We start from the raw sequence: 56,742 nt of genomic DNA, 5'->3' as shown, positions 1-56,742 counted from the left end.
AGGAACTTCTCGGACGCCGCCCGTTGCGCCGGGCCGTCGAACAGGTGCTGGGCGGCGACGACCTCTTCGACGGTACCGGCCCGCCGGATCTCGGCCACGTGTCCTCCTGGTGCTCGAAGCGCCACAGATTGGTCAGTATCCCGCTCAGGAAGGCGCCGGGCCATCGCGTTTCCCCGGCGAACGCAGCGCGACCCCGGCGACGACGGCCAGCGTGCCGAGCGCCTCGGGCAGGGTCGGGACCTGCCGGAGCCACAGGAAGCCGATCAGCCCCGCCGTGACCGGCAGCAACGCCAGCAGCAGCGCGAACCGCGCCCGCCCTGCCTTGCGGAGGACCACTTGGTCGAGCGCGTACGGCACGACGGTCGAGAGCACGCCCACCCCGATGCCCAACAGCAGCAGGCGTGGCGAAGCCCACACCGCGCCGGTGCCGAACGCCAGCGGCGACAGCACCACGGTGCCGACGGCGAACCCGACGGCCAGCCCGTCGATCCCGTTCCCGCCGACGGCGACCCGCTTCCCGAGCAGGATGTACCCCGCCCAGGCGGCCGCCGCGGCCAGCGCGAACAGCACACCGAGCAGGCTGCCTTCGAGCCGGACGTCCGCGATGGCGATCACCCCGGCCGCCACCAGCAGCAGCGCGAAGACGTCCCGGCGGGTGCGCGAACCGAACGCCGCCACCACGACGGGCCCGGTGAACTCGAGGGCGACCGCGGTGCCGAGCGGCAACCGCGCGATCGCCTCGTAGAAGAGCACGTTCATCCCGGCGGTGACGATGCCGAAAGCACCCGCGAGCAAGAACGTGCGCCCGGTCCACGCCGAGCGGGGTGGCCTGCGCCACGCCAGGAGGACCACCGCCGCTCCGAGACAGCGAAGCCAGGCCACCCCCGCGGGTGAGGCGACCGAAAAGAGACCTACGGCGACGGCCGCACCGGCGTACATGGAAATTCCGCTGAGAACGAACAAGACCGGCGCCGGGGCGCTCGGAAGACGGTTCCGGACGACTGCGATACCCACGCCTGCATGGTGCCTGACGTGGGAAAAGACGGTTCGGCGGGGAGTCTTCTCCTACGTTGCGTGATTACGCTACGGCATACGAGGTAATTACCAGTGACAAATGAGACACCCGCACGGGAACACTTGCGGGTCGCCAAACGTCTGGAAGAGTGGAAGCACGAACACGGCGGGGCCGGGAACGAACGTTGCCGGCATCAGTGCCGAAGTGGTCGTAGCTGGATCGATGGCACCGGGCCACCGGTGCCGGGACGGAGGGAGACTCCAATGACTTCACCGACGCTCACCCGCCCCGAACTGACCGCTGCCGACCGATGCGACCGGTGTGGAGCTGCAGCCCAGGTTCGGGCCATTCTCAGCACCGGTGGCGAGTTGCTCTTCTGTGGTCACCACGCCCGCGCACACGAAACGAAGCTCAAGGAAATGTCCGCGGACATTCAGCGGTAGCCCACCAGTACACGACCACCCGGCGGCCGGCCGCTCCCCATGGAGCGCGCCGGCCGCCCTGTTTTGTCTCAGGGGTCCTGGGGCGCGATCGGTGCGCCCCATGTGGCATTGGGGACACTCAGCGTCCCAAATGCCACATTGGGCGCATCTCAGCAGTGGCCCGGGCATCGCGCGGCTTCCAAAAACATACAGACAGCATGTATGTTAGTCGCCATGACGACCAGCGACCTCCTCGGCGAGGTGCACGAGGCCGACCTCGGCGGCGCCCGCATCCGCTACCGCGACCGCGGCGAAGGCCCTCCTGTGGTCTTCGTGCACGGCCTGCTCACCAACGGCCTGCTCTGGCGCAAGGTGGCCCCCGCGGTCGCCGACGCCGGTTTCCGCTGCCTGACCCCGGACTGGCCGCTGGGCTCGCACGAGATCCCGGTCCCCGGCGCCGACCTGAGCCCGCCCGGGGTCGCCGCGCTCATCGCGCGCTTCCTCGAGGTGCTCGACCTGACCGACGTCACCGTGGTCGCGAACGACACCGGCGGCGCGCTCACCCAGCTGCTCATGACCACGAGCCCGGAACGGGTGGGCCGGGTCGTGCTGACCCCGTCGGATTCCTTCGAGCGCTTCCTGCCGCCGATGTTCAAGGGGCTGAGCACACTGGCGCGCCTGCCCGGCGGCGTCCCGGCGATGATCCAGGCGTTGCGCTGGCGGTGGCTGCTGAAGGCGACGGACTTCCTCTGGCTGGCCAAACACCCGGTCCCCGGCCACATCCTCGACGCCTACCTGCTGCCCAGCCGCCGTGACCGGGCGATCCGCGAAGACCTCGCGCGGTTCCTCGCCGGGATCGACAACCGGTACACCCTGACCGCCGCCGAGCGGCTGCCCGCCTTCGGGAAACCCGTCCTGCTGGCCTGGGCGCCCGAAGACCGGCACTTCCCGCTGTGGCTGGGCGAGAAGCTCGCCGGGGTCCTGCCGAACGCCGAACTGAAGACGATCGACGACTCCTACGCCTTCGTGCCGGAGGACCAACCGGAGCGGCTGAGCGCCGTGATGGTGGAATTCCTGCGTGCCCACGCCACGACGTAGCCAGACCGAACGATCGCGATCGACGCGGGCCGCGCTGATCACGGCGGCGCGGACGTTGTTCGCCGACCAGGGTTACGCCGCCGTGCCCGCCGACGAGATCGTCCGGGCGGCGGGCGTCACCCGCGGCGCGCTGTACCACCACTTCGGGGACAAACAGGGCCTGTTCCGCGCCGTCATCGAGCAGATCGAAACGGAGATCACCGAAGAACTCCAGACCGTGCTGCGGGCGACGGAGGATCCGTGGTCGGGGGCGCTCGGTGTGCTGAGCCGGTTCCTGGACCTGTGCCTGCGGCCCGAGGTGGTGCGGATCGCGCTCACGGACGCCGTCTCCGTCCTCGGCTGGCAGGAATGGCGCGAGCTGGAGAACCGGTACGGGCTGGGCCTGATCACGGAGATCTTGGAAGCCGCCGCCGCGGACGGCCTGCTGATCGAGGCGCCGATCCCGGAGCTGGCGCAACTCACGCTGAGCGCCTGCGCGGAGGCGGCCCTGATGATCGCGCACGCCGAAGACCCCGAAGCGGCGAAGGAGAAAGCCCTGGCCGCCCTGGTGGCCCTGCTGTCCGGCCTCGTGAAAGACCGCATTTAGTCCTCTGAACGCGGTAGTTGCGTGTGCAAGGACCGCATCCAGAGGACTAAATGCGAGCTAAACGGTGTCCAGGATCATCTCGAAGGCGGCTTCGGCCGCACCCAGGAGCTTCACGTCGGCACCGAGCGCCGAGCTCACGATCTGCGTCCCGCCCACGGCCCGGCTGACCAGGCTCCGCCGCCGGACCTCGGCCGCCACCGACCGCACGACCGACTCGGGCAGCACCGTGAGCAGGTCACCCAGCACGACCAGCTGCGGGCCGAGCAGGTTGACCACGTTCACCAGGCCGAGCGTCAGCCATTCCGCGAACTCCGAGAGCCGCTCCTCGGCCGCGTGCGGGTCCCGGCCCAGTTCGCGCAGTTCGAACATGATCGCCCCGCGCGGGGTGTCCTCCGGCAGGTCGAGCGCGCGGCACAGCGCCGCCTCGCCGACCTCGGTCTCCCAGCAGCCGCTGGACCCGCAGTAGCAGGGACGGCCGCCCGGCCGGATCGCCATATGCCCGATCTCGCCGACGTATCCGGAGCCGCCGCGCAGCGCCGAGCCGTCGGCGATGATCCCTCCCCCGACACCGACGTCGGCGGAGACGTACACGGCGTCGGACGAGCCCCGTGCGGCGCCGCGCAGGTGTTCGGCGATGGCACCGAGTTCGGCGTCGTTGCCGACCAGGATCGGAATACGCAGCACACCGCCCAGCCGTTCCCCGAGCGCCACGTCGGTCCAGCGCAGGTTGGGCGCCTCGTGGACGTGCCCGTCGGCACGGCGGACGACGCCGGGCACGGACACCCCCGCGGCGATCGGCTGCACACCGAGGTCGCCGGCCAGCACGGCGGTCGACTCGATCACATGCGTGATCACCTCGCCTGCCTCCCGCATCCGGCCGTGGAGGTTCCAGCTGTTGCGCCCGAGGATCTGGCCGCCGAACCCGACCAGCGCGATCGCCACGTGTTCGACCTGGAGGTCGACCGCGAGCACCACCGCCGCGTGCGGCTGCGGCAGGACCAGGAGCGAGGGGCGGCCCGCCCCTCGTCCCGGCCTCGGGACCCGCTCCTCGACGACCCCCGCTTCCGCGAGGCCGTCGACGAGGGTCTTGATGGTGCTGCGGTTGAGCCCCAGCTCGGTGGCCAGGGTCGCCCTGGTGCTCGGGCCGCTGACGTGCAGCAACCGGAGCAAGGTCGTGCGGTTGTGCCTGCGCACCTCGTCTGGTCGTGCAACGGGTGTGCTGGTCACGGGCTTCATCATTCCATGCGGACTCAGCGCGGCGACGCAGCCGCGCGGCGCCGGGACAGCGCGTCCACCGTGGCCGCGAGAAGCAGCACCAAACCGGTGACGATGTTGACCACCGCCGCCGACTGTTTCAGCAGGCCCAGCGCGTTCTCCACGACCGCCAGCACGAGGCCACCGATCACCGCGTCGACGACCCGGCCCTTGCCGCCGAACAGCGACGTACCACCGATGACGGCGGCACCGACCGCGAACAGCAGCGTGTTGAGGCCACCGGCCTGCGGGTCGACCGAACCGACCTTCGACGAGTAGACGATCGCGCCGATCGCCGCCACCGCCGAGCAGATGACGAACACCGAAGCGCGGATCTTCTCGACGTTGATACCGGCGCGCCGCGCCGCCTCACGGTTGCCGCCGACCGCGTAGATGTGGCGGCCGTACTGCGTGCGGTTGAGCACGTAGGTGCCGAGCACCAGCAGGCCGAGCACGATCGGCACGACGTACGGGACGCCGGAGATGACGATGTTCGGGTTCGGCGCGCGGTTCAGCGTCAGCAGATAGGTCGCGATCGCGGCGACCACGCCGATCGCGCCGACCTTGAACAGCACCATCGGCGTCGGCTGGGTGACCAGGCCGCGTTTGAGCCGGGAGAAGTGCTGGCCCAGTGACACCGCGGCGAAACCACCGGCCGCGATCAGGAAGAGGATCCAGCTGCCCATGGTGGACAGGTTGCCGTTGGCGACCTTGAACAACACGTCCGAGGTACTGATGCCGAGCGTGCCGCCCTCACCGATGAACTGGAGGATGACCCCTTGCCAGGCGAGGAAGAGCGCCAGCGTCACGACGAACGAGGGCATCCCGATCTTCGAGACGAGGAACCCGGTGAGGACACCGATCGCGCCACCGACGCTGACCGCGAGCAGCATCTCGATCCACGGGTTGGCCGCGGCTCCCGACAGCACCAGCGCGATGGCGAGTACGGCGAAGCCGACACCCGCCCAGATCCGCAGGATCACGCCGAGCAGCGCGGCGATCGCGAGCACGACGAGAAACGCGATGAACACGCCGTTCCCCATGCCGCCCAACAGGTTTCCGTCGCGCACGTAATGCATCGCGAGGACGGCGGCGGTGACGCCGGACGCGGTACCCGCGGACAGGTCGATCTCGCCGAGCAGCAGGACGAACACGATGCCCATCGCGATGATCGCCTTGCCGGCGCCCTGTGCCATCAGGTTCGCGATGTTGTTCATCGTGAGGAAGGTGTCCGACAGCGAAGCGAACACGATCACCAGCACGAGCAGGCCGAGCAGCGCCGGGAGGGAACCCAGCTGCCCCGCCTTGAGCCGGGAGAAGTAGTCACCGACCGCCTCGCGCGTTGACATCGATGTCGTGTCGATGCCGAAATCCGTGATGGCCGCCGACGGGTTGAGCGCGGCTGCCGTCGGCTTGCCCCCCTCCGGCGAGGCGGGCTTTGCGGGTGTCTCAGTCATTTCCGGTTCTTTCTCGCCTGGTTCTAGAGGACGGCGGCTTCGGGGCGGGCAAGGCCGAGGTCGCCGGATCGGCCGGCGGTGATCAGTTCCACGACCTGGCCGTGGGTGACGTCCTTGGTGTGCACCTCGGCGACGAGACGGCCGAGGTAGAGCACCGCGATACGGTCGGCGACCTCGAAGACGTCGGCCATGTTGTGGCTGATCAGCACCACACCGAGGCCCTGCTCCGCGAGGCGGCGGACGAGGTCGAGCACCTGACGGGTCTGCGCGACACCGAGCGCGGCGGTCGGCTCGTCGAGCAGCACCACCTTCGAGTCCCACAGCACGGATTTGGCGATCGCGACGGTCTGCCGCTGCCCACCCGAGAGGGCCGAAACGGGCGTGCGGACGGACTTCACGGTGCGGACCGACAGCGAGGCGAGCGTCTCGCGGGCGGCCTTCTCCATGCTGGCCTCGTCGAGCAGCCATTTGCTGCCGCGTTCCCGGCCGAGGAACATGTTCTGCACGATGTCGAGGTTCTCGGCGAGGGCGAGGTCCTGGTAGACGACCTCGATCCCCAGATCCGCGGCGTCACGCGGGCCGTGGATGTTCACCGGTTCGCCCTGGAACTTCACCGTGCCCGAGTCGTAGCCGTGGATCCCGGCGATCGACTTGACCAAAGTGGACTTTCCGGCACCGTTGTCGCCGACCAGCGCGGTGACCTCGCCTGCCCGCACGTTGAAGTCCACGTCGTGGAGGACGTGGACCGGCCCGAAGCTCTTGTTCAGCTGCTTCAGTTCGAGGATGGGTTCGCTCATGGGGGTTCTCGAATTCTCCCGGCTGGAGACCGGGCCGGGGCGCTTGTCTGGCGAGAAGCGCCCCGGCCCGGTTGTCTGGATTTAACGGGTCAGGAGATACCGAGCTGCGTGCACGCCGCGGCCAGGTCGCCTCCGCAGATCTCGGCCGCCTTGACGTAGCCCTGCGTCACGACCTCCTTGACACCTTCCTTGGTGGTCATCTTCGGCTCGAGGAGCACGGACTTGACCTCGCGGTTGCCCTTCGGGTCCTTCGCCTTGCCGGTGGCCAGCGCGTCGGCGCCCGCCTTGTCGCCCTTGGCCAGCAGCACGGCGAGCTTCGCCGCGGCTTCGGCCTCTTCCTTGATCGGCTTGAACACGGTCATGTACTGGTCGCCGCGCAGGATCGCCATGAGGCCGTCCGCGGTGGCGTCCTGGCCGGTGACCGGGACCTTGCCGTTGAGGCCGTTCTTCTTCAGCACGGTGATGACCGCGCCGGCGAGACCGTCGTTCGCGGCGACGACGCCGTCGACCCTGCCCTTGTTGTCGGTCAGGATCTGCTCGAAGGTCTGGCCGCCCTTCTGGTTGTCCCAGTTGTCGATGGCCTGTTCCCGCACGAGCTTCAGGTCGCCGCTGGCGAACTTCGGCTGCAGCACGGACTTCTGGCCGTTGGCGAACAGCGTCGCGTTGTTGTCGGTCGGGGCACCCTCGATCATGACGACCTCGGCGCCCTTCTTGTCCTTCAGCGCGTCGGCGAGCCCCTGGCCCTGCAGCTGGCCGACCTTCTCGTTGTCGAACGAGACGTAGTAGTCGGAGCTGCCGCCGAGGTTCAGGCGGTCGTAGTCGATCGTCGGGATACCCGCGGCCTGCGCCTTGCGGGCGACCGCCGAGCCGACCTCGCCGTTGATGGCGGCGATGATCAGGACCTTGACGTTCTGCGCGATCATGCCGTCGGCCAGCGTGGTGAACTTCTGGACGTCACCCTGGGCGTTCTGGACGTCGGCGTCGAAGCCCGCGTCCTTGAGCGCCTTGGTCAGGAACGGCTTGTCGAAGGACTCCCAGCGCGCGGAGGTGGCGGTCTCCGGCAGGATGACGCCGACCTTGCCGCCGGCGGCGGCACCGCCGGGGGCGGGCGCGGACTGCGAGGAGTTGCCGCTGCCCGAGTCGGCGCTGTTGGCGCCGCAGGCGGAAAGCACCAGGCCGGCGCCCACCGTCGCGGCGAGGAGGGTAAGGGTTCTGCTGCGCATCCTCGTTCCTTCTCCGATCTTGCTCGCGGGCGGCGATCCAGGAGGACCGGTCGCACCATCGCGCATATGTTGTGGGCGACAACATATGCCGCCGAATGTGTCCCGGGGAAGACGGCTGAATCGATTAAGCCGCATCAAATGGACACGGTTTGGCAACGTGGCCGTAGCAAGCCGTATGAAGTCTCCGTTCGCTGACGGTGTGACCGCCACCACTCACTCACCGTCACGGCGGTAGCGGCGGTGACGCGCTGACCGGGGCGTTCGCAGGACCGAGCCGGCGATCACGCGTGCTTGGGTGGACGACACGCGTGATCCAACGGACGCCTCGCGTGACTGAGTGGACGACACGCCTGGCGTCCGTCCACACACGTGAGTCGTCCTCCTGAGCACGTGTGTCGTCCGTCCGATCACGCGTGTCGTCCGAACAGGTAGTCAGTGCCTCGGACACTCACGACGCCGCTCCCCATCTCGTGCAATGAAGGGGCCTTTCATAGCAAATTTTGCTATGAAAGGCCCCTTCATTGCACGGGGCGGGGAGTGGTCACCAGGAACGGAGGGTGACGATCCGCTCTTCGAGCTGTTCGACCGAAGCCATCGCGGTCGGCGGTCCGCCGCAGACGCGGCGCAGTTCGTTGTGGATCGCGCCGTGCGGCTTCTTGGTCCGGTGGTGGTGCACGCCCACCAGCGCGTTCAGCTCCTTGCGGAGGCTGCCGAGCCGCTCGCTGACCGACTGCGGCCGCGCGACCGGGGCGGCTTCCTCGGCCTTGGGCTTGCGCCGCTTCTCGTCGGAGAGCTGCTCCTCCTGCCGCTTCCGCAGCAGGGCGCGGACCTGGTCCGGCTCCAGCAGCCCCGGCAGGCCGAGGTACTCCTGCTCCTCGTCGGAACCGGAGAACACCGCGGTGCCGAAGGAGTTGCCGTCGTAGATGACCTGGTCGAGCTCGGCGGAGGCGCCCAGCGAGGTGAACGCCTTCTCCTCCTCGCCCGGCTCGTCCTCGGTGCGGTTGGCCTGGGCCAGGAGTTCGTCCTCCCAGCCTTCCTTCTCGCGGTGCGGCTTGCCGAGGACGTGGTCGCGCTGGGCTTCCAGCTCGCTGGCCAGTTCCAGCAGCACCGGCACACTCGGCAGGAAGACCGAAGCCGTCTCGCCGGGTTTGCGCGAACGCACGTACCGGCCGATGGCCTGCGCGAAGAACAGCGGGGTCGACGCGCTGGTGGCGTAGACGCCGACGGCGAGACGCGGGACGTCGACGCCCTCGGAGACCATGCGGACCGCGACCAGCCAGCGGTCGGTCGAGTCGGAGAACTCCTTGATCCGCCCGGACGCCTTGGGGTCGTCGGAGAGGACGACCGTCGGGGTCTGGCCGGAGAGGCGCTCCAGGATCTTGGCGTAGGCGCGCGCCGATTCCTGGTCGGTGGCGATCACCAGACCGCCCGCGTCCGGGATGCCGTTGGCGCGAAGCTGCGCGAGACGCGTGTCCGCGGCCTGCAGCACCGACGGGATCCACTCGCCGGCCGGGTCGAGCGCCGTGCGCCAGGCCCGTGCGTTCTGCTCGGCCGTCAGCGGCTCGCCGAGCCGCGCGGTGAACTCCTCCCCCGCGCTCGTGCGCCAGGAGGCCTCACCGGAGTAGGCCAGGAAGACGACCGGCCGGACGACGCCGTCGGCGAGCGCGTCGGCGTAGCCGTAGGAATGGTCCGCCTTGCTGCGCTGGAAACCCGAGCCGTCGGGCTCGTAGGTGACGAACGGGATCTGCGAGTCGTCGCTGCGGAACGGTGTCCCGGTCAGCGCGAGACGGCGGACGGCGGGCGTGAACGCCTCGCGGACCGCGTCGCCCCAGGACTTCGCGTCACCGCCGTGGTGGATCTCGTCGAGGATGACGAGTGTCTTGCGGTTTTCGGTGCGCACGCGGTGCAGCGTCGGATGCGCCGCGACCTGCGCGTAGGTCACCGCGACACCTTGGTAGTCCCGCGAGGTGACGCCGGTGCCGTTGCGGAAGTTCGAGTCGATCGCGATCCCGGCGGCCGCGGCCGAGGCCGCCCACTGGTGCTTGAGGTGCTCGGTCGGCGCGACGATGGTGATCTTCTCGACGGTCCGGTCGCTCAGCAGCTCGGCCGCGATCCGGAGACCGAACACCGTCTTCCCCGCGCCCGGCGTCGCGACGGCCAGGAAGTCCTTCGGTTTCTTCGTCAGGTACTTCGTCAGCGCTCGCCGCTGCCAGGCACGCAACGGCCGGGCGGTGCTGTCCTTCGCCGCGGGAGGCGCGCCCAGCTCGCCCCGATCGCGTTCAACCGTTTCCGCCATGCCGGTCCCCTCCTCCCACACCCGAAAACACCTGATCATCCGCCCTGTCACAAGCGAAAACCCCCACTTGGGTATCCGGCGGCGACGCCGGCGCCTGAGGTGAGGGCACTCCGAAGAGACTACCTGCCGCGCCCATGGAACGCCGGAAGCGCCACCCCCGTTGTCGGGTTACTCACCCGAAAACCCAGGGGTGACGAGCCGAATGCCGCAGCATGGACCATGCTGGACACCGTCAAGGGCGCTCGGCGCCGGCGGAGGAGCTGCATGAGCGAGGAGAACGGCCGTCCGGATGCGGCCGCCGAGGTCGCGAAGGGCCGCAGGGGTCCGTTGCGCCTGCTCAGCCGCACGCTCAGCAAGGCGTGGGACGGCAACATCTTCTCCGAGGCCGCCGAAGCCGCGTTCTGGCAGACGCTGTCACTGCCGCCGCTGCTGCTGGGTCTCCTCGGTTGCCTCGGCTTCGTCGGCGACTGGTTCGGCCAGGAGGTCGTGACCGCCGTCCACGACCGGATCATCACTTTCAGCAAGACGATCTTCAGCGACAACGCCGTCCACGACATCATCGAGCCGACGGTCAACAGCATCCTGTTCGTCGGCAAGGGCGAGATCGTCTCGGTCGGTTTCCTGATCTCGCTCTGGGCTGGTTCGTCGGCGATGTCCTCGTTCGTCGACGCGATCACCGTGGCGCACGACCAGTACGGCGTCCGCAACGACGTCTGGCAGCGGATCTTCGCGCTCCTGCTGTACCTGGCCGGGCTGGTCATCCTGGTGGTCGGGCTGCCGCTGCTGGCGATCGGGCCGGACCTGCTCCCCCAGTTCTTCCCCACCGACTGGCGCGACACGGTGTCCTACTGGGTCGGCACGCTGTACTACCCGGTCCTCGGCGGCATGATCGTGCTGGCGCTCACCACGCTCTACAAGCTCGCGCTTCCGCGACGGCTGCCGTGGCATCGCGGCCTGCCGGGCGCGATGCTCGCCATGATCGTGTTCCTGCTCTCCAGTGTCGGCCTGCGGATCTACCTGAACTGGATCACCAAGACCGGCTACACCTACGGCGCGCTCGCCGCGCCGATCGCGTTCCTGTTGCTGATGTTCTTCATCGGGCTCGCGGTCGTCTTCGGCGCGTACTTCAACAGCGCGATCCAGGAACTGTGGCCCGCCAAGGCGACGAAACGCCAGCGCCGGAAATGGCGGCGGCTGGAAATGGAACGCGCCAGCGAACGGATCCGCGCCGAAGAAGGCCGCAAACTGTGGGAACGGACGACCGTCCCGCTCCGCCGTCCCCGCCAGAACGACGAGAGCGAACCGGAACAATCCGTGAACGAAGAAACGCAGAGCGAAGCCGATCAGGTGACAGAACGGCGAAGTTGAGTCCTGCCGGGGTAAAACCTCCTCCCGAAGTCGTACTCCGGTTCCACCCGTGGTGTGAATCCAGTCCACCCCCTGCCATGAAAAGCTCGCGGTAACCCGCCCGTCCGAGCTATTCCTGGGGGATCCCGCCATGTCCACGCTGGCCAGGCTGAGCCTGCGCAACCGAAGTCTCATCGGGCTGCTCGCCCTGGTGGTGATCGGCTTCGGCGCCTTCGCCCTGCCGCAGCTGAAGCAGCAGCTGTTCCCGTCACTGCAGTTTCCGCAGGCGCAGGTCATCACGCCGTACGCGGGCGCGTCGCCGGACGCGGTCGACCGCCAGGTCACCGAGCCGCTCGAAGGCGGCCTGCAGGGCTTGAAGGGGCTCGAAGAGCTGAGCTCGACGTCGTCGGAGGGGCTGTCGCGGATCACCGCGCAGTTCGAGTTCGGCACGGACATCGACGCGGCCGTCGGGCAGATCCAGCGGGTCGTCGACGGGCTCAAGGCACGGCTGCCACAGAACAGCGAGCCGTCGGTGTCGGCCGGGTCCACCGACGATCTCCCGGTCGTGCTGCTCGCCGCCGGGACCACCGGTGACCCGCAGGCGCTCGCGCCCGCGCTGACCGGGGAGGTCGCGCCGGAACTGCGCAAGATCGACGGCGTCCGCGAGGTCGACGTGACCGGCGCCCGGCAGCCGCGGGTCACCATCGCGCTGGACTACGCGAAGCTGGCCGCCGCGGGTGTCGACCCGTCGTCGATCGCCACCACGCTGCAGACCGCCGGTGCCGCCGTCCCGGCCGGGACGCTGACCGAAGGCGACAAGACGCTCACCGTCCAGGTCGGCGGCGGACCGACCACAGTGGACACGATCAAGAACCTCTACCTGACGCCGGCAGCGCGCCCCGGTGCGCAGGCCGCCAAGCCGGTTGCGGTCAAGCTCGGCGACGTCGCCGACGTTCAGGCCGGATTCGCGCCGCCGACGTCGATCACCCGCACCAACGGCAAGCCGAGCCTCGGCCTCTCGATCACCATGGTGGAGAACGGGAACGCGGTCGCGATCTCGGAATCGGTGCGGGACAAGCTGCCCGAGCTGTCGAAGAAGATCGGCGCCGAGATGAGCGTCGTCTTCGACCAGGGCACCCCGGTCAAGGACGCGATCAGCGGACTGACCACCGAAGGCCTGCTGGGGCTGGCGTTCGCGGTCTTGGTGATCCTGCTGTTCCTGCTGTCGCTGCGGTCCACGCTCGTGACGGCGGTGTCGATCCCGCTATCGGTGGTCGTGGCGCTGCTGGCGCTGTGGACCGGCGATCTGTCGCTGAACCTGCTCACCCTCGGCGCGCTCACCATCGCCATCGGGCGGGTGGTCGACGACTCGATCGTGGTGCTGGAGAACATCAAACGACATCTGGCGTACGGCGAGGAAAAAGAGCGCGCGGTGCTCGACGGCGTGCGCGAGGTGGCGGGGGCGGTGACCTCGTCCACCCTCACCACGGTCGCGGTGTTCCTGCCGATCGCCTTCGTGGGCGGGTTCGTCGGCGAACTGTTCTCGCCGTTCGCGATCACGGTCACCGTGGCGCTGCTCGCGTCGCTGCTAGTCTCGCTGACGATCGTGCCGGTGCTGGCGTACTGGTTCCTCAAACCGCCGAAGACCCCGGCGAACGAGCACGAAGCCGAGCTCACGCGTCAAGCCGCCGAGGACAAGGAACGCCGCGGGCTGCTGCAGCGCGGTTACGTCCCGGTGATCCGGTTCGCCACCCGGCGCCGCGTCACCGTGGTGCTGCTGGCGCTGATCATCTTCGGTGGCACGGTCGGGCTGGCGTCGCAGCTGAACACCAACTTCCTCGACCAGTCCGGCTCGACGACGCTGAGCCTTTCGCAGAAGCTGCCGCCCGGCACCAGTTCCGAGGCCAAGGAGAAGGCAGCAGGCGCGGTGGAGCAGGCGCTCGCCGCCGAACCCGCCGTCGAGACCTACCAGGTGAGCATCGGCGGGGGCGGCTTCTTCGGTGGCGGCGGGACGGCGACCGACATCCAGGTCACCGTCGCCAAGGACACCGACCTCGACGCGCTCTCGGAGCGGTTGCGGGGCAAGCTCGACAAGCCGGAACTCGGCGAGGTCAAGATCGGCGCGGAAGCGGGCGGGTTCAACTCGGACCAGGTCTCGATCACCGTCACCGCACCGGACGAGGCGGCGCTGAAGCCGGCCGCCGAGCAGGTCCGCCAGGCCCTGTCCGGAGTGCCGGATCTGACCGAGGTGACCAGTGACCTCGCGCAGGGTTCGCCGCGGGTGCAGGTCGAGGTCGACGCCGCCAAGGCCGCCGCGAGCGGGCTTTCGGCGACCACGATCGGCCAGGTCGCGAACCAGGCCATCGCCGGCCGCACGGTGACCCAGTTGCCGGTGGACGGTCAGCGGACGGACATCGTGCTGCGCGCGGGCACGGCCCCGGTGTCGGTCGACGCCGTCAAGGCGCTGCCGATCCCGAGCGCGACCGGCGTCGTCCGGCTCGACTCGGTCGCCAACGTGTCCACAGTGGACGGACCGGCGGCGGTGCACCGCACGTCCGGCGAGCTGAGCACCACGGTCACCGCCAAGAACACCGGCGCGGACCTGGCCGCCACCACGAAGGCCATCCAGGCCAAGTTGGACGGGCTGGACTTCACCGGCGGCGCGGCGTACAAGCTCGGCGGCGTCAGCGAGGACCAGCAGGAGGCCTTCGGGAACCTGTTCCTCGCGCTGCTGGCCGCGGTCGCGATCGTGTACCTGATCATGGTGGCGACGTTCCGCAGCCTGCTCCAGCCGCTGATCCTGCTGGTGTCGATCCCGTTCGCGGCGACCGGCGCGATCGGGCTGCTGCTCGCCACCGGGACCGCGCTGGGCCTGCCCGCGCTGATCGGGATGCTGATGCTCGTCGGCATCGTGGTGACCAACGCGATCGTGCTGATCGACCTGATCAACCAGTACCGGGCTTCGGGGATGAGCGTCGCCGACGCCGTCGTCGAAGGCGGCAGGCGACGGCTGCGGCCCATCCTGATGACCGCGGCGGCGACCATCTTCGCACTGGTCCCGATGGCGCTCGGGCTGACCGGCCAGGGCGGGTTCATCGGCCAGCCGCTGGCGATCGTGGTCATCGGTGGCCTGGTCAGCTCGACCCTGCTGACGCTGATCCTGGTGCCGACGCTCTACACGATGGTCGAAACCCGGAAAGAGAAGCGCCGCGCGAAGAAGGACGCCCGGCGGTCTTCGGCCCCGGCCACCGAGACGCTGACCCCCGAGCCGGCTTCGTAGACCCGGGCGTGACGGAAGCCGTAACTCGCGTGATTGAAGCCGTAACTCGCGTGATTGGACCAGGTACGCCTCCAATCACGCGAGTTACGCGTCTGATCACGTGAGTTACGACTTTCGGAACCGCCAGGTCTTGCTGTCGAACGCCACGCACCACGAAGGCGAAAGCATGACGACCCGGAGGGTCCCGTCGGCGGCGACGTCGATGCCCTCGGTTTCGAAATTCCCGCTGCAGGTGCTCTTCAGGGGCAGCTGCCCCAGCGAGGTCACCCGCCCGGTCACGTCGGAACCGGACAGCGCGCCGGAAAGATCCACCTGCAGCAGCGGCTTCGTGGTCCCGAAGAGCGAGCCCTCGGGATCGTCGGACGCGCACAGCAGCCGGGTCGCGGTGACGAAGTCGCAGCCCTGGATGTCCCGCACCGGCTTGTCGAGCCGGATCGCGGACGCGTACGGCAGGTTCGCCGACGGATTCGTATGCGCGACGCCGGGCATCGGGTGCACGAGGAGCCGGTCCATCGTGCCCCACTCGCCGGCCACCAGCCAGCGGGCGTCGGGGGTCACGGCGGCGAACGAGTTGTTGTTCGCTTCCCACGACTCCAGCGTGTGCGTGTAGTTCGCCCACGTCCCGTTGGGCGACTCGACGCGGAAGAGCTTCGCGCCCCTGTCGTCACGCTGGTACGGCTCGACGTACCAGCCCTGCGCGGAGCCCGGATCGCCGACGTGGTTCCAGCCCTGCGACGACAGGTTCACCGGAACCGTCGCGATCCCGGTGTAGCGATAGATGGTCCCGGACGGCCGTTCGATGGTGGCCAGGCCCTGGCCTTCGTCGAGCGGGCGGGCGTTGTCCGAGCCGACCGTGGTCCAGCCGGTGACGGCTTGGGCGGCGGCGGGTGAGAACACCGCGACCAACGCGGCGATGGCGAGCACGATCCCGGTTCTACGCATGAAGGCTCCGTCCCGGCGGGGTTTCGCTGGCGGTAATGAATTACCAGCGAAAACCGGGACGGGCAGCCGCCATGTGAAGGATTTTCAGATTTTGTCCGGTTTCGGACACCGGACTCCTCAGGTGTCAGTCGCCCGGCTTGAGACCGTCGTAGATCTTCTTGCAGTCCGGGCAGACCGGCGAACCGGGCTTCGCCGACTTCGTCACCGGGAAGACCTCGCCGCACAGCGCCACCACGTGCGTGCCCATGACCGCGCTTTCGGCGATCTTGTTCTTGCGCACGTAGTGGAACATCTTCGGCGCGTCGTCGTCGGTGCTGTCGGTGCCCTCGGGACGGGTATCCGGCTTCGGAAGGGTCTGTGTACTCACCCCTCCATAATGCCCCAAATCCTCCTGCGCACACCGGCGACCTGGCAGGATCTCGCCCATGTTCCAGAAGGTGCTCGCGACGTTCGGTTCCGGTGGGGCGAAGATCGACGCCCAGCTGCTCGACCGCACGGTCTCCCCCGGCCGCCCGTTGCGCGGCGAGGTCCTGCTGCTCGGCGGCGAAGTCGATCAAGAGATCAACGGTCTCTCGGTGAAGCTGCTCGCCAGGGTCACGCTGCCGGACGAACGCCGCCCCGGCGTCGAGGACCTCGAGTTCGGCGTCCAGCAGCTGGCTGGCAACGAGCGGGTCGCGCCCGGTCAGCAGATCCGCCTCCCGTTCGAAGTGGCCCTGCCCTGGGAGACGCCGATCTCCAGCATCTTCGGCAAACCGCTGAACGGGATGGCCGTCGGCCTCCAGACCAGCCTCGACATCGCGAACTCCGTCACCGACCCGGTCGACGTCGACGGCGCCGCGATCGAGCCGCTGCCCGCGCAGAAACGGATCTTGGACGCCTTCAGCCGGATCGGCTTCGTCTTCCGCGAGGCCGTGCTGGAACGCGGCCGGATCAACGGCGCGATCCAGCAGCTCCCGTTCTTCCAGGAGATCCGCTTCACCCCTTCACCGCGGTTCGCGCCCGTCTTCACCTCCGTGGCGGTGACCTTCCTGTCCTCGCCCTCGGAGACGCAGGTCGTGCTGGAGGTGACCAAACGGGTCCGGGTGTCCAAAAGCGGCGGGTTCGGCGGACGCGGCCAGGAGTTCCTCGGCCTGTTCAAGGTCGACCACGCCGCGCTGGAGCGGGTCAAGTGGGAGCCGCAGCTCGAGGGCTGGCTCCACGAGGTGGCCAAAGCACGCGGGATCTTCGACTGAGGTGGAGGCGCGATGACGGAACCGTCGGCGACCAGGCCGTACATGCCGGGTGACGCGCTGTGGTTCTCGTCTTCGCTGCGCTCGGCCAAGGCGCGCAACACGGTAAATACAAGACCACATACGGAATGGACATGCTCGACCCCGCATCGAACGCGTCGATCCGGGTCCGGCCACGGAAGGTGTTCGGCATGCTGGAAAAGGACTTCTCGGGATCCCCGACTCGCTGGGTGTTCCCGGCATGATCTGGGCCACCGCCGTCACCAGGCTCGGCGGCGATCACCTGATCGCCGCCGTCGCGTGGAACGACCTCGAAACCCGCTACGCCGAGCCGCATCGCCACTACCACGATCTCCGGCACGTCAAGGCCGTCGCCCGGGACAGCGGGGACCTCGCCGTCGCCTTCGGCCTGGGTTCCCGCGAGCGAGCGCTCGTCGCCATCGCCGCCTGGACGCACGACGTCGTCTACGACGCCCGCCCCGGCGAGGACGAACGGGCGAGCGCGGCCTGGACCCGTGCCGAGCTCACCAACGCCGGCGTCCCCCGGGCCGACGTCGAGCGCGCCGGGGAACTCGTCCTCGGCACGATCCACCACTCCGCCCCGGACGACGACCTCCTCGCCACGGCGCTGCTCGACGCCGACCTCGCGATCCTCGGCGCCACGCCGGAGCGCTACGAGGAGTACGCGAACGGTGTCCGGGCGGAGTATTCGATCTACTCCGACGAGGAGTGGCGGACGGGCCGCTCGGCCGTGCTGGAGAACCTGCTGGCCCGGCCGCGGCTGTACCGCAGCGACATCGCGCGGGCACGCTGGGAGAGCAAGGCGCGAGAGAACCTCGCGAACGAACTGACCCGATGGCGTGACGCGGACCCACATCACCGATGATGTTCGTTCGTGACTCCGCAACTGTCCCTTCACGAAGAGGTCGCCTCCGCCCTCGCCGCCGGTGATCCCGTCGTCGCATTGGAGAGCACCATCCTCTCCCACGGCCTCCCGCCCGGCCGCAACCTCGACGTCGCCCGGCGGCTGGAGAAGGTCGTGCGCGACGGCGGCGCCGTCCCCGCGACCATCGCCGTCCTCGACGGCGTCCCCCTGATCGGTCTCTCGGGTGAGCAGCTGGAACGCGTCTGCGCGCCCGGCGCGGACCTGGACAAGCTCTCGCTGCGCGACATCGGCCCGGCCGTCGGCCTCGGCCGGTCCGGGGCGACGACGGTCGCGAGCACCGCGGCGCTGGCCGCCGCGGCCGGGATCGGCATGTTCGCCACCGGCGGGCTCGGCGGCGTGCATCAGGGCGCGGCGCAGAGCTGGGACGTCTCGGCGGATCTGGGCGTGCTCGCGAAGGTGCCGACCACGGTCGTCTGCTCCGGGGTGAAGTCGGTGCTCGACATCGCCGCGACACTCGAAGTGCTGGAGACCAACTCCGTACCGGTGCTGGGTTACCGCACCGGCGAGTTCCCCGCGTTCTACCTCCGCTCCTCCGGCTACGAGGTGCCGTGGCGGGTCGACGACGCCGCGCAGGCCGCCTCGGTCATCGCCGCCCATCGCGCGCACGCGAATTCCGGTGTACTGCTGGCGAATCCGATCCCCGAAGCGTCCGAAATGGACAAAGAGCTGCACGACCGGCTGCTCGCCGAAGGGCTGGAGCTGCTGAAGTCGCGAGGCGTGCACGGCAAGGACGTCACGCCGGTACTGCTGGAGCACTTCCACACCGCGAGCGACGGGGTGAGCCTCGACGCGAACGAGGCACTGGTGCTCTCCAACGCGGAACTGGCCACCGAGGTGGCCGTCGCACTCGCCGGGACCGCGGCATGAGCGGCATCGTCGTCGTCGGCGACGTCGGCCTCGACGTCGTCGCGCGGCACGAAGGCCCGATCCCGCACGGCGGCGACATCCGCGCGAAGGTCCACTTCACCAGCGGCGGCGCGGGCGCGAACACCGCGCTGTGGCTGCGGGCCGAGGACGCGGAAACCACGCTGATCGCGCGGATCGGCGACGATTCCGGCGGCCGCATGGTGAAGGGCGAACTGGAAGCGGCCGGTGTCCGCTGCGAGTTCGCCGTCGATCCCGAAGAACCGACGTTCTGCGTCGTGGTGCTCGTCGACGGCGCCGGTGAACGGAGCATGCTCGCCGACCGCGGCGCGAACGCGCGGTTCAGCCCTTCCGACATCACGGAGGCGGCGCTCAGCGGCGCGAGCCACCTGCACCTCTCGGGCTACGTCCTGCTGTACCCGTCTTCACGGCCCGCGGCGCTCGCCTCGCTGGCGGCGGCGAAGAAGGCCGGGCTGACGACGTCGGTCGACCCGCAGGCGGCGACGCTGATCACCGACCCGGCGGCCTTCCTCGACGACGTGCGCGGCGTCGACCTGCTGATGCCGAACACCAGCGAACTGGTCGCGCTGACCGGGTCGAGTGATCCCGAGGCGGCGAAGGAACTGCTGGACTACGTCGGCGAGGTCGTGGTCACCGCCGGTCTCGACGGCGCCAGCTGGGTGGACGCGAGCGGCGTCATCACCTCGGTGCCCGCGCAGCCCGCCGACTGCGTCGACTCGACCGGCGCCGGGGACGCCTTCGACGCCGGTGTGCTGGCGGCGTGGCTTCGCGGCGAGTCGACCGTGGAGGTCCTTCGGGCGGGGACGCGGCTGGGTGCGCGGGCGGTGGCGAAGGTCGGGCCGCAGCCGTAGCCGCCCGTCAAACGCTATGAACGGTCCGTTACTTGCAAAATTTGCAAGTAACGGACCGTTCATAGCACGCGCGAACCGAGTCAGCCGCCGTCGATGACCCGATGACCGCCGCTCTCGATCCGCGTCGGTTCGGCCTCGTACCGGTTGACCTTCTCGCTCTTGCGCGGCGGCCGGTCGTTCGCCACGAGGACGGCGATCCACGGCAGCGGGATCGAGATCGCGATGAGGGCCAGCGCGAGCCACCAGGTCTCGTAGAAGATCCCGGCGAGGATCAGGCAGGGGATGCGGAACGACATCATGATGATGTACTTCCGCTTCCGCTTGGCGAGCTGGTCTTCGTAGGACGGGGCGGCTTCGGTGATCAGCACCGGAGCGGGTTCCCTCGGTTCGGGACCGTGGGCGGGCGCGTTCACAGCACCACCTCCGGTTTCCATGCTCCCACTCGCCGGGCTCATCCGACACCCGGGTGGGTGAGCCGATGCAGAGCGGCGACCACGAGCGTCTCGACGCCGGCCGAAAGCGTCGGGTGCGGGATCGGCGCGAAGAGCGGCGAGTGGTTCGACGGGATGTCCTGTTCGAAGCGGCCGGCGGTCATCGCGGCGATCACCTTCTCCTCGTCCAGGCCGCCGACCAGCCAGAACACCGACGGTACCCCGGCGGCGCGGCCGAACTCGCTGAAGTCCTCACTGCCGGTGACCAGCGGCGCGGGCATCACCCGGCCCTCGCCGAAGTGGTCGCGGAAGGCGGCGGTGAGTCCCTCGGTGGCCGCGTCGTCGTTCTCGGTGACCGGGAACGCGCCGATCCGCTCGATCTCCGGCGCTTTCGGCGCGCCCGCGGTGGCCGCCTCGCCCTGGACGATCCGTTCGACCGCCGCGACGACCTTCTCCCGCACGGCCTGGTCGAACGACCGGATGTTGACCTCGAGGACGGCGTGGTCGGCGATGATGTTGTGCGCGGTGCCGACGTGCAGCGAGCCGACGGTCACCACCGCCGACTCGGTCGCCGAGATCTCCCGCGAAACGATGGTTTGCAGCTTCAGCACCACGGACGCGGCCAGCACGGCGGGATCCACCGTGGTCTCCGGTCGCGAACCGTGCCCGCCCCGGCCGTGCAACGTGATGCGGAGCGCGTCCGTGGCCGCCATGATCACGCCCGGCCTGGTCAGCACCCAGCCCGCCGGACCGGGCACCACGTGCTGGCCGAGCACGACGTCGGGTTTGCCGGCGGGCCCGAAGACCCCGTCGCGGACCATGCCGGCGGCGCCGTCCCCGGCCTCCTCCCCCGGCTGGAACACGACCATCAGCGTGCCGGACCAGTGTTCGCGCCCGGACGCCAGCAGCGAGGCGGCCCCGGAGAGCCAGGTGGCGTGCATGTCGTGACCGCAGGCGTGCATCACCGGGACTTCGCGGCCGTCGGCGTCGACACCGCGCGCGGTGCTCGCGTACGGCAAGCCGGTCTTCTCCTCGACCGGCAGGGCGTCGATGTCGGCGCGCAGCATCACCTTCGGGCCGGGGCCGTTGCGCAGCACCCCCAGGACGCCGGTGCGCCCGATGCCGGTGTGCACCTCGTAACCGTCGGCCTCCAGGCGCCGCGCCAGTTCGGCGGCGGTGCGGGTTTCGGCGAACGACAGCTCCGGATGCCGGTGGAGGTCGATGTACAGGTCTTCCAATCCGGGCAGCGCCGCCTGCAGCGGTGCCAGGACACGTTCGAGGCTCACGACCTCATCCTGGCAGTATTACTCATCGTGAGCAGATGCCCCGTCGCACCCGATCCGTCACAATTACCCACCGTGAGCACACGAGCGGCCCTCCCCGACCTGTCCGACGACGTCTGCGCGAGGCTGCGGGACGCCCTCCGCCGGACGGGGTACGACACCGACGGCGTGGTCGGCGCCCTCGGCTCCGCGCACGCCGCCCTCGGCCGCGGCGAACCGGAACTCGCCTACCGCGCGACCCGCGACGCGGGTGAACTCGGCACGCTGATCCGGCTGTTCCTGCTGGGTTCGACTGAGCCGGAGAAGGACGTCGAGGCCGCTTTCGCGCCACTCTCCCTCGATGACGCGGTCGCCGCGACGCTGCTCATACCCGCCGCGGACGGCTACCGGGCCGGGCTCGACGTACGCCCGCATGGCGACGATGAAGGCTCCTGGTGGGTCGTTTCGGATCTGGACGCGGACGTCCTCGGCCAGGCCGTGCCCGAGGACCACGTGCTCGGCGTCGGGCACGCGTCCCTCAGCCTGATCCGGGCCACCAGCCGCCGCGAGGTCGGCAGCCTGCTCGACGTCGGCACGGGCAACGGCGTCCAGGCGCTGCACGCCACCCGTCACGCGAAGAAGGTCACCGCGACCGACGTCTCGGCCCGCGCGCTGGCGCTCGCCGCGGCCACCTTCCGGCTCAACGAACTGGACGTCGAACTCGTGCGCGGCGAATGGTTCGCGCCGGTCGCGCGGCGCCGGTTCGACCAGATCGTCTGCAATCCGCCGTTCGTGGTCGGCCCGCCACGCGTCGACTACACCTACCGCGACTCCGGTCTCGCCGGTGACGACGCCAGCGCGCTCGTGGTGCGGCAGCTGCCCGGGTTCCTCAACGACGGCGGCACCGGCCAGCTCCTGGCTTCGTGGCTGCACGTGAAGGGCGAGGACTGGGGCGATCGGGTGACCCGCTGGCTTCCCGCCGAGACCGACGCGTGGTTCGTCCAGCGGGACATCGCGGATCCGGGGCTGTACGTCGGCACGTGGCTGCGGGACGCGGGAATCGATCCCCGGTCGCCCGAAGGCCGTGCGAAATCCGGCGCCTGGCTCGACTGGTTCGCCGAGAACGACGTCCAGGGCATCGGTTTCGGCTTCGTCACCCTTCGCCGGGCGGACGGCGCGACACCGACGATCGTGTGCGAGGACCTGCGTCAGGCCTACGACGACCCGCTGGGCGCGGAGGCGGCGAACTGGCTGGATCGGGTGGAATGGCTGCGCGCCAACGGCGATTCGCTCCTCGATGTCCGATTCCGCGTTCCGGAAAGCGTGCTTCTGGAGAGTGTCGCCGAGCCGGGCGAGGAGGGCTGGGCCACGACCGTCCAGCGGCTGCACCGCACCGACGGCCCCGGCTGGTCGCACGAAGTCGACGAACTGGCGACGAGGCTGCTCGCCGGCTGCCAGGGCGCGCTGCCGCTGGAAGACCTGATCGTGCTGCTGGCGGCCGCTCAGGGACTCGAACCGGAGGAACTGGCCGAAGCCGCGCTTCCCGTCGTCCGTGAACTGGTCCGGCACGGCATGCTCCTCCCCGCCGCCTGATGCGGGCGGTGGTGGCGAGGGTCACGGAAGCGAGCGTGACCGTCGGCGACGAGGTGACCGGCGCCATCGACGAACCAGGTTTGCTGGTGCTGCTGGGAATCCACGTCGACGACGACGTGACGAAGGCCGCCACGATGGCACGCAAACTGCACGAAGCTCGCATACTTCGCGAAGAGGGATCCTGCGCCACCACCGGCGCTCCCCTGCTCGTCGTAAGCCAGTTCACTCTCTACGGCGACACCCGCAAAGGCCGCCGTCCTTCCTGGACGGCGGCCGCCCGGCCCGAGGTCGCGGAACCGCTCGTGACGGCCGTCGTCGACGCCCTGCGCGAACGCGGCGCCCGGGTCGAAACCGGCCGGTTCGGGGCCATGATGGCGGTCCGGAGCGTGAACGACGGTCCGTTCACCCTCCTCGTAGAGGTCTAGACCACGTTTGTTTCTCCCCCGCACGGGCATTCTCAGGAAAAGCTCAGGGTTGGTGGAGCAACGCCCCAGGTCAGCCGCCCGTCTCCTCTGTAGCGGCCGGGAACGTTTCGGGACCTCCCGGCGTTGAGCAAAGTGTCCAGCCAAGCTGGGCCGGCGAGGAGTAGCGGGCTTTCCACAGGGCTTGCTAGGCCGAGGCGGATCCGGCGGACACACCGCACGTTCAGCCCGTGACCGGGGAGGCAGAATGTCAGTCCAGACTCTCGAACGCGAAGCGCGCGGGATTCGCGAGCGCCGTATCCCGGCGCAGTCCACCGAGGAGCCGGTGATCGCGGGGGCGTTCACCGATGCAGCAGCAGACCTCGACGCGCAGAGCCCGGCCGCGGACCTCGTTCGCGTGTACCTCAACGGAATCGGCAAGACGGCGCTGCTGTCCGCCGCCGACGAGGTCGAGCTGGCCAAGCGCATCGAAGCGGGCGTGTTCGCCCAGCACATGCTGGACACGGCCGAGAGCCTCACGCCGAAGCGGCGTTCGGAGATGTCCGCCCTCGTGCGTGACGGCCACGTCGCGAAGAACCACCTGCTGGAGGCCAACCTCCGTCTCGTGGTCTCGCTCGCGAAGCGCTACACCGGCCGGGGGATGCCGCTGCTCGACCTGATCCAGGAGGGGAACCTGGGTCTGATCCGCGCGGTGGAGAAGTTCGACTACTCCAAGGGGTTCAAGTTCTCGACCTACGCCACCTGGTGGATCCGCCAGGCCATCACCAGGGGAATGGCCGACCAGGGACGCACCATCCGGCTGCCGGTCCACCTGGTGGAACAGGTGAACAAGCTGGCCCGCATCAAGCGTGACCTGCACCAGCAGCTCGGCCGGGACGCCACCCACGAGGAACTGGCCGCCGAGTCGGGTATCCCGGCGCACAAGATCTCCGACCTGCTCGACCACTCGCGTGACCCGGTGAGCCTCGACATGCCGGTCGGCACCGAGGAGGACGCCCCGCTCGGTGACTTCATCGAGGACTCCGAGGCGACCGACGCCGAGAGCGCCGTGATCTCCGGCCTGCTCCAGGACGACCTTCGCCGCGTGCTCGCGACGCTGGACGACCGCGAGTCCCAGGTGATCCGCCTGCGCTACGGCCTCGACGATGGCCAGCCGCGCACGCTCGACCAGATCGGCAAGTTCTTCGGGCTTTCCCGTGAACGCGTTCGCCAGATCGAGCGTGAGGTCATGTCGAAGCTGCGTCAGGGTGAGCGGGCCGATCGCCTGCGCGCCTACGCTTCGTAGTTCCTCATTGGGTCTTTCGCGGCGCGGAAAAGCAACACCCGTTCGGCAGCGTTGACTTATGACCTGCGTCACGAGACCGTCGAGCAGGTAATAAGTCTTCGCGGCCGGGTGTTCGCGCCCGGATCGCTTTCCCCGGGAGGTCGGGTCCGTCGGGGTGGGCCCGGCCTCCCGAACTAATTTGTGGGGCCCGGCGACAAATTGCGGGATGCGAATTGCATTCCCCTTGCCTTCACCCTGGACGTGACGCCGGTCACTCGGGACCCGCCTAGTACCGTGGGCGGGTTCCCGATGCCGGCAAAGGAGCCCGCGCAGTGGCGCCCACCACGTTCCAGCACACTGAAGTCCTTCCGCTCGCGAAGGACACCCACACCGAGTACCGGCTGCTCGGCACCGAAGGTGTCGAGGTCGTCGAGGCCGCGGGCCGGAAGTTTCTCCAGGTCGAGCCCGAGGCGCTGACCAAACTCGCCAAGACCGCGATCACCGACATCCAGCACCTGCTGCGCTCGTCGCATCTGGCGCAGCTGCGCGCGATCGTCGATGACCCCGAGGCCAGCGGCAACGACCGGTTCGTCGCGATGGACCTGCTGCGCAACGCGGCGATCTCCGCCGGCGGCGTCCTCCCGATGTGCCAGGACACCGGCACGGCGATCGTGATCGGCAAACGCGGCGAAGGCGTGCTCACCGGCGCCGACGACGAGCGCGCGCTGTCGCGAGGCATTTTCGAGGCCTATCAGGAGTTGAATCTGCGCTATTCGCAGATGGCGCCGGTGAATTTCTGGGATGAGCGCAATACCGGCACCAACTTGCCCGCGCAGATCGAGCTCTATCACAAAGACGGTCAAGGCGACCCGAGCTATGAATTCCTGTTCATGGCCAAGGGCGGCGGCAGCGCGAACAAGACGTTCCTCTATCAGGAAACGAAAGCGGTCCTGAACCCGAAGCGGCTCGCGAAGTTCCTCGACGAGAAGCTGCGCAGCCTCGGCACCGCGGCCTGCCCGCCGTACCACCTCGCGATCGTCGTCGGCGGCACGTCGGCGGAGTTCAACCTGAAGGTCGCGAAGCTGGCCTCCGCGCGCTATCTCGACGACCTGCCCACCGAGGGTTCTGAGCTGGGCCACGGTTTCCGCGACGTCGACCTCGAACAGCAGGTGCTGGAGATGACGCGCCAGTTCGGCATCGGCGCGCAGTTCGGCGGCAAGTACTTCTGCCACGACGTCCGCGTGATCCGCCTGCCGCGCCACGGCGCGTCGTGCCCGGTCGGCGTCGCCGTCTCGTGCTCGGCGGACCGCCAGGCGAAGGCGAAGATCACCGCGGACGGCGTGTTCCTGGAGCAGCTGGAGCGCGACCCGGCCCGCTTCCTGCCGGACGTCACCGAGGACGATCTGTCCGACGAGGTCGTGAACGTCGACCTCAACCGTCCGATGGCCGACATCCGCGCCCAGCTCTCGCAGTTGCCGGTGAAGACTCGCCTGTCGCTGACCGGCCCGCTCGTCGTCGCCCGCGACATCGCGCACGCGAAGATCGCCGAGCGGCTCGACGCGGGCGAAGAGATGCCTCAGTACCTTCGCGACCACCCGGTGTACTACGCAGGCCCGGCGAAGACGCCCGAGGGCTACGCGTCGGGTTCCTTCGGGCCGACCACCGCGGGCCGCATGGACTCCTACGTCGAGCAGTTCCAGGCCGCGGGCGGCTCGCTGGTGATGCTCGCGAAGGGCAACCGGTCCAAGAAGGTGACCGCCGCGTGCAACGAGCACGGCGGTTTCTACCTCGGCTCGAAGGGCGACGCGGCCGCGCGGCTCGCGCAGGACTGCATCAAGAAGGTCGACGTCCTCGAGTACGCCGAACTGGGGATGGAAGCGGTCTGGAAGATCGAGGTCGAGGACTTCCCCGCGTTCATCGTCATCGACGACAAGGGCAACGACTTCTTCGAGGCCACGTCGGAACCGGTGCTGCAGATCAGCTTCCGGTGAGAGGAAAGGTCCTTTCCTTGCAAATTTCGCAAGGAAAGGACCTTTCATGGCGCGCGTAGGGCCTCTGTTCGGTTCAGGGGCGTGAGCTACTCGAGGCATGCGTCAAGCCCCGAACGTCCACAAGGGACACTTTCGTGCGGTGAAATGTCTGATTGATGGCTAGATGTGCGGTTCTCGATGGGGGTCGTGAGTGGCAATGAGCGTTCTAACGCTCATTGCCACTCACGACCCCTTGTGTCGGGCCACTGGGACGAGCCCCCACCCGTCACCAGAACCCGAATCGTCACTCGCCACCTACTCACCTCACCAGCGGTTATGCGACTTTGCCGGGACCCTGAATTGCAGGGTAGGGAAGGAGGCCCTCACGGACTCGGTGATCGGCACGTTCGCCCCAGCCGCAGCAGCGGTCACAGCGGACGCGCGTGAAGGCCACTCACCGCTTGCCGAATTCCGTGAAGGCCTCCTTGAGGGACTCTGAGTCCCTCAAGGAGGCCTTCACGGAATTCCTGGCACGTTTCAGGGCACGTCAGAGCGCGCCCGACCGTTACCGCATCTGCTTCAGCACCACGGTCCGCTCCCCCAGCGGCGCCGAAAGCGCCACCGAGATCACCGGATGCCGGATGTCCATGGTGCACATCTGGCCGGTCTGGCCCTTCAGTTCGGTCAGGTTGACGGTGACCCTGGTCCCGTCCTGCTGCGCGGCCTCCGCCGTCGCGTGCCCGCAGCCGCCTTCCTGGCCGCGGACGTTCAGGATGGTCCCGCCGTTGCTGGTGTACACCTCACGCGGGTAGTCCGCGGGCAGCGCCGACGCGTCGAGCTGCTTGTCCGGCAGCTTGGTGCTGCCTTCGGGGACCTCCTGACGAGGCGCACCCGGAACACCGGGCTGACTTCCCGGCTTGCTCCCCGGCGCGGGCGTCGGGGACGAAGACGGCGGTGCGGTCGGTGACGGCGGCACGGTACTCAGGGTGCCGCTGCCGGGTCCGGCCGCGGGTTCCGCTGCCTGGTTCTGCGCCCCGCAAGCGGATACCGCAACGACGATCAGGCCAAGGCCGATGACATTCGTTAAGTACCTCATGTGGCTAGGACGGAACGAGGCCGCCTTGGGGTTGCACATGATCTCAACCCGCTTCCAGGACGACGGTCCGCGGCCCGATCGGCTCGGCGAGTTTCACCGGCAGGACGGCGTAGCGGATGACCTGCGGGCACATCTGCCCCGGATCGCCGTGGTCGATCTTCACCTTGACCACGACCCGTTGCGCGTTCTGGTCGGCGAGGTCCGCCTTCGCCTCGTCGCAGCCGCTCAGTTCGATATGCACGTTCAAGCCGCCGTTCTCCGCGCTGACCTGCGCGGGAACCTTGGCCTCGACCTGGGTCGGCGGCAGCATCTTGTCCGAGGGCGGCGGGCCGGCGGTCGGGCGTGACATCGGTGGTTTCGCGACCGGCGGGCTCGCCGGGAGCGAGGTGGGCAGATCCGAGGGTGTGGTGACGACCGGTGGGGTGCTCGTATTCGCCGGTGCTCCGGGGCCGCCCGCGCCGCAGGCCGCCGTCGCGGCGAGCACGAGCCCCGCGCCCAGCGTCTTCGCTGCGTTCATCATGGTTTCAGGACGGAATGAACCTCACCGCCGGTTGCATCATCGCTGCGCCGCGCGGCCGCGGGCCAGACCGAGGAGCACCACCCCGGCGAGCGTGACGGCCAGCAGCAGCACCGTGCTCGCCGACGCCAGGAACACCTGTCCCCGGTCCGTGAGCGCGAAAATGCTCGCGGGCAGCGTCCGCCAGTCCGGTGGGTACAGCATCATCGTCGCGCCCAGTTCGCCCATCGACATCGCCAGCGCGAGACTCGCCGACGCTGAGATCGACGGCAGCAGGACCGGCAGCCGCACCCGTAGCAGCACGCGGACCGGCCCCGCGCCGAGGCTCGCCGCGGCCTGCGCCAGCAGCGGGTCCATCCGGGCGATCGCGGCGGAGACCGTGCTGTAGGAGAACGGCAGCAGGATCATCACGTGCCCCAGCAGCACGATCCAGCGTGTGCCGTTGAAGGCGAGCGGCGGACGGCTGAACGCGACCAGCAGCGCCAGCCCCAGCACCACTGACGGCACGGCGATCGGCAGGTGGAACAGGGTGTCGACGGCCTTCCGCACCCCAGGGCCAGCGGACTGCGACGCCAGCGCGGCCCAAGTCCCCAGCAGCACCGAGACCACCGACGCGATGACACCGGTCTGGATGCTCACCGAAAGGCTCGCGAAGGTCTCCCCGGACAGCGCCTGCGCGAAATGCGAGCCGGTGAGCGTTCCCGGCAGCAGTCCCGTCCAGTTCCCGGCGACCGACGCCAGCACGATCATCAGCAGCGGGGCCAGCACGATCGCGGTGAACAGCACCGCGAACATGGCCCACAGCAGTATCCGGCTACGCCTTGTCCACAGCAGCACGACGGCCTCCCTTCGTCAGTCGCCGGTAGGTTCCGTACAGGGCGAGGGAGAACACGACGTTGACCACCGCGATGACGCACGCCTGCGGGAAGTCGAACGTGACGATCCCCTTGCCGTAGACCAGCATCGGCAGCGTCGTGACGTCCTTGGCGCCGAGGAACAGCACGATGCCGAACTCGTTCATCGCCAGCAGCATGGTCAGGCAGGCGCCGGAAGCCAGTGACGGCAAGGCTTCCGGCAGGATGACCTGACGCAGCACCCTGCCGGGTTTCGCGCCGAGACTGGCCGCGACCTCCATCTGCGCCGACGACACCTGCCCGAACGCGGCGAGCGCCGGCCGCATCACGAACGGCGTGTAGAAGGTGATCTCCGCCAGCAGGATCCCGAACGGCGAGTACAGGAATCCGCCCGCGCCCAGGATTCCGGCGCTGCCGTAGATGAAGGTGAACGCGAGCGCGATGAGAAACGACGGGAACGCGAGCACGGTGTCCACCAGCCGCGAAAGCGTCCGCGCGCCGGGGAACGGCACGAACGCGATCACCAGTGCCAGGAACGTTCCCAGCACCACGCAGCCCGCCGTGGCGCCGAGCGCGAGCACGACGGTCTTCCAGGCGGCGTCCCGGAATTCCGCCGAACCCAGGACGTCCAGCCACACCGACAGCCCGAACTCGCCGGTCTTCGACTCCAGCGACTGGAGGACGACCAGCACCAGCGGGTAGCCGAAGAAGCCGAGCAGGACGAGCACCGGTGGCAGCAGGAGCCAGCCACGGCCGGGCTGTTTCTCCTGTCGCCGCGCCGGTGCCGCCGTCGCGGCCAGCGCGAGACCGGTCATCCGACACCCACCAGCGGGCAACCGTCCGGAATGGACACTCCGACCTTCTCCCCCACGCCAGGCAGTCCCTCGATGTCCGGCACTTCGGCCCGGACCTCGTCCCCGTTGTGTGCGAGTTCGAGGTCGAGCCGGAAACCCGTGCCACGCCACTGGACACCGCGCAGCACGGCGGGCAGCGCGGCGAGGGCGTCGACCGCGGTGATGCCGACCCGATGCGGCCGGACGCCGAGCGCGACGGGCTGCCCCGCGCGGATCGTCCCGGACGGGTCGGCGGCGAGTTCACGGCCGCCGAGCCGGACCCTGGTGCCGTCGGCCTGGATCAGCTCGACCGGGATGAGGTTGGACGCGCCGAGGAAGCTCGCCGTGAACTCCGTCGAGGGGCGCTGGTAGAGCTCGCGGCTCGGCCCGAGTTCGACCAGCTTCGAGTCGCGCATGACGGCGATCCGGTCGGCCAGCGCCAGCGCCTCGCCCTGGTCGTGGGTGACGTAGATCAGCGTGGTGTCGGGCAGTTCGGCCCGCAGCCGCAGCAGTTCCGCGACCATGTCCTCGCGCAGGGCGGCGTCCAAAGCGGACAGTGGCTCGTCGAGCAGCAGCACCCGCGGGCGGATCGCCAGCGCCCGTGCGAGCGCGACCCGCTGTTGCTGCCCGCCCGAAAGCTCGCGCGGATAGCGGCGGGCGTACTTGCCCATCCCGACCAGGTCGAGCGCCTCGGCCATCGGGGTCGCCGTCTCGGCGCGGGGTGTTTTCCGTGCCTTGAGCCCGAAGGCGACGTTGGCCTCGACGCGCATGTGCGGGAACAGCGCGTAGCTCTGGACGACCACGCCGAGACCGCGCCGGTGCGGCGGCAGGGCGGTGACGTCCTCGCCGTCGAGCAGGACCCGGCCGGTGCTCGGTACGACGAAACCCGCGAGCGCCTTCAACGCCGTCGACTTGCCGGAGCCCGACGGGCCGAGCATCGCCAGTGTCTCCCCTCTCGCCACGGTGAGGTCCAGTGGCGAGAGGGCGGTCGTCTGTCCGAACCGGACGGACACCCCGCGGAATTCGACCGCCGGGGTCATCGGCCCACGGCCTTCTTGTACGCGGCGAGGTCGGCGTCGAGCTTCGCGAGGACGGCGTTCCAATCGGGCTGCCAGATCTCGACGCCGTCGAGCGCGGCCTTCACCTTGTCCGCCCGCGGCCCGGACGGCGTGACGTCGGTCCGCGACGGGGCACCGAAGGCGTCGACGGCCTTGCCCTGCACCTCGGGCGAGAGCAGGAAGTCCAGGAACTTCTTGGCGTTCTCGGCGTGCGGCGCGTTGTTCACGAGACCCGCGTAGTACGGGAGCGCGAACGTGGACCGCTTGCCCTGCGCGTCGGCCGGGAAGAAGACCTCGAAACCGCCGCTCTTCTCGATCGCGGCGAGGTTCATCTGCACGTCGCCGTTGGCCACCAGGATCTCGGCCTTGGCCACCTTCGGCTGCAACTTGCCGGTGGAGGACGACGGGCCGACGTTGTTGGCTTCGAGCTTCGCGAGGTAGTCGAGCGCGCCCTGGTCGCCGAGGACGTGCTGGAGTTGCAGCAGGACCGCGGTGCCGTCGCCCGCCTCGCCGGGGGTCGAGTACTGGAGCTTGCCCTTGAGCGCGGGCGACAGGAGATCGTCCCAGGTCTTGGGCGAGACCTGCGGGTTACGGATGAAGCTGAGGTAGTTGTTCATGACGGCGAAGTAGCGGCCCTGGCCGTCCTTCTGCCCGGCGGGGACCTGGTCGATCCCGGACGGCGCCGCGGTGGCGAGCAGGCCCTGCGACGCGGCCCGCTGGATGAACGGCGGGAGGGTGACCAGGATGTCGGCCTGGGTGTTGGCCTTCTCCTTCTCCACCCGCGAGGCGACCTCGCCGGAGCCGGCCGTCACCGCCTGCACGGTGATGCCGGTCTTGGCCTTGAACTCCTCGAAACGCTGGGCGTACCAGTCTTCGAGACCGTCCACTGTGTACAGCGTGACGGTCTGGTCGCCGGAAGCGCCGCCGGCGGTTCCGCCACAGGCGGCCAGGGTGAGGGCGAGCAGCCCGGTGAGGGCGGCGGCCGCGAGTTTCTTCATGGCGTCAAAGCTCCTTGGGGGACAGCAGGGCGGGGAGGTCGCGGACGGATTCGAGGACGTGGGTGGCGCCGGCGGCTTCCAGTTCCGGCTTCTTCGCCGATCCGGTGAGCACTCCGGCGACGAGTGAAGCGCCGGACGTCAGCCCGGTCTGGATGTCCGAAGGCGTGTCACCGGCGACGGCGATGCGGCGGACGTCGGTGATTTCGAGCCGCAGCGCGGCGGCGAGGACGAGGTCCGGGAACGGGCGGCCACGAACACCCTCGCCTGGCGCCAGTACGGCGTCGGCGAGGCCGTGCCAGCCCAGTGCGTCCAGGATGGCGTTCTGGGTACTGGCGGCGAAACCGGTGGTGAGGGCGACCTTCACCCCTTGGGCGCGCAGCTCCTGGATCGTCTCCTCGGCGCCGGGGATCGGCTCGCAGTGGCCGTCGGCGACGAGCTTGCCGTAGGCGTCCTGGAACGCGGTGTTCGCGCGCTGGGCGAGTTCCTCGTCCCCTTCGAGCAGCGCGCGGAAGACGACGATCTTGGACTGCCCCATGGTTTCGACGACGTAGTCGAGCATGCCGGGGAAGCGACTGTCCTCTTCGGACACACCGGCGGCGGCGATCGCCGCGGTGAAGGCGCGGATCACCAGACCGTCGTCGGCGACGGTGGTCCCGGCCATGTCCAGGACGACGAGTTCGGTGTTCACCATGAAAGCTCCTCGGCGGTGTCTTCGGCGATGGCGGGCGAGCAGGTCATGCCCCGGCCACCCGGACCGGTGACGAGCCACGCGTTGTCCGCGACGCGGGCGCGGTGCACGATCCGGGACGTGTCGATGGTCTGGGCGTAGACGCCGGCCCAGCGGCGGGCGATCCGCGGGAGCGGCCGTCCGAGCAGCGCCCCGGCGACCTCGGCCAGGTGGTCGTACGGGTCTTCGGTGGTGTCGAAGGAGAACGGCTCGTCGTATTCGTGGGTGTCGCCGATGGTCAGCGAGCCGTCGAGGCGCTGGACCATGAGCAGCTGCATGGCGTTGGCGGCGGCGATCTCGCCCTGTGGCTGGCCCGCATCGAGGCCGTCGAGTTCGGCACCGCGGTACGCCGGGTAGTAGCGGAAGCTGTCCGCGTCGGCGACCGTGGTGGTGAGGGTTTCCCCGAGCGGCTCGGTCTGCGCCATCTGCAACCGCACCCGGCGGACCGGGGTCTGCCCGGCGAGTTCCTTGACCAGGCCACCGGTCCAGGCGCCGGTGCACAGCACCACGACGTCGCCTTCGTGGGTTTCGCCCGTGTCGTCGACGACGCCGCGATCGGTCAGGTCGCGGATCTCACGGCCGGGCAGCCAGGTGTAGCGGCCGGATTTCGCCAGTTCGGCGCGCAGGGCGGGCTGAGCGACGCGCGGTTCGACGGCGGCGTCGCGATCGCACCAGAGCGCGCCGAGGAAGTCGCCGCGCAGGGCCGGGTTCAGCTCGCGGGTCTCGGCGGCGTCGAGCAGTTTGAAGCCGCGGTCCTCGGTGGTGGCGGCCGCCGCCCGCGCGACGGCGAGTTCGGCCTCCGTGCGGACGACGGTGAGGGAGCCGTTCGGCCGGAAGCCGATCCCTTCGACGCGTTCCCCGATGCGCTCCCACAGCACGCGCGCCCGCGCCGCCGTCTCCAGTTCGGGACCACTGGCACGGCCACCGACCCAGACCAGCCCGAAGTTGCGTACGGACGCGCCCCTGGCCTCGGGTTCGCGTTCGATCTGGACGACGTCGTGGCCGCGTTCGACGGCCTGCCAGGCGTGCTGGGTGCCGAGCACTCCGCCGCCGATGATGAGGATTCGCACCCCGCAGACGTTCGTCCGCGCGCACCAACGCTCCGTGACCCCAGCCCTAACCCCAGGTGAAGTGCCCCCGAAATGTGGACCAGACCTGTTATCTTCGCGTTACATTAGGCTCCGCGTTTCGTCCTCTGGATGCGGTCGTTGAAAGTACAAATACCGCGACTGGAGCCTGGCTACTCCACCCGTCCGAGGCGGGTTTCGAAGGACAACCGGTCGCCGCGGAACAGCGACCGGACGCGCTCGAACGGGACGCCGTCGGTCCCCCACGACGTCCGGTGCATCAGCAGCATCGGCAGCGCCGGGTTCGTCCCGATCAACAACGCCTCGCGAGGAGTGGCGAGCACGGTCTCGACACGCTCCTCGGCGCCGTCGAAGACCACCCCGAGCCGTTCCCGCAAACAGGCGTAGAGGGACTGTGTGGGATCGAACACATCCATCAGCGTCGGGAATCGCTCGGCGGTGAGATAGGTCGATTCCAGCCCGACCCGCTCGTCGTCGGCGAGCAGCACCCGCTCGATGTGGATCACGTCGTCGTCGGGATCGATTTCCAGTTCCGAAGCCAGCGATGGACCCGCCTCACGACGTTCCAGCGAGATCAAATTCCGGCCAGGCTGAATGCCCTGCCTCCTGAGTCCTTCGGTGTAACTCACCAAAGCGAGCGGCTGGACGAGCTTCGGGCCCGCCACGTACGTGCCGCTGCCTTGTCGCCTGCTCAGGCGTCCTTCGAGGACGAGTTCACCGACGGCCTGGCGGACCGTGGCGCGGGAAACCTCGAAGCGTTCGGACAGTTCCCGTTCCGTGGGAAGTGCCGCTCCTTGCCCCAATTCGGAGATCACGTCGAGCAGTTCGACTTTGACCGCGTAATAGCGTGGAACGCGGCCGTGTTCGGGAATTCCGTCTCGAACAGGGCCGTCGGCAGAAGGATGGACTCTCGGTGAACGTGTTCTCACTGTCCAGATCTTAGGCCGAATTCACCTGCCCTGTACTGACCCGAACGAAGTGTTCATGCCACGCTCACACTCGTGGACGAAAAGGGCACCCTCATTCGGCGGATCGGCGTCCGCGACGCGGTCTTCATCGGACTCGGCTCGATGGTCGGGGCCGGGGTCTTCGTCGCCTTCGCCCCGGCCGCCAGGGCCGCGGGAGCGTGGCTCCCCGCCGGGCTCGCCATCGCCGCCGTGATCGCCTATTGCAACGCGACGTCGTCGGCCAGGCTGGCCGCGCTGTACCCGGCTTCGGGCGGGACCTACGTCTACGGACGCGAACGCCTTGGCGAGTTCTGGGGGTATCTCGCCGGCTGGGGTTTCGTGGTCGGCAAGACGGCCAGCTGCGCGGCGATGACACTGACCGTGGTCACCTACGCCGCGCCAGGGCTCGGGCAGCCGTGGCGGAGCGTGTTCGCGGTGGCCGTCGTGGCCGCGCTGACCGGGCTGAACTACCGCGGTGTCCAGCGCTCGGCGTTCGCGACCAGGCTGATCGTGTCCGTCACCCTGACAATCCTGGCGCTCGCGGTGGCCGCGATGCTCTTCGGCGGCACGGTGACGACGGCGTTGCCGGGCCCGCTGCCCGCTCCCGGGCTCGGCGGCGTGTTCGAGGCCGCCGGCCTGCTGTTCTTCGCGTTCGCCGGCTACGCGCGGATCGCCACGCTGGGCGAGGAGGTCCGCGATCCGGCGCGCACCATCCCGCGCGCCGTGCCGATCGCACTCGGGCTGGCACTGGTCGTCTACGCCGTTCTCGCCCTCGTCCTGCTGTACCACCTCGGCCCGGATCTGCTCGGCCGCAGCCCGGACCCGATCGCGGAGGGCGTCGAGAGGTCGTCCTGGTCGTGGCTCACGCCCGCGGTGCGGGTGGGCGCCGTGATCGCCGCGCTGGGCTCCCTCCTCGCGCTCGTCCTGGGTGTCTCGCGGACCACGCTGGCCATGGCGCGCGACGGGCATCTCCCCCGCTACCTGACCGCGGTGCATCCTCGCTTCGGCGTCCCGCACCGGGCCGAGGTGACCGTCGGTGTCGTCGTCGCCCTGCTCGCGAGCACCCTCGACCTCCGCGGCGCGATCGGTTTCTCCTCGTTCGCGGTGCTCGCCTACTACGCCGTGGCGAACGCCAGCGCGCTGACCCTGCGCCCCGCACGTCGGATCATCCCCATCGCGGGTCTGCTCGGTTGCGCCGTGCTCGGGTTCAGCCTTCCAGCGGTTTCGGTGCTCACCGGTTCAGGAGTACTGGCGTTGGGCGCTCTGGGCTACGCCATTCGTCGGCGGCTCGGCCCGAACGTCCGTTAATCACCACCAAAGGCTGAAAGATCCGAAGAAAGTTGGTTGTCCCGGTGTATGTCCACCTGCTGTAGTCAGTTGGCCGCAGTCAGTCTCCCTGCCTCAACTGTGGACAGCCGGAAGGAATGAACCCTTGAACATCAAGCGTCGGTTCAGCCTGCTCAAAAAATCCCTGATCGCCGTCGCGGCGGCCGGAACCCTGGCGGGTCTCGCCACGGCTCCGCAAGCCGTCGCCGCGGAGCCGCCGTCCACCGATGTGGTCGGTGGGACCCGTGCCGCTCAGGGCGAATTTCCTTGGATGGTAAGGCTTTCCATGGGTTGCGGCGGTGCGCTCTACACTCCGCAGATCGTGCTGACGGCCGCGCACTGCGTGTCACGGACCGGGGCCAACACGGGCATCACCGCCACCCTCGGTGTCGTGGACCTGCAGAGCACCGCGGCCAAGAAGGTCAAGTCGACCTACGTGCACCGGTCGCCGACCTACCCCACCTCCACCGGTGGTGACTGGGCCCTGATCAAGCTCGCGAGCCCGGTCACCGGCATCCCGACGCTGCCGATCAACACCTCGGCGGCCAACAACAGCGGCACGTTCACCGTCGCGGGCTGGGGTGCCGCGACCGAGGGCGGAGCGCAGCAGCGTTACCTGCTCAAGGCCAACGTGCCGTTCGTCTCCGACTCGACCTGCAAGGCGCAGGGCGGCAGCTACGCCGACCTGATCGCCAGCGCCGAGATCTGCGCGGGCAACGTCAACTCCGGCGGCGTCGACACCTGCCAGGGTGACTCGGGCGGCCCGATGTTCCGTCGCGACAGCGCCGGTGCCTGGATCCAGGTCGGCATCACCAGCTGGGGCGAGGGGTGCGCGCGGGCGCACGCTCCCGGCGTCTACACCGAGGTGAGCACCTTCGCGACCGCGATCAAGAACGCGGCCGCCGGTCTCTAGGTTTCCTCGCACGGCATGCCATGAACGGTCCGTTACTTGCGAAATTTGCAAGTAACGGACCGTTCATGGCGTTCGGGGGAAGGCAGCGAAAGCCGGGCATGCCCCCGATGTGGCATTGGGGGCGGTCAGCGTCCCCAATGCCACATCGGGGGCATCAGGCCGCGGCGCGAGCCGACATCGCACGCAACACGCCACGTTTCGCCTTACCCGTCGACTTCAGCGGGTCTTGTCCAAACGCGACAGTGCTTCTTCGTATCCCGACACGAGCTCCGAGATCACGTCGGCGACCGGGCGCACCCGGTCCATCCGCCCGACGATCTGCCCGACGGGCATCGAGACCACACTCGGATCCGCGGCGTGGTGGATCCGGTTGTGCGCGTGGGACACCAGCAGGTTCTGCAACGGCATCGGCAGCGGTTCGGGCGCGTCGGGTGCGGCCCACGCCTCGGTCCACCGCGTCTTGAGCAGCCGCGCCGGTTTGCCGGTGTAGATCCGCGTCCGGACGGTGTCGGACGAACCCGCCGCGACCAGCGCGCGTTGCATCGCCTCGGAATCCCCCATGGTCTGGAGGTATTCCTCGGTGGCGAGCCAGAAGGAACCCATCCACACCCCGGACGCGCCCAGCGCGAGCGCCGCCGCGACCTGCCTGCCCGAACCGATCCCGCCGGCGGCGAGCACCGGGACACGGTCGCCGACGGCGTCCGCCACCTCGGGCAGCAGGACCATCGACGCGATCTCGCCGGTGTGCCCGCCCGCCTCATATCCTTGCGCCACAACGATGTCCACGCCGTTCTCGACGTGCCGGACGGCGTGTTCGGCCTTGCCCGCCAGAGCCGCGACCGGTACTCCCTTCGCGTGACACTGCTCGATGACGTCCACCGGCGGTGACCCCAGCGCGTTGGCGATCAGCCGGATGGGATGCTTCAGCGCGACCTCGACATGGGCCCGCGCGACCGAATGCAGCCAGCCGAGCACTCCCGCGCGTTCGTCGGTGTCGTCCGGCAGCGGCGGCACCGCGAGGTCACGCAGAGTGCGCTCCACGAAGTCGCGATGCCCCTGGGGGATGTGTTTCGCGAGATCGATCGACGTCCCTTCGGCCGGGATCTTGGCAGGCATGACGATGTCGACGCCGTACGGTTTGCCGCCGGTGTTCTCGTCCATCCAGGACAGGACGGAGTCGAGTTCGGCGGCGTCGTTGAACCGCACGCAGCCCAGCACGCCGAGACCACCCGCCCGGCTGATCGCCGCGGCGACGTGTTCGGACGGGGTGAACCCGACGATCGGCAGCTCGATCCCGAGCCGGTCGCACAGAGACGTCCGCATGAAACTCCTTACGCCGGTTGGATGGTGACGGGCTCGTGCTCGGCGGCGTAACGCTGCGCCCACGGATAGTCCGGTTTGCCGCTGGGCGAGCGCCCGATCTCCTCGGCGAGCCACAGACTGCGTGGCACCTTGTACCCGGCGATCTCGGTCCGCACATGCGCCTCGATCGCGGCGAAGTCGAGCTCCTTGCCCGCCCTCGGCTGGATCACCGCGGCGACCCGCTGGCCGAGCCGGTCGTCGGGGAGGCCGATGACGAGCGCGTCGAAGACGTCCGGATGCGACTTCAGCGCGCCCTCGACTTCCTCCGGGTACACCTTCTCGCCGCCGGTGTTCACGCACTGCGACCCCCTGCCGAGCAGGGTCACCGTGAGGTCGTCCTCGTAGCGCGCGTAGTCACCCGGGACGACGTACCGCTTGCCGTCGATCTCGACGAAGATCTTCTCGCTCTTCGCGGGATCCTTGTAGTACCCGAGTGGAACGTGCCCGCGCCGCGCGATCAGCCCGATCGCGCCCGGTTTCGGCTCGACGAGCCCGCCGTCGTCGTCCACCAGGATCGCGTCCTTGCCGAAGTTGACCCGCGGGCCGGCGGAATGATCGCTGTCCTTGCTGACCATGCCGATGCCGGTGAACCCGCTTTCGGAGGATCCGATCGCGTCGGTGATCACCACATGCGGGAGCAGCGACAGGAATTCCTGCTTCACCGACTGGGAGAACAGGGCCGCGTGACTCGACACCGCGACGATCGACGACGCGTCGTAGTCGCCCTCGCGGTAGGCGTCGATCAGCGGCCGCGCCATCGCGTCGCCGACGATGGTGAGCACCTGGACCTTGTTGTCCTGCACGGCTTTCCAGACGTCGTGCGCGTCGAACCGCGGGACGAACACCACCGGGCTGCCGGTGAACAGCGCGCCGAACGCGGCCCACTGCGCGGCACCGTGGATCAGCGGCGCGGCCGGGAGCCGGACCAGGCTGCCCGACTTGCCCTGTTCGGCGAGCGTCCATTCGTCCGGGACGTACTCGCCGGTGACGAAGTTGATGCCGCCGCCGAGCGCGCGCCAGATGTCCTCGTGACGCCACAGGACGCCCTTGGGATAGCCGGTGGTGCCGCCGGTGTAGAGGATGTAGATGTCGTCGGCGCTGCGTTCGGCGAAGTCCCGCTCGGGCGAGCCTTCGGCGAGCGCGGCTTCGTAGTCCACGCCGCCGTAGGACGAGTAATCGCCGTCGCTTCCGTCGTCGACGACGACAACGTGTTTCAGTTTCGGCGTCTCCGGCAGGACGGCGGCCACCTTGTCCGAATACTGGCGCTCGTGGACCAGCGCCACGAGGTCGGCGTTGTCGAACAGGTACCGCAATTCGCCGTGGACGTAACGGTAGTTGACGTTGACCGCGATCGCGCGCAGCTTGTACGCGGCGATCATCGATTCCAGTGCCTCGATCGAGTTCCGGGAATAGACACCGATGTGGGCTCCAGGTCCCACGCCGTGTGCGGCGAGATGGTGCGCCAGCCGGTTGGCGCGCTCTTCCAGTTCGGCGAAGGTGACCCGCCGATCGCCGCAGACGACCGCGATGCGCTCCGGCACGGCGTCGACGGCGTGCTCGAGTAGATCCGCGATATTGAGTGCCACTCCTTCAAAGTAGAACATGTTATCGTTCCGGGCAATGGCCGCTCCTTGGGAGGCTGAAACTTTGAAAAACGTGGTGGGCGAACCGCACGCACTGGTGGAAAAGATCGAACACACCCTCGTGGTCACGATGAACCGGCCCGAGGCCCGCAACGCGCTCAGCGGCGAGATGCTCGGCATCATGGTCGAGGCGTGGAACCGGGTCGACGAGGACGACGACATCCGCTGCTGTGTGCTCACCGGCGCGGGTGGCGCGTTCTGCGCGGGCGCGGATCTGAAGTCGATGTCGAAGAACTCGCCGTCCGACTCGTTCGAGAAGGGCACGTTCGACCCCAGCCGGATCGAGGGCCTGCTCAAGGGCCGCCGGCTGACGAAGCCGTTGATCGCCGCCGTCGAAGGCGCCGCGATCGCCGGCGGCACGGAGATCCTGCAAGGTACCGACATCCGCGTCGCGGGCGAGAGCGCGAAGTTCGGCGTCTCCGAGGCGCGCTGGAGCCTGTTCCCGATGGGCGGTTCGGCCGTGCGGCTCCCCCGCCAGATCCCGTACACCGTCGCCGCGGACCTGCTGCTGACCGGACGGCACATCAAGGCGGCCGAGGCGCTGGAGATCGGCCTGATCGGCCACGTCGTCCCGGACGGGCAGGCCTTGGACAAGGCTCTCGAACTCGCAAGCCTCATCTCCGCGAACGGCCCGCTCGCGGTCCGCGCGATCCTCAAGACCCTGCGCGACACCGAGGGCATGCACGAGGAAGAGGCCTTCAAGCTCGACGCCCAGTACGGCATCGAGGTCTTCGCGAGCGAAGACGCGAAGGAAGGCCCCCGCGCCTTCGCCGAGAAGCGCAAACCCGTCTTCAGGGGCCGCTAACCCCCGCATTTAGTCCTCTCGATGCGGGTAGTTGCACGCGCAAGCACCGCATCGAGAGGACTAAACGCGTCAGGGGACGGGGTGACCGGCCCAGTAGGGGTCGCGGAGCTTGCGCTTGTAGAGCTTCCCGTTCGGGTCGCGGGGGAGTTCGGGCAAGTAGTCGACGGAACGCGGGAGTTTGAACTTCGCGAGCCGCGACGCCGCGTACTCGAGGATCTCCGCGGTCAGCTCGTCGGAGGGCTCGACGCCGTCCACGGGCTCGACGACGGCCTTGATCGCCTCGCCCCAGTCCTCGTGCGGGACACCGAACACCGCGACGTCGGCGATCTTCGGGTGCATCACCAGTTCGCCCTCGATCTCCGCCGGGTAGATGTTGACCCCGCCCGAGATGATCAGGTCCGCCTTGCGGTCGTGCAGGAAGAGGTAACCGTCCTCGTCGAGATGCCCGACGTCGCCGAGCGTGAACAGGTCCCCGACGCGCGCTTTGTCCGTCTTGGCCCGGTCCTTGTGGTACTCGAACTTCGAGTCGCCCATCTTCATGTACACGGTGCCGGTCTCGCCGGCGGGCAGTTCCGTGCCCTCGTCGTCGAGGATCTTGATCGTCGAACCCGGCCACGGCAGCCCCACCGAACCCGGCTTCTCGAGCCACTCCTCCCCCGAGATCGCCGTCCCGCCGCCCTCGGTGGCCGCGTAGTACTCGGTGACGACCGGCCCCCACCAGTCGAGCATCCGGCGTTTGACCTCCAGCGGACAAGGCGCGGCGCCGTGGATCATCACGCGCAGCGAACTCAGGTCGTAGGCCGCGCGGACGTCGTCCGGCAGCGCGAGCAGGCGGCGGAACTGTGTCGGGACCATATGACTGTGCGTGACGCGGTGCCGCTCGATCAGCCGCAGCATGTCCTCGGCGTCCCAGCGGTCCATCAGCACCGCGGTATGCCCCAGCTGCAGCGAGATGGCGACGAAGTTGAGCACCGCCGTGTGATAGAGCGGTGATCCGCACAGGTGCACGTGCTCGTCGTGCGGCGCCAGGCCGAAGATCCCGAAGAACCACGTCGACGCGCCCGGAACGGAGTCGGGGTCGGCGCCGGTCAGCGGCCGCCGGACACCCTTGGGCCGTCCCGTGGTCCCGGACGTGTACAGCATCGGCGAGCCCGCGGTGCGCCGCTCCGGACGCCCGTCGCCCTCGCCGGAGCCGAGTTCCTCGATCCGGCGGAAGCCCTCGACGTCGCCGACGGCGAATCGCCCGCGTTCCGGGATCCCGGCCTCGTCGGCGGCGGCGATCGCGACGTCGGCGAAGCGTTCGTGCGCGAGGAAGGCCTTGGCGCCGCTGTCGGAAAGGATGTAGGCGACCTCCGGCCCGACCAGATGCCAGTTGACCACCACGATGTACAGACCCGACTGGATGGCGGCGAAATAGGCCGCGACGAGTTCGTCGCCGTTGGGCTGCAGGACGACGATCACGTCCCCGGCCTCGAGCCCGAGCGCCTGAAGCCCTCGCGCGTAGGCGTTCGCTTTCGCGGCGAGCTCTCCGTAGCCGATCGAGCGGCCGTCCGGATCGACGAGTGCGACCCGCTCCGGCTCCTGCGCGGCGATGTTCCAGACCCCAAGTGTCCCGGTGGCAGTCGACATACCCGCAAATCTAGAACGTGTTCCACTCAAGAGCAACCGTCAGCGGGCCCGACACGACCGATCTTGCCGGAAAATCGAGAACGTGTTTCACTCAAACGGTGAGCGCACCCGAACTCCCGCTGTCGGCCCCGCTCAACGTGGGCTTCGACTACACCCGCTCGGTCGGCCCCGTGCTCGGCCGGTTCGTCAACGCCCTGCGCGAGCGCCGCGTCGAAGGCGTTCGCGGCAGTGACGGCCGCGTGCACGTGCCGCCGCTGGAATACGATCCCGTGACCGCCGAGGTGCTGTCCGACTTCGTGCCGGTGGCCTCCGAGGGCGAGATCGTCTCCTGGTCCTGGATCGCCGAACCCCTCGACGGCCAGCCGTTGTCGCGGCCGTTCGCCTGGGCGCTGATCCGGCTCGACGGCGCCGACACGTCGATCCTGCACGCGGTCGACGCGGGCTCCCCCGCGAGCGTCCACACTGGACAGCGAGTGCGGATCCGCTGGGCGGACGAGACCGTCGGCCACATCCGGGACATCGCCTACTTCGTCCCCGCCGACGGCCCCGACACAGAATCCACCGAGGCGCCTCCCCCGATCGCGAAACGCGAAGAGGGCGCGCCGGTCAGCGTGGTGATCACGCCGATCCACCTGCGGTACGAGCATTCCGCGTCACCGGAGGAAAGCCGGTACCTACGCGGGCTCGCCGAGGGGAAGCTGATCGGCCAGCGCTGCCCGTCCTGCGAGAAGGTCTACATCCCGCCACGCGGCGCCTGCCCGACCGACGGCGTCCCGACCACCGACGAGATCGAACTGCCCGACACCGGCATCGTCACCACGTTCTGCATCGTGAACGTGCCGTTCCTCGGGCAGAAGATCAAACCGCCGTACGTGGCCGCGTACATCCTGCTCGACGGCGCGGACATCGCGTTCCTGCATCTCGTCCTCGGCTGCGACGCCGCCGACGTCCGGATGGGCATGCGGGTCCGGGCCGCGTGGAAACCGCGGGACGAATGGTGGACGTCGCTGGAGAACATCGGCCACTTCGAACCGACCGGCGAGCCTGACGCACCGTACGAATCCTTCGCCCACCATCTGTGAGGACCACCGTGCCAGATGTAGCAGTCGTGGGCTTCGCGCAGGCCCCCAACGTCCGCAGCACCCCGGGCACCACCAACGGCGTGGAAATGCTGGTGCCGATCTTCGCCGAGGTATTAGAGCGCACCGGTCTGTCCAAAGAGGACATCGGGTTCTGGTGCTCCGGTTCCTCGGACTACCTCGCCGGCCGCGCGTTCTCGTTCATCGCCGCGGTCGACGCCATCGGCGCCTTCCCGCCGATCCACGAGTCGCACGTCGAGATGGACGCCGCTTGGGCGTTGTACGAGGCGTGGCTGAAGATCCGGATGGGCGAGGTCGACACGGCACTCGTCTACGGGTTCGGCAAGTCGTCCGCCGGGCAGTTGCGCCGGGTGCTGGCCCTGCAAATGGACCCGTACGTCGTCGCGCCGCTGTGGCCGGACTCGGTGAGCGTCGCCGGGATCCAGGCGAGGCTCGGACTCGAAGCGGGGCTGTGGTCCGAAAAGGATCTCGCCGAAGTCGCCGCGCGCAGCCGCGCCGACGCCACCGGGAATCCCGCCGCGCAGCTCTCCGGATCGGTCGAAGTCGCCGATCTCCTTGACGCCCCGTTCGTCGCGGATCCCTTACGCGCTCACGACATCGCCCCCGTCACCGACGGCGCCGCCGTCCTCGTGCTCGCCTCGGTCGAGCGAGCGGCGGACCTCGTCGACAGTCCCGCGGTGATCACCGGCATCGAGCATCGCGTCGACTCCCCCGCGCTCGGTGTCCGGGATCTCACCAAGTCACCGTCCACAGTGGCCGCCGGGCGCGCGCTCGATCTCGACGGCGTCGAGGTCGCGGAACTGCACGCGCCGTTCACCCATCAGGAACTGATCCTGCGCGAGGCGCTGGGCCTCGGCGACCAGGTGCGGATCAACCCCTCCGGCGGTGTCCTGACCGGAAACCCGATGTTCTCGGCGGGACTGGCGCGGATCGGCGAGGCGGCGAACCGCATCCTCGACGGCAGCGCCCGCAAGACCCTCGCCCACGCGACCAGCGGCCCCGTCCTCCAGCAGAACCTGGTCGCGACCTTGGAGGTCCTCTCGTGAAGCACCTCGCGGCCGTACTGGGAACCGGCCAGACCCACCACAAGGCCAAACGCACCGACGTGTCCATGCCCGGACTGCTCCGGGAGGCCATCGACCGCGCGATGCTCGACGCCCAGACCGGCTGGGACGACATCGACGCCGTCGTCCTCGGCAAGGCGCCGGATCTGTTCGAGGGCGTCATGATGCCCGAACTGTTCCTCGCCGACGCGCTCGGCGCGACCGGGAAACCGTTGCTGCGGGTGCACACCGCGGGCTCGGTCGGCGGGTCGACCGCGCTCGTGGCGACGTCGCTGGTGCAGGCCGGGGTGCACAAACGGGTGCTGACCGTGGCCTTCGAGAAGCAATCCGAGTCGAACGCGATGTGGGGCCTGTCGATCCTGCCGCCGTTCCAGATGCCGGTGGGCGCCGGGGCGGGTGGCTATTTCGCGCCGCACGTGCGCTCGTACATCCGCCGGTCCGGCGCGCCCGACCACGTCGGCGCGATCGTCGCGGCCAAGGATCGCCGCAACGGCGCCCTCAATCCGTACGCTCATCTGCGGCAGTCCGACATCACGGTCGAGTCCGTGCAGGCGTCGCAGATGCTGTGGGACCCGATCCGCTACGACGAAACGTGCCCGTCCTCGGACGGCGCCTGCGCGATGGTGATCGGCGACGAAGCCTCGGGCGACGCCGTCCCCGGTCGCGCGGCGTGGATCCACGCGACCGCGATGCGCACCGAACCGACCACGTTCGCCGGACGCGACCAGGTGAACCCCCAGGCCGGACGGGACGCCGCCGCCGCGCTGTGGCGGGACGCGGGCATCACCGACCCACTGTCCGAAGTGGACACCGCCGAGATCTACGTGCCCTTCTCGTGGTTCGAGCCGATGTGGCTGGAGAACCTGGGATTCACCGACGAGGGCCAAGGCTGGAAGCTCACCGAGGCCGGCGAAACCGCGCTCGGCGGCCGCTTGCCGATCAACCCGTCGGGCGGCGTGCTGTCGTCGAACCCGATCGGCGCGTCCGGGATGCTCCGCTTCTCCGAAGCGGCCAAACAGGTGATGGGCCGGGCCGGGGACTACCAGGTCGACGGCGCGCGGATCGCGCTCGGGCACGCGTACGGCGGCGGTTCGCAGTTCTTCTCGATGTGGGTGGTGGGGTCGGCGAAACCCGGTTCCTGATGGCCCTGTGGCGCTATGAACGGTCCGTTACTGGCAAATTTTGCCAGTAACGGACCGTTCATAGCGCTTGGGGTCAGGGGCGGCGGCGTGGCCGGAGGCGTTGCGCGGCCAGTGTCGCGACCACCCCGGTCACCGCACCCACCAGCACCGGTTTGAAGCCGTGCCGATCGGGCGCCGCCACCACGGGCCGGACCACCACGGGCGGCGGCGGCCGGACCGGATCCGGCGGGGCGTCGCGCGCGGTCGCCGTCCAGGCCGTGACGAACACCAGCATCCGGGCCACCAGCGAGATGAAGAAGATCAGGCCGATGATGGAACCGAACGCGACCCCGGTCGGCGAGTTCCCGATCAACCGCAGGTAGATCCCACCGGCCTGCTTCAGCAGTTCGAAGCCCAGTGCCAGCGCGACCGCGCCGCGCATCGCGCTACGGACCCCGACCGGTTTCCGCGGCAGCCGGGTGAGCACCCAGAGGAACACGAGCCAGTTCGCCAGCAGTGCCAAGGGAATCGAGATCGCCGACAGCACGTTGTGCCCCCAGGCGGTGTCGTCCACCCCGGCCAGCCCCAGCAGATACCGGCCGAGCGCCGAGCCGGAAATCGTGATGGCGAAGGAGACCAGCAGCGCGCTCGCGAGGCCGAGCAGCGCGAGCAGGTCCGCGGCGATCGTGCGCAGCAACGGCAGATCCGACCGGTTCTGGCCCCACAGCGCGGTGAGCGCGTCGCGGAGTGAGTTCATCCAGTTCCAGCCGGAGTACAACCCGATGATCAGACCGATGATCCCGACGCTGGTCCGCTGCTCCACGAACCCGGTGAGCAGTTCGCCGGCCTTGTCGCCGAGGCCGCCGGGCAGGGTGCCGGTGATCGCGCTCAGCATCGACTCGATCAGCTGCGGCTGGCTCGCCAGCACGAAGCCCGCCACCGACACCGCGACCATGAGGATGGGCACCAGCGAGAACAGGCTGAAATAGGTGATCGACGCGACGTAGTGGTAACCGCCGTACTCGATGTAGCGGTTCACCGCCCGCGCCACGTGGTCCAGCCAGCGGTAGCGGGCACGCAGCCGCTTCCATTTCGTCGGTGCTTGCTTCTCCCTCACACGCCAATGTCTACCTCAGCGAGGTCACGGCTCGTGGTCAACACGCGATCAAGCGAGCGCGATCAACCCAGAGCCGTCGTCCTCCGGCAGTGCCGGGCCCGCGGTCGCCAGGACGGTGTTGCCGAGAAAGTCCAGCTCACAGCCGAGGGTGGAGAGGAACGCGGTGTCGGCGGCATCGCGTCCGGTCGCGATCCGGCACAGGCTCTGCCTCGGCGCGAGGCCGGTCGCGTCGAAGACGTACCAGCGGCCGTCGATCGCGGCCTCGAACACGGCGTGGAAGTCCATTGGGGACAGTCCGGGCGCGTAGACCGCGGCGAACCGGGCGGGGATGTCGATCACGCGGCACAGCGAGATGCAGACGTGCGCGTAGTCGCGGCAAACCCCTGCCCCGGCGAGGTAGGTGTCGACGGCGTCGTCGGTCGGCGAACCGGAACCGACCACATAGGACAGGTGCTCGCCGACATGCCGGACGATCGCCTCCACCTGGGTGCGCCTGTCGGGCAAGCCACCGAAGCGGGACAACGCGAGCCCGCCCATCCGGTCCGAGGGGCAGTACCGGCTGGGCCGGGTGTAGCGGATCAGATCGTCTTGGCCGAGCGGCTCGGCGTCGGCGGGGTCGAGCTCGCGCTGGGCCCGGTATCGCACGACGTGTTCCCCGGACGGCAGATCGACGACCTGTGCCCGGGTCCCGTGTTCGAACGCCACCTGGCGCGGCGGCGCGGGATAGGCGAACTCCTCCTGGGCGGCCCCGCCGGCGAGCGCGACCACGAACGCGGCGGGGCCGGGTTTCGTGACCCGGAAGGACATTTCGACATCGACCTGAACGTGGGGACCCATGGCCCCATGGTGCCCCACGCCATCGGCTCAGGCGTACCGGACCTGGTAGTGCTTGATCCCGTTGAGCCAGCTCGACCGGAGCCGGTCCGGCGGGGCGACTTCGGTGATGTCCGGCATGACATCGGCGATGGCGTTGAAGATCAGATCGATTTCCAGCCGCGCGAGGTTGGCGCCGATGCAGTAGTGCGATCCCGTGCCACCGAAGCCGACGTGCGGGTTGTCCTCGCGGAGGATGTCGAACTTCTCCGGCTCGTCGAAATGGTCCGGGTCGAAGTTCGCGGAGCTGTAGAACATGCCGACCCGGTCGCCCTTGCGGATGTGCTGGCCGCCGAGTTCGGTGTCCCTGGTCGCGGTGCGCTGGAAGGCGACCACCGGCGTCGCCCAGCGGACGATCTCGTCCGGGGCGGTCTTCGGCCGCTCCTTCTTGTACAGCTCCCACTGATCGGGGTGATCGAGGAACGCCTTCATCCCGTGGGTGATCGCGTTGCGCGTGGTCTCGTTGCCCGCGACGGCGAGCAGGATGACGAAGAAACCGAACTCGTCGGAGGCCAGCGACTCACCGTCGACGTCGGCTTGGATCAGCTTCGTGACGATGTCGTCCATCGGGCACTTGCGCCGCTCTTCGGCCATGTTCCAGGCGTAGCCGACGATCTCCGCCGACGCGGCGAGCGGCTCGACCTCGTACTCGGGGTCGTCGTAGGAGACCATCTGGTTCGACCAGTCGAAGACCTTCATCCGGTCTTCCTGCGGGATGCCGATCAGTTCGGCGATGGCCTGCAACGGAAGCTCGCACGCGACGTCCACGACGAAGTCGCCGGAGCCCTTTTTCTTGGCCTCGCTGACGATCTTCTCCGCGCGATCGCGCAGGGTGTCCTCGAGTTTCGAGATCGACCTCGGCGTGAAGCCCTTCGACACGATCCGCCGCAGCTTCGTGTGCTGCGGGGCGTCCATGTTGAGCAGGACCAGACGATTGGCTTCGAGACTGTCGTCGGTCATGTTCTCGTCGAACCGGATGATCGCGGTCTTCTCCCGCGAGGAGAACAGCTCGCTGTCCCTCGACACCGCCTTGACGTCTTCGAGCCGGCTGACCACCCAGTAGCCGTCATCGCGGAAGCCCGCGGTGTTGTGCGGCTGCGGGTTCCACCAGACCGGTGCCGTACGGCGGAGTTCGGCGAACTCCTCCAGAGGCAGTCTGGTGGCGTAAAGATCCGGATCGGTGAAATCGAAACCGGCGGGGATCAGGGGAGCGGCCACGGGCTACCTCCTACGCGGTTCGCCAATGAAACACGTTCTAGACCCGATTGAAGCATACGGCGTTTACCAAGTGAAGAGTTTCAGTGAAACCCGTTTACTCAGGCAGCGGGAACCCTTCGAGCGCGGCATGAAGCGGGAACGGCGACCAGTGATCAAAAACCGGCCGATCCAGGGGTGACTTGCTCAAATCAAGAACGTGTTCTACTTTTCTCGGTAGTGAACGGTGTTTCCCAGGAGGCGAACGTGGGTAGTCCGGTGATCGTCGAGGCGGTCCGCACCCCTATCGGCAAGCGGCGGGGTCACCTGGCGGGGCTGCACGCCGCCGAGATCCTCGGCGCGGCGCAGCGCGCCCTGCTCGAACGCGCGGGACTGGATCCGGCGCTGGTCGAGCAGGCGATCGGCGGTGCGGTGACCCAGGCCGGCGAGCAGGCGGGCAACGTCACGCGCACGGCGTGGCTGCACGCCGGGCTCCCCGAGACCACGGGTGCGACCACCATCGACGCCCAATGCGGCTCGGCGCAGCAGGCGACACATCTGATCGCCGGGCTCATCGCGGCCGGGGCGATCGACGTGGGCGTCTCCTGCGGTGTCGAGGCGATGAGCCGGGTCCCGCTCGGCGCGAACCGCGGCGAGGGCATCGGCACACCACGGCCCCAGACCTGGTCGATCGACATGCCGAACCAGTACGGCGCGGCCGAGCGGATCGCGGAACGCCGCGGGATCACCCGCCACGACGTCGACCTGTTCGGGACCGCGTCGCAGGCCAAGGCGGCAGCCGCTTGGGCAGCGGGACACTTCGATCGCGAGGTCGTCGCGGTGAAGGCACCCGTGCTCGGCGAGGACGGCACGCCGACCGGCGAGACACGGCTGGTGTCCCGTGACCAAGGGCTGCGTGACACGACCGTCGAAGGCCTCGCCAAGCTCAAGCCCGTCGTCGAAGGCGGCGTGCACACGGCCGGGACGTCGTCGCAGATCTCCGACGGCGCGGCCGCGCTCCTCCTGATGGACTCGGATCGGGCGAAGGCGCTGGGCCTCGAGCCGCGAGCGCGGATCGTCTCGCAGGCCTTGGTCGGCGCCGAGCCGTACTACCACCTCGACGGTCCCGTGCAGGCGACCGAACGTGTCCTGGCCAAGGCGGGGATGACGATCGGCGACCTCGACCTCTTCGAAGTCAACGAGGCGTTCGCTTCAGTTGTGTTGTCGTGGCAACGGGTGCACCGGGCGGGCGAGGACAAGGTCAACGTGAACGGTGGCGCGATCGCGCTCGGGCATCCCGTCGGCAGCACCGGCGCCCGCCTGCTGACCACGGCGCTGCACGAACTGGAACGCCGTGACGCGAGCACCGCACTGGTGACGATGTGCGCCGGCGGCGCGCTTTCCACCGGCACGATCATCGAACGGATCTAGCGCGCTAGCCCAAGCCGACCTCGACCACCGGACCGTTGTCCGGCCTCGCGAGCCGTTTGCTCCCCTGACCCTCCTTCCAGAAGTCGAAATAGATGGTGTTGCCCTCGACCCAGGTCAGCACCGCCTCGGTGAGGTCGAGCCGGAAGACGTGTGCCTCCCCGTCGTCGCCCTGCAGGCGGGCGACTTCCGCCGGATCGGTGATCTCGACGGCCTTTCCCGACACCTTCGCGTCCGCGCCGCCCTCGTCGATCGCCGAGGCGGCGTGGATCGCGAACCTGCCGTCGTGCCGCAGATCCTTCGCCTTCATCGCGCCGATCATCGAACCGATCAGCAGGTCCTGCTCACGGAAATCGACCTCACTGCCACTGACCCTTGGCGAGCCGTCCCGCCGGACCGTCGCCAGCACATGCGACTTCGCCGCGGTGAACCGCTCTTTGATCTTCTCCGCCAGCGCGGGTGCCTCTTCACTGAACTGCTGCCACGTCGCCATGCGGAACACCGTCCCACCGGGGTCCGACAGTTTCGAGCGGTCAGGGCCGCGGCGCCCCCATCGGGTTCGGCAGCGGGATCGCACCGGTGTCGAAGATCCGGCGGCTCAACGGGACGGCGATCCGCAGGACTTCGGCTGCCCCGTCCTCCCCGAGTGCTTCCGAGGGGCCCGCGGCGAGGCGGTCGGTCTCGTCTTCGATCCGTTGGCGCAGCGCGATTCCCTGCTCGGTGAGCTTCAAATCGCCGTCGAGGATGCCTCGTCCGGCCAACCGCGCGACGCTCTCGTCCCACTCGTCATCGGACCACCCACGATTGATCTGGATGACCTCGCGGGTCACCGCCCCGCTGCCGATATGGGTCAGCGTGGTGTCGAGTCCGCGCAGTCCGGCGGCGACCGCGGAAAGCACGTGACCGTCCCCGCGATGCTCGCGCAGCACCGTCGCCGCGAGCCAGCTCCTTCCGACCGGCGTGGCGGGCCTGGCGACCGATGACCAGGCGGCGGCGAGCGGCCTGGCCGCGAAATCGCAGCCGGTGACGGCCTGTTCGAGCAGATCGGCCAGTTCTTCGAAAGGCGCGTCGGCGGGCAGGATCCGGTGCAGGGCGGCCTCGACGGCGTCCATCCGGCTCTGGAGCACGGCAGCCGGTTCGGCGTATTTCCACGCGTCCGGCAGGGATCGCGCGACCCTCCGCGGGGCGAACCCGAAGAGCATCGCGGTCGCGGGTGGTTCCGGCAGCGGCCCGAACGGCGCGACCCGGCCGGCGAAATAGCCCATCCACCAGCCCGGCAGACCCACCGCCTTGGCCGCGGCCGCCGTTTCCGGGGCGAAGTAGACGACGGCGTGCAGCGGCTCGACCGCCTCCCAGAGACGGCGCTGAAGTGACTTCACGTCCTCATCTTGGCCTCACCGAAAACCGGATGCGAGCCCACCGTCCGGTGGTGTGTGATCACCGGCATGGCGATCGACTTGGAGCGACCGGGACTCGACGGGCTGAACGAGGCCGTGGACGCGCTGCGGGACTGGCAATCCGAAGGGGTGGCTTGGCAGCTGCATCCCGGTGACCTCGGCTGGTTCTGGCGCTCGGGGGCGGAGGCGACGGCCGCGGCGGTCCGGATCTGGCGCCGCGACGGCCGGATCGTCGCCGTCGGGCTCCTGGACGGGGCCGACCTCCTGCGGGTGACGACCGCGCCCGATGTCCGTCGGGACGAGGAACTGGCTCAGCGGATGGCCGAAGACGTGATCGCGCCGGAGCGCGGTGTGCTGCCGTCGGGGGAGGTGGCCGTCGAGGCGCCGATGGACGCGCTGCTCCAGGATCTGCTGCCCGGACACGGCTGGCGCACCGGCGAACCGTGGACGCCGCTGAGCCTCGACCTCGCCGAACCGGTGAAGGCCCCGGACCTGCGGATCGAGACGATCGGACCGGACAACTGCCACGTATGGGCCGACGTGATGCGAGGAGCGTTCGACGGCTCGACGTTCACTCCCGAGAAGTGGCGCACGATGGCGACCGGTGCGCCGTACGCCGACTCCCGGTACCTGGTCGGGTACGACGAGCGGGGCGAGGCCGTCGCGGCGGTGGCCGTGTGGTCGGCCGGTCCGGGCAAACCCGGTGTGCTGGAACCGATGGGCGTGCACCGGGACCATCGCGGGCACGGCTACGGCAGGGCGATCACCTTCGCCGCGGCGGCCGCGCTCCGGGAGCTGGGGTCGTCGAGCGCGGGCGTGAACACGCCGAGTTCCAACGTCGCCGCCGTCGCGACCTACGAATCGGGTGGCTTCAAGCGGCTTCCCGAGGTCAGGGATCTCGCACGGGACGCTTAGGGCCCCAGGGACCGCAGTCGTGGGGATGTCGTGAAGGGCCCCTTTGAGACGATGATCGTCTCAAAGGGGCCCTTCACGACATAAGAGCTCGGCGCCGCACTGAAACCCTAAGCCCCGTAAACGGGTTCAGGGACCGGAGCTTCCGCCAGCAGCTCCGCCACCACAGGCCCGAGTTCGGCCGGTGACCACCGGGATCCCTTGTCCCGCACCGTTCCGTGCCGCCAGCCCTGCGCGATCGAGACGCGGCCGCCGTCGACCTCGAACACCCGCCCGGTGACCCCGGACGACTCCTCGCTGCCGAGCCACACCACCAGCGGTGACACGTTTTCCGGTGCCATGGCGTCGAAACCGTCCTCCGGCGCGGCCATGTCGTCGGCGAAGGCCACTTCGGTCATGCGGGTGCGGGCGGCCGGGGCGATCGCGTTCACGGTGACGCCGTAGCGCGCGAATTCGGTGGCCGCGACCAGTGTGAGGCCCAGGATCCCGGACTTCGCGGCCGCGTAGTTCCCCTGCCCGACGCTGCCGAGCAGGCCGGCGCCGGAGCTGGTGTTGATCACCCGCGCCGCCCGCGTCCGGCCCGCTTTCGACTCGGCGCGCCAGTACTCGGCGGCGTGCCGCGTCGGTGCGAAATGGCCCTTCAGGTGGACGCGGATGACCGCGTCCCATTCGTCCTCGCCGAGGTTGACGAGCATCCGGTCGCGCAGGAATCCCGCGTTGTTGACCAGGACGTCCAAGCCGCCGAACGTTTCGACGGCCGTCCGCACCAGCGCGGCGGCGCCGTCCCAGGACGCGATGTCGCCGGTGTTCGCGACCGCCTTGCCGCCGAGCGCCTCGATCTCGTCGACGACGTCCTGCGCGGGCCCCGCCGACCCGCCGCTGCCGTCGATCCCGGCGCCGAGGTCGTTCACCACCACCCGCGCGCCCTCGGCGGCGAAAGCGAGCGCATGCGCCCGGCCGATTCCACGACCGGCCCCGGTCACCACCACGATCCGGCCGTCGGCGATCCCGCTCACACCGGCTCCTTTCGTTCTTCGACCTTGGAATTGGAAGCGGCGAGGAAAGCAGGCACCTCTCCCCCGCCGTGCACGGTCAGGCAGGCGCCACTGACATAGGAGGCCAGCGGGGACGCCAGGAACACCGCGCAGGAACCGATCTCGTCCGGTTCGGCCAACCGTCCTAACGGGACTGTCGCGCCCACGGCCGCGATTCCCGCCTCGTCGCCGTAGTGCAGATGCGAGTGCTCCGTCCGCACCATGCCGACGTCGAGCGCGTTGACCCGCACTTTCGGCGCCCACTCGACGGCGAGCGACGCGGTCAGGTTGTCCAGGCCCGCCTTCGCCGCACCGTAGGACGCTGTCCCCGGCGACGGTCTCGTCGCGCTCACACTGCTGATGTTCACGATGACGCCGCCGCTTTCCTGCTGCTGCATGATCGCGTTCGCCGCGCGGGCGACGGTCAACGGCGCCAGCAGGTTCAGCGCGACGATCTTTTCGTGGAACCGCGGCGACGCGTTCGCCGCCTCGGCGTACGGCGCGCCGCCCGCGTTGTTGACCACGACGTCGAGCCTGCCGTGCCGCCGGACGACCTCTTCGACGAGCGCGTCGACCTCTTTAGGGTCACGGACGTCGCAGGAGATGAACGTCGATGCCCTCTCCCCGGCGCAGACCGGCCGCTCGGGTTCGGTGCGGGCACAGGTGACGACTTCGGCGCCGGCACGCAGAAAAGTCCTGGTGACACCGGCGCCGACGCCACGCACCCCGCCGGTCACCAGCACCACGGCGCCGTCGAGCCGGAGTTCGAGTGCCATGCGAGGCCTCCTTCACGTCGCTGTACCCGGGCCGGACGTCCTGCTAACGTACCAAGCAAGTGCTAGGTTTGGTAGCTGAGAAGGGTGCACGATGACCGTTTCCACCCACTCACCGGAGCCCGGCATCGCCGTGGTCACGGTCGACGCGCCCCCGGTGAACGCGCTGAGCGTGAAGGGCTGGTTCGCCCTCGCCTCCGCCGTCACCGATGCCGGACGCGATCCCGCGACCCATGTGGTGGTGCTGCGCGCGGAAGGCCGCGGGTTCAACGCCGGGGTCGACATCAAGGAGATCCAGCGCGATCCCGGGTACGGCGCGCTGATCGGCGCGAACGAGGGCTGCGCGGCGGCGTTCTCCGCCGTGTACGACTGCGCGGTCCCGGTGATCGCCGCGGTGCAGGGCTTCTGTCTCGGCGGCGGGGTCGGCCTGGCCGGCAACGCGGACGTGGTGATCGCCAGCGAGGACGCGACCTTCGGGCTCCCGGAGGTCGACCGCGGCGCGCTCGGCGCGGCGACCCATCTCTCGCGGCTGGTCCCCCAGCATCTGATGCGCGCCTTGTACTACACGGCGTCGACGATCACCGCGGCCCAGTTGCACCACCACGGTTCCGTCTACGCCGTGGTCTCGCGGGAGGAGCTCGACGAGACCGCGCTCGGTGTCGCGCGGCAGATCGCGGCGAAGGACACCCGCGTGATCCGCGCCGCGAAACAGGCCATCAACGGCATCGACGTCCAGCCCGTGCATCGCAGCTACCGCTTCGAGCAGGGATTCACCTTCGAACTCAACCTGGCGGGCGTCTCCGACGGCGCGCGCCAGGAGTTCTTGGACGGTAAGGGGAAGTGATGGCCGACAAGCGGATGACGCCGGACGAGATCGCCGCCGAACTGCGGGACGGCATGACGATCGGGATCGGCGGCTGGGGCTCGCGGCGCAAGCCGATGGCGCTGGTGCGCGCGATCCTGCGCTCGCCGGTCAAGGATCTCACCGTGGTCTCCTACGGCGGCCCGGACGTCGGGCTGCTGGCCTCGGCGGGCAAGATCAAGCATCTCGTCTTCGGCTTCGTCACCCTGGACTCGATCCCCTACGACCCGTGGTTCTCCCGGGCGCGGGAGTCCGGGTCGATCTCCGTCACCGAGTACGACGAAGGCGTGTTCGGGACCGGCCTTTCCGCTGCCGCGCAACGACTTCCGTTCCTTCCGACGCGGGCAGGACTCGGCTCCGGCGTCATGGACCTGAACCCGTCGTTGCGCACCGTCCGATCCCCGTACGACGACGCCGAAGAGCTGCTGGCCGTGCCCGCCCTCGAGCTCGACGCGGCCTTCGTCCACCTCAACCGCGCCGACGCCCGGGGCAACGCGCAGTATCTCGGGCCGGATCCGTATTTCGACGAACTGTTCGCTCTGGCCGCCGAAAAGTGTTACGTGTCCACGGAAAAGATCGTGGAGACGGCCGAACTCGCCGAAGCTGGGCCGGTGCAGAGCCTGCTGCTGAGCCGGATGCTCGTCACCGGGGTGGCCGAAACGCCGAACGGCGCGCATTTCACCACCGCTGTCCCGGACTACGGACGCGACGAACGTTTCCAGCGTCACTACGCCGAAGCGGCCAAGGATCTCGACGCGTGGCCGCACTTCGTCGACAGGTTCCTGTCCGGTGACGAAGCGCAGTACCAGAAGGCCGTCGCCGAATTCGGGGAGTCCGCATGAGTGACATCAGTCGTGCCGAAGTGGCTGTCGTGGCCTGCGCCGAATTGTTCCGCGGTGACGGAGAAATCGTGGTGAGCCCCATGGGGTTCATCCCGTCGCTGGGCGCCAGGCTCGCCAGGCTGACGTTCGAACCGGACATCCTGCTGTCCGACGGCGAGGCGTATCTGATGACCTCCGACGCCGTCGTCGAAGGCTGGCAGCCGTTCCGCAAGGTCCTCGACACCGTGGTACCGCGCGGAAAACGGCATGTCGTGATGGGCGCCAACCAGATCGACGGCGACGGCAACCAGAACATCTCGGCGATCGGCGAGCATTCCCAGCCCAAGAAACAACTTCTCGGCGTTCGGGGCGGGCCGGGGAATACGGCCAACCACCGCACGAGCTACTGGGTTCCGCGGCACAGCAAGCGGGTCTTCGTCGAGCAGGTCGACGTCGTGTCCGGCGTCGGTTACGTCAAGGCCCGCGAGGCCGGGTTGCGGTATCACGACGTCCACCGCGTCGTCACCAACCTCGGCGTCCTGGATTTCGGCGGTGAAGACCACGCGCCGAGGCTGCTTTCCGTACATCCGGGGGTTTCCGTGGACGAGGTCGTCGAGGCGACGTCGTTCCCGCTGAGCACCGACGGGGTCACCGAGTCCCGGCTGCCGACCGAGGCCGAG

General features: G+C 69.0%; 54 protein-coding genes (2 of these 54 only partly in view). 24 read left to right on the top strand and 30 right to left on the bottom strand.

Going from position 1 to position 56,742, the window contains the following annotated elements:
• On the bottom strand, nt 1-98 hold the start of the coding sequence (locus tag DMH03_RS20795) for a GNAT family N-acetyltransferase (RefSeq protein WP_125793642.1). The gene continues 319 nt to the left of window position 1, outside the view; 98 of the gene's 417 nt are visible here — the first part of the coding sequence; its start codon is at nt 96-98; the stop codon falls past the left edge of the window.
• Nucleotides 99-144: 46 nt separating this feature from the next.
• Entirely contained in the window at nt 145-939 is a 795-nt protein-coding gene (locus tag DMH03_RS20790; protein WP_125794000.1) for a DMT family transporter, read from the bottom strand.
• Between the two features lie 339 nt (nt 940-1,278).
• Between DMH03_RS20790 and DMH03_RS42595 the strand changes: the two genes are divergently transcribed.
• The 3 genes from DMH03_RS42595 (at nt 1,279) to DMH03_RS20775 (ending at nt 3,121) form a co-directional block, all read left to right on the top strand.
• The gene (locus tag DMH03_RS42595) at nt 1,279-1,458 is read left to right on the top strand and encodes a hypothetical protein (protein ID WP_016332937.1); all 180 of its coding nucleotides are present in this window, start codon (nt 1,279-1,281) and stop codon (nt 1,456-1,458) included.
• Between the two features lie 213 nt (nt 1,459-1,671).
• Entirely contained in the window at nt 1,672-2,535 is an 864-nt protein-coding gene (locus tag DMH03_RS20780) for an alpha/beta fold hydrolase (protein ID WP_125793641.1), read from the top strand.
• Nucleotides 2,516-3,121: a TetR/AcrR family transcriptional regulator gene (locus DMH03_RS20775; RefSeq protein ID WP_125793640.1), complete on the top strand. Its 606-nt coding sequence runs from the start codon at nt 2,516-2,518 to the stop codon at nt 3,119-3,121. The genes DMH03_RS20780 and DMH03_RS20775 overlap by 20 nt, the downstream gene beginning before the upstream one ends.
• 57 nt (nt 3,122-3,178) lie before the next feature.
• Here DMH03_RS20775 and DMH03_RS20770 read toward each other — a convergent pair whose 3' ends face one another.
• The 5 genes from DMH03_RS20770 to DMH03_RS20750 form a co-directional block, all read right to left on the bottom strand.
• On the bottom strand, nt 3,179-4,360 hold the full coding sequence (locus DMH03_RS20770; RefSeq protein WP_125793639.1) for an ROK family transcriptional regulator: 1,182 nt from the start codon (nt 4,358-4,360) through the stop codon (nt 3,179-3,181).
• Nucleotides 4,361-4,371: 11 nt separating this feature from the next.
• Nucleotides 4,372-5,832, bottom strand: coding sequence for a sugar ABC transporter permease (locus tag DMH03_RS20765; protein WP_125793638.1), 1,461 nt, complete (start codon nt 5,830-5,832; stop codon nt 4,372-4,374).
• 23 nt (nt 5,833-5,855) lie between these two features.
• Complete coding sequence (locus DMH03_RS20760) at nt 5,856-6,629, bottom strand: ATP-binding cassette domain-containing protein (protein WP_125793637.1); 774 nt, start codon at nt 6,627-6,629, stop codon at nt 5,856-5,858.
• An 89-nt stretch (nt 6,630-6,718) separates the two neighbouring features.
• Entirely contained in the window at nt 6,719-7,852 is a 1,134-nt protein-coding gene (locus tag DMH03_RS20755; protein WP_125793636.1) for a sugar ABC transporter substrate-binding protein, read from the bottom strand.
• 541 nt (nt 7,853-8,393) lie between these two features.
• Nucleotides 8,394-10,148 carry a DEAD/DEAH box helicase gene (locus DMH03_RS20750; RefSeq protein WP_125793635.1) on the bottom strand — a complete coding sequence of 585 codons (1,755 nt, stop codon included), beginning with the start codon at nt 10,146-10,148 and terminating at the stop codon, nt 8,394-8,396.
• 264 nt (nt 10,149-10,412) lie between these two features.
• On the opposite strand from DMH03_RS20750, the gene DMH03_RS20745 reads away from it, so the two are divergent.
• Nucleotides 10,413-11,516 (top strand): YihY/virulence factor BrkB family protein, encoded by a 1,104-nt coding sequence (locus DMH03_RS20745; protein WP_125793634.1) that lies wholly within the window; start codon nt 10,413-10,415, stop codon nt 11,514-11,516.
• Between the two features lie 130 nt (nt 11,517-11,646).
• Entirely contained in the window at nt 11,647-14,775 is a 3,129-nt protein-coding gene (locus DMH03_RS20740) for an efflux RND transporter permease subunit (RefSeq protein ID WP_125793633.1), read from the top strand.
• 105 nt (nt 14,776-14,880) lie between these two features.
• Here the strand turns inward: DMH03_RS20740 and DMH03_RS20735 are convergent, their stop codons facing one another.
• Nucleotides 14,881-15,717 carry a hypothetical protein gene (locus tag DMH03_RS20735; RefSeq protein ID WP_125793632.1) on the bottom strand — a complete coding sequence of 279 codons (837 nt, stop codon included), beginning with the start codon at nt 15,715-15,717 and terminating at the stop codon, nt 14,881-14,883.
• Nucleotides 15,718-15,841: 124 nt separating this feature from the next.
• On the bottom strand, nt 15,842-16,084 hold the full coding sequence (locus DMH03_RS20730) for a DUF3039 domain-containing protein (protein ID WP_199746296.1): 243 nt from the start codon (nt 16,082-16,084) through the stop codon (nt 15,842-15,844).
• A gap of 58 nt (nt 16,085-16,142) precedes the next feature.
• On the opposite strand from DMH03_RS20730, the gene DMH03_RS20725 reads away from it, so the two are divergent.
• From DMH03_RS20725 to DMH03_RS20710, 4 genes are all read left to right on the top strand, one after another.
• A complete protein-coding gene (locus DMH03_RS20725) occupies nt 16,143-16,949 on the top strand; it encodes a sporulation protein (RefSeq protein WP_125793631.1) in 807 nt (268 codons plus the stop codon).
• Nucleotides 16,950-17,187: 238 nt separating this feature from the next.
• Nucleotides 17,188-17,832, top strand: coding sequence for a hypothetical protein (locus DMH03_RS20720; protein WP_125793630.1), 645 nt, complete (start codon nt 17,188-17,190; stop codon nt 17,830-17,832).
• A 9-nt stretch (nt 17,833-17,841) separates the two neighbouring features.
• Nucleotides 17,842-18,759 (top strand): pseudouridine-5'-phosphate glycosidase, encoded by a 918-nt coding sequence (locus DMH03_RS20715; RefSeq protein ID WP_125793629.1) that lies wholly within the window; start codon nt 17,842-17,844, stop codon nt 18,757-18,759.
• Nucleotides 18,756-19,628: a carbohydrate kinase family protein gene (locus DMH03_RS20710; protein WP_125793628.1), complete on the top strand. Its 873-nt coding sequence runs from the start codon at nt 18,756-18,758 to the stop codon at nt 19,626-19,628. Before DMH03_RS20715 ends, DMH03_RS20710 begins: the two co-directional genes overlap by 4 nt.
• 80 nt (nt 19,629-19,708) lie before the next feature.
• On the opposite strand, the gene DMH03_RS20705 is transcribed toward DMH03_RS20710, so the two are convergent.
• The gene (locus DMH03_RS20705) at nt 19,709-20,062 is read right to left on the bottom strand and encodes a DUF3099 domain-containing protein (RefSeq protein WP_125793627.1); all 354 of its coding nucleotides are present in this window, start codon (nt 20,060-20,062) and stop codon (nt 19,709-19,711) included.
• A gap of 17 nt (nt 20,063-20,079) precedes the next feature.
• A complete protein-coding gene (locus DMH03_RS20700) occupies nt 20,080-21,345 on the bottom strand; it encodes an amidohydrolase (RefSeq protein ID WP_125793626.1) in 1,266 nt (421 codons plus the stop codon).
• Nucleotides 21,346-21,417: 72 nt separating this feature from the next.
• Here DMH03_RS20700 and DMH03_RS20695 point away from each other — a divergent pair, with 72 nt between their 5' ends.
• The 4 genes from DMH03_RS20695 (at nt 21,418) to DMH03_RS20680 (ending at nt 26,591) form a co-directional block, all read left to right on the top strand.
• Nucleotides 21,418-22,914, top strand: a complete 1,497-nt coding sequence (locus DMH03_RS20695; RefSeq protein WP_125793625.1) for a methyltransferase — start codon at nt 21,418-21,420, stop codon at nt 22,912-22,914.
• Nucleotides 22,914-23,339, top strand: a complete 426-nt coding sequence (dtd, locus tag DMH03_RS20690; protein WP_125793624.1) for a D-aminoacyl-tRNA deacylase — start codon at nt 22,914-22,916, stop codon at nt 23,337-23,339. Before DMH03_RS20695 ends, dtd begins: the two co-directional genes overlap by 1 nt.
• A gap of 244 nt (nt 23,340-23,583) precedes the next feature.
• Nucleotides 23,584-24,621: a sigma-70 family RNA polymerase sigma factor gene (locus DMH03_RS20685; RefSeq protein ID WP_125793623.1), complete on the top strand. Its 1,038-nt coding sequence runs from the start codon at nt 23,584-23,586 to the stop codon at nt 24,619-24,621.
• 311 nt (nt 24,622-24,932) lie between these two features.
• Nucleotides 24,933-26,591, top strand: coding sequence for a fumarate hydratase (locus DMH03_RS20680; protein WP_125793622.1), 1,659 nt, complete (start codon nt 24,933-24,935; stop codon nt 26,589-26,591).
• Between the two features lie 544 nt (nt 26,592-27,135).
• On the opposite strand, the gene DMH03_RS20675 is transcribed toward DMH03_RS20680, so the two are convergent.
• The 9 genes from DMH03_RS20675 to DMH03_RS20635 form a co-directional block, all read right to left on the bottom strand.
• Nucleotides 27,136-27,546, bottom strand: coding sequence for a hypothetical protein (locus DMH03_RS20675; RefSeq protein WP_125793621.1), 411 nt, complete (start codon nt 27,544-27,546; stop codon nt 27,136-27,138).
• Nucleotides 27,547-27,709: 163 nt separating this feature from the next.
• Nucleotides 27,710-28,186, bottom strand: coding sequence for a hypothetical protein (locus DMH03_RS20670; RefSeq protein WP_125793620.1), 477 nt, complete (start codon nt 28,184-28,186; stop codon nt 27,710-27,712).
• Nucleotides 28,187-28,222: 36 nt separating this feature from the next.
• Nucleotides 28,223-29,020: an ABC transporter permease gene (locus tag DMH03_RS20665; RefSeq protein WP_125793619.1), complete on the bottom strand. Its 798-nt coding sequence runs from the start codon at nt 29,018-29,020 to the stop codon at nt 28,223-28,225.
• A complete protein-coding gene (locus tag DMH03_RS20660) occupies nt 28,998-29,852 on the bottom strand; it encodes a 2-aminoethylphosphonate ABC transporter permease subunit (protein WP_125793618.1) in 855 nt (284 codons plus the stop codon). The genes DMH03_RS20665 and DMH03_RS20660 overlap by 23 nt, the downstream gene beginning before the upstream one ends.
• The gene (locus DMH03_RS20655; protein ID WP_125793617.1) at nt 29,849-30,910 is read right to left on the bottom strand and encodes an ABC transporter ATP-binding protein; all 1,062 of its coding nucleotides are present in this window, start codon (nt 30,908-30,910) and stop codon (nt 29,849-29,851) included. Before DMH03_RS20655 ends, DMH03_RS20660 begins: the two co-directional genes overlap by 4 nt.
• The gene (locus DMH03_RS20650; protein WP_125793616.1) at nt 30,907-31,926 is read right to left on the bottom strand and encodes a 2-aminoethylphosphonate ABC transporter substrate-binding protein; all 1,020 of its coding nucleotides are present in this window, start codon (nt 31,924-31,926) and stop codon (nt 30,907-30,909) included. Before DMH03_RS20650 ends, DMH03_RS20655 begins: the two co-directional genes overlap by 4 nt.
• A 4-nt stretch (nt 31,927-31,930) precedes the next feature.
• Entirely contained in the window at nt 31,931-32,617 is a 687-nt protein-coding gene (locus DMH03_RS20645) for a phosphonatase-like hydrolase (protein WP_125793615.1), read from the bottom strand.
• Nucleotides 32,611-33,723 (bottom strand): TIGR03364 family FAD-dependent oxidoreductase, encoded by a 1,113-nt coding sequence (locus DMH03_RS20640; RefSeq protein WP_125793614.1) that lies wholly within the window; start codon nt 33,721-33,723, stop codon nt 32,611-32,613. Before DMH03_RS20640 ends, DMH03_RS20645 begins: the two co-directional genes overlap by 7 nt.
• A 170-nt stretch (nt 33,724-33,893) precedes the next feature.
• Nucleotides 33,894-34,670: a GntR family transcriptional regulator gene (locus DMH03_RS20635; RefSeq protein ID WP_125780178.1), complete on the bottom strand. Its 777-nt coding sequence runs from the start codon at nt 34,668-34,670 to the stop codon at nt 33,894-33,896.
• A gap of 72 nt (nt 34,671-34,742) precedes the next feature.
• Between DMH03_RS20635 and DMH03_RS20630 the strand changes: the two genes are divergently transcribed.
• Nucleotides 34,743-35,996, top strand: a complete 1,254-nt coding sequence (locus DMH03_RS20630; protein WP_125793613.1) for an APC family permease — start codon at nt 34,743-34,745, stop codon at nt 35,994-35,996.
• A gap of 124 nt (nt 35,997-36,120) precedes the next feature.
• Complete coding sequence (locus tag DMH03_RS20625; RefSeq protein ID WP_125793612.1) at nt 36,121-36,927, top strand: trypsin-like serine protease; 807 nt, start codon at nt 36,121-36,123, stop codon at nt 36,925-36,927.
• A gap of 216 nt (nt 36,928-37,143) precedes the next feature.
• Here the strand turns inward: DMH03_RS20625 and DMH03_RS20620 are convergent, their stop codons facing one another.
• Both DMH03_RS20620 and DMH03_RS20615 read right to left on the bottom strand, forming a co-directional pair.
• Nucleotides 37,144-38,250 (bottom strand): nitronate monooxygenase family protein, encoded by a 1,107-nt coding sequence (locus DMH03_RS20620; protein WP_125793611.1) that lies wholly within the window; start codon nt 38,248-38,250, stop codon nt 37,144-37,146.
• Between the two features lie 8 nt (nt 38,251-38,258).
• The gene (locus DMH03_RS20615; protein WP_199748949.1) at nt 38,259-39,875 is read right to left on the bottom strand and encodes an acyl-CoA synthetase; all 1,617 of its coding nucleotides are present in this window, start codon (nt 39,873-39,875) and stop codon (nt 38,259-38,261) included.
• Nucleotides 39,876-39,948: 73 nt separating this feature from the next.
• On the opposite strand from DMH03_RS20615, the gene DMH03_RS20610 reads away from it, so the two are divergent.
• Nucleotides 39,949-40,737: a crotonase/enoyl-CoA hydratase family protein gene (locus DMH03_RS20610; protein ID WP_125793999.1), complete on the top strand. Its 789-nt coding sequence runs from the start codon at nt 39,949-39,951 to the stop codon at nt 40,735-40,737.
• A gap of 69 nt (nt 40,738-40,806) precedes the next feature.
• On the opposite strand, the gene DMH03_RS20605 is transcribed toward DMH03_RS20610, so the two are convergent.
• The gene (locus DMH03_RS20605) at nt 40,807-42,366 is read right to left on the bottom strand and encodes an acyl-CoA synthetase (RefSeq protein WP_125793609.1); all 1,560 of its coding nucleotides are present in this window, start codon (nt 42,364-42,366) and stop codon (nt 40,807-40,809) included.
• A 98-nt stretch (nt 42,367-42,464) separates the two neighbouring features.
• Between DMH03_RS20605 and DMH03_RS20600 the strand changes: the two genes are divergently transcribed.
• Genes DMH03_RS20600 through DMH03_RS20590 form a run of 3 tightly spaced genes read left to right on the top strand, consistent with a single transcriptional unit; the run spans nt 42,465 to nt 45,672 of the window.
• Nucleotides 42,465-43,448 (top strand): Zn-ribbon domain-containing OB-fold protein, encoded by a 984-nt coding sequence (locus DMH03_RS20600; RefSeq protein WP_125793608.1) that lies wholly within the window; start codon nt 42,465-42,467, stop codon nt 43,446-43,448.
• 8 nt (nt 43,449-43,456) lie between these two features.
• Nucleotides 43,457-44,512, top strand: a complete 1,056-nt coding sequence (locus tag DMH03_RS20595) for a thiolase domain-containing protein (RefSeq protein WP_125793607.1) — start codon at nt 43,457-43,459, stop codon at nt 44,510-44,512.
• Nucleotides 44,509-45,672 (top strand): thiolase domain-containing protein, encoded by a 1,164-nt coding sequence (locus DMH03_RS20590; RefSeq protein WP_125793606.1) that lies wholly within the window; start codon nt 44,509-44,511, stop codon nt 45,670-45,672. Before DMH03_RS20595 ends, DMH03_RS20590 begins: the two co-directional genes overlap by 4 nt.
• Nucleotides 45,673-45,745: 73 nt before the next feature.
• On the opposite strand, the gene DMH03_RS20585 is transcribed toward DMH03_RS20590, so the two are convergent.
• From DMH03_RS20585 to DMH03_RS20575, 3 genes are read right to left on the bottom strand one after another with little or no spacing between them, the layout of a single operon-like run.
• Nucleotides 45,746-46,768, bottom strand: a complete 1,023-nt coding sequence (locus DMH03_RS20585) for a YhjD/YihY/BrkB family envelope integrity protein (RefSeq protein WP_125793605.1) — start codon at nt 46,766-46,768, stop codon at nt 45,746-45,748.
• Between the two features lie 48 nt (nt 46,769-46,816).
• Nucleotides 46,817-47,605, bottom strand: coding sequence for a transglutaminase family protein (locus tag DMH03_RS20580; RefSeq protein ID WP_125793604.1), 789 nt, complete (start codon nt 47,603-47,605; stop codon nt 46,817-46,819).
• A gap of 27 nt (nt 47,606-47,632) precedes the next feature.
• Nucleotides 47,633-48,859, bottom strand: coding sequence for a cytochrome P450 (locus tag DMH03_RS20575; RefSeq protein ID WP_125793603.1), 1,227 nt, complete (start codon nt 48,857-48,859; stop codon nt 47,633-47,635).
• Nucleotides 48,860-49,102: 243 nt separating this feature from the next.
• Here DMH03_RS20575 and DMH03_RS20570 point away from each other — a divergent pair, with 243 nt between their 5' ends.
• Nucleotides 49,103-50,266, top strand: a complete 1,164-nt coding sequence (locus DMH03_RS20570; RefSeq protein WP_125793602.1) for a steroid 3-ketoacyl-CoA thiolase — start codon at nt 49,103-49,105, stop codon at nt 50,264-50,266.
• Between the two features lie 4 nt (nt 50,267-50,270).
• On the opposite strand, the gene DMH03_RS20565 is transcribed toward DMH03_RS20570, so the two are convergent.
• Both DMH03_RS20565 and DMH03_RS20560 read right to left on the bottom strand, forming a co-directional pair.
• On the bottom strand, nt 50,271-50,756 hold the full coding sequence (locus tag DMH03_RS20565) for a pyridoxamine 5'-phosphate oxidase family protein (protein ID WP_125793601.1): 486 nt from the start codon (nt 50,754-50,756) through the stop codon (nt 50,271-50,273).
• A gap of 40 nt (nt 50,757-50,796) precedes the next feature.
• Complete coding sequence (locus DMH03_RS20560) at nt 50,797-51,642, bottom strand: hypothetical protein (RefSeq protein ID WP_125793600.1); 846 nt, start codon at nt 51,640-51,642, stop codon at nt 50,797-50,799.
• Nucleotides 51,643-51,708: 66 nt separating this feature from the next.
• Here DMH03_RS20560 and DMH03_RS20555 point away from each other — a divergent pair, with 66 nt between their 5' ends.
• On the top strand, nt 51,709-52,575 hold the full coding sequence (locus DMH03_RS20555) for an N-acetyltransferase (protein WP_125793599.1): 867 nt from the start codon (nt 51,709-51,711) through the stop codon (nt 52,573-52,575).
• Nucleotides 52,576-52,682: 107 nt separating this feature from the next.
• On the opposite strand, the gene DMH03_RS20550 is transcribed toward DMH03_RS20555, so the two are convergent.
• A complete protein-coding gene (locus tag DMH03_RS20550; protein WP_125793598.1) occupies nt 52,683-53,588 on the bottom strand; it encodes an SDR family oxidoreductase in 906 nt (301 codons plus the stop codon).
• Nucleotides 53,585-54,382, bottom strand: a complete 798-nt coding sequence (locus DMH03_RS20545) for an SDR family oxidoreductase (RefSeq protein WP_125793597.1) — start codon at nt 54,380-54,382, stop codon at nt 53,585-53,587. Before DMH03_RS20545 ends, DMH03_RS20550 begins: the two co-directional genes overlap by 4 nt.
• Before the next feature lie 91 nt (nt 54,383-54,473).
• Here DMH03_RS20545 and DMH03_RS20540 point away from each other — a divergent pair, with 91 nt between their 5' ends.
• The 3 genes in view from DMH03_RS20540 to DMH03_RS20530 are tightly spaced (each overlapping or abutting the next) and all read left to right on the top strand, a layout consistent with a single transcriptional unit that may run on beyond the window.
• On the top strand, nt 54,474-55,223 hold the full coding sequence (locus DMH03_RS20540; RefSeq protein WP_125793596.1) for an enoyl-CoA hydratase family protein: 750 nt from the start codon (nt 54,474-54,476) through the stop codon (nt 55,221-55,223).
• Nucleotides 55,223-56,083, top strand: coding sequence for a CoA transferase subunit A (locus DMH03_RS20535; RefSeq protein WP_125793595.1), 861 nt, complete (start codon nt 55,223-55,225; stop codon nt 56,081-56,083). Before DMH03_RS20540 ends, DMH03_RS20535 begins: the two co-directional genes overlap by 1 nt.
• Nucleotides 56,080-56,742, top strand: the 5' portion of a protein-coding gene (locus DMH03_RS20530) for a CoA-transferase subunit beta (RefSeq protein WP_125793594.1). Its footprint extends 63 nt past the window's final position; the window shows 663 of its 726 coding nt (coding positions 1-663); the start codon lies at nt 56,080-56,082; its stop codon lies off the right edge, out of view. The genes DMH03_RS20535 and DMH03_RS20530 overlap by 4 nt, the downstream gene beginning before the upstream one ends.

Source organism: Amycolatopsis sp. WAC 01376 (assembly GCF_003947415.1).
GTDB lineage: Bacteria > Actinomycetota > Actinomycetes > Mycobacteriales > Pseudonocardiaceae > Amycolatopsis.
Note: the sequence above shows the minus strand (reverse complement) of the source record. Positions and strands in the feature narration are given on the sequence as shown.

Coding starts and splice junctions, on each gene's coding strand:
- DMH03_RS42595 (WP_016332937.1), top strand. CDS start 1,279: ATGACTTCACCGACGCTCACCCGCCCCGAACTGACCGCTGCCGACCGA.
- DMH03_RS20620 (WP_125793611.1), bottom strand. CDS start 38,250: ATGCGGACGTCTCTGTGCGACCGGCTCGGGATCGAGCTGCCGATCGTC.
- DMH03_RS20555 (WP_125793599.1), top strand. CDS start 51,709: ATGGCGATCGACTTGGAGCGACCGGGACTCGACGGGCTGAACGAGGCC.
- DMH03_RS20725 (WP_125793631.1), top strand. CDS start 16,143: ATGTTCCAGAAGGTGCTCGCGACGTTCGGTTCCGGTGGGGCGAAGATC.
- DMH03_RS20750 (WP_125793635.1), bottom strand. CDS start 10,148: ATGGCGGAAACGGTTGAACGCGATCGGGGCGAGCTGGGCGCGCCTCCC.
- DMH03_RS20650 (WP_125793616.1), bottom strand. CDS start 31,926: ATGAAGAAACTCGCGGCCGCCGCCCTCACCGGGCTGCTCGCCCTCACC.
- DMH03_RS20685 (WP_125793623.1), top strand. CDS start 23,584: ATGTCAGTCCAGACTCTCGAACGCGAAGCGCGCGGGATTCGCGAGCGC.
- DMH03_RS20605 (WP_125793609.1), bottom strand. CDS start 42,366: ATGTCGACTGCCACCGGGACACTTGGGGTCTGGAACATCGCCGCGCAG.
- DMH03_RS20540 (WP_125793596.1), top strand. CDS start 54,474: ATGACCGTTTCCACCCACTCACCGGAGCCCGGCATCGCCGTGGTCACG.
- DMH03_RS20565 (WP_125793601.1), bottom strand. CDS start 50,756: ATGGCGACGTGGCAGCAGTTCAGTGAAGAGGCACCCGCGCTGGCGGAG.
- DMH03_RS20760 (WP_125793637.1), bottom strand. CDS start 6,629: ATGAGCGAACCCATCCTCGAACTGAAGCAGCTGAACAAGAGCTTCGGG.
- DMH03_RS20660 (WP_125793618.1), bottom strand. CDS start 29,852: ATGACCGGTCTCGCGCTGGCCGCGACGGCGGCACCGGCGCGGCGACAG.
- DMH03_RS20765 (WP_125793638.1), bottom strand. CDS start 5,832: ATGACTGAGACACCCGCAAAGCCCGCCTCGCCGGAGGGGGGCAAGCCG.
- DMH03_RS20735 (WP_125793632.1), bottom strand. CDS start 15,717: ATGCGTAGAACCGGGATCGTGCTCGCCATCGCCGCGTTGGTCGCGGTG.
- DMH03_RS20780 (WP_125793641.1), top strand. CDS start 1,672: ATGACGACCAGCGACCTCCTCGGCGAGGTGCACGAGGCCGACCTCGGC.
- DMH03_RS20755 (WP_125793636.1), bottom strand. CDS start 7,852: ATGCGCAGCAGAACCCTTACCCTCCTCGCCGCGACGGTGGGCGCCGGC.
- DMH03_RS20705 (WP_125793627.1), bottom strand. CDS start 20,062: ATGGAAACCGGAGGTGGTGCTGTGAACGCGCCCGCCCACGGTCCCGAA.
- DMH03_RS20770 (WP_125793639.1), bottom strand. CDS start 4,360: ATGATGAAGCCCGTGACCAGCACACCCGTTGCACGACCAGACGAGGTG.
- DMH03_RS20535 (WP_125793595.1), top strand. CDS start 55,223: ATGGCCGACAAGCGGATGACGCCGGACGAGATCGCCGCCGAACTGCGG.
- DMH03_RS20645 (WP_125793615.1), bottom strand. CDS start 32,617: ATGGTGAACACCGAACTCGTCGTCCTGGACATGGCCGGGACCACCGTC.
- DMH03_RS20740 (WP_125793633.1), top strand. CDS start 11,647: ATGTCCACGCTGGCCAGGCTGAGCCTGCGCAACCGAAGTCTCATCGGG.
- DMH03_RS20790 (WP_125794000.1), bottom strand. CDS start 939: ATGTACGCCGGTGCGGCCGTCGCCGTAGGTCTCTTTTCGGTCGCCTCA.
- dtd (WP_125793624.1), top strand. CDS start 22,914: ATGCGGGCGGTGGTGGCGAGGGTCACGGAAGCGAGCGTGACCGTCGGC.
- DMH03_RS20545 (WP_125793597.1), bottom strand. CDS start 54,382: ATGGCACTCGAACTCCGGCTCGACGGCGCCGTGGTGCTGGTGACCGGC.
- DMH03_RS20720 (WP_125793630.1), top strand. CDS start 17,188: ATGATCTGGGCCACCGCCGTCACCAGGCTCGGCGGCGATCACCTGATC.
- DMH03_RS20710 (WP_125793628.1), top strand. CDS start 18,756: ATGAGCGGCATCGTCGTCGTCGGCGACGTCGGCCTCGACGTCGTCGCG.
- DMH03_RS20745 (WP_125793634.1), top strand. CDS start 10,413: ATGAGCGAGGAGAACGGCCGTCCGGATGCGGCCGCCGAGGTCGCGAAG.
- DMH03_RS20655 (WP_125793617.1), bottom strand. CDS start 30,910: ATGACCCCGGCGGTCGAATTCCGCGGGGTGTCCGTCCGGTTCGGACAG.
- DMH03_RS20580 (WP_125793604.1), bottom strand. CDS start 47,605: ATGGGTCCCCACGTTCAGGTCGATGTCGAAATGTCCTTCCGGGTCACG.
- DMH03_RS20670 (WP_125793620.1), bottom strand. CDS start 28,186: ATGATGAACGCAGCGAAGACGCTGGGCGCGGGGCTCGTGCTCGCCGCG.